The following is a 57,671-nucleotide window of genomic DNA, read 5'->3' on the forward strand; positions in this document are numbered from 1 at the left end:
CGAACGACGATGTCTGGTAGAGCGACTTGATCTCGTGGCTGTTGGCAAAGACGATGTCGACCGTGCCCGAGCGCATCAGGTCGAGGAATTCGTCGCGGTAGCGGTCGACGCAGAACGAATCCGACAGCGTCATCGACACTTCTCGGCCTGCCGCGTGCGCCAGCTTCGCCGTCTGGCGGATTGCCTCCTTGGCGCGCGGCGGGTCCCACAGATAGCCTTCGAAATAGGTGACCTTGGCGCCGGACGCCTTGTCGGCTTCGACATCCTCAGGGCCAAGCTCGACGCAGGCGCCGAGATAGGTGTTCATCGAGCGCTCGCCGTCGGGGGTGACGAAGATCATCGAGCGCGCCGTCGGCGGCTCGCCCTTGAGCGGCGTGGTGTCGAAGGCGACGCCCTGTGCATGAATGTCGTGCGCGTAGATTTCGCCCAGCGCATCGTTGGAGACCTTGCCGAAGAAGGCCGCGCGGCCGCCAAAGCTGGCGACGCCGGCCGCCGTGTTGCCGGCACTGCCGCCGGACGCTTCGATCGCCGGACCCATGCGGCTGTAGAGCAGTTCGGCGCGTTGTGTGTCGATGAGGTTCATCGCGCCCTTGATGATGCCGTTGGTCTCGAGGAATTCCTCGTCGCACTGGGCGATGATGTCGACAATGGCATTGCCGATGCAAAGCACGTCATAATCCGGCATCAAAATCTCCGCCAAAACCCGAGCCGGCTTCTTGCCACGCCGGCCGGGCGTGGTCTCGCGAGTTGGAATGGGTTGCCGCATGCGCTTGATCCAGCCGCCCTCACGCAGCTGCCGGTCCGGCTTCACGCAGCAAATCGTCAGCTTTGTCCGTCTTCTCCCAAGTGAACTCAGGCTCTTCACGCCCGAAGTGTCCGTATGTCGCCGTCTTGCGGTATATCGGCCGTAAGAGATCAAGCATCTTGATGATGCCTTTCGGTCGGAGATTGAAAACCTCGAGAACAAGGCGCTCGATCCTTTTTTCCTCGATCCTTGCGGTTCCGAAGGTATTGACCATGACAGAAACCGGACTGGCCACGCCGATCGCGTAGGCAAGCTGAACCTCGCAGACCTCCGCAAGGCCGCTGGCAACGATGTTCTTCGCGACATACCGGGCGGCATAGGCCGCCGAGCGGTCAACCTTGGATGGGTCCTTGCCCGAAAAGGCACCGCCGCCGTGACGCCCGGTCCCACCGTAGGAATCGACGATGATCTTCCGTCCTGTGAGGCCGCAGTCGCCGGCAGGCCCACCGACCACGAACCGCCCTGTTGGGTTGACCAGAAATCTGATCCCCGAAGTATCCAGGTGGGCCGGCAGGACCGGTTTTATGATCTCCTCAATGACGCCTTCGCGGACCGTGGCTTGTGAGACCGCTTCGTCATGCTGCGTTGACAGGACTATGGTATCCAGCGCCACCGGGCGGAGCCCTTCGTAGCGTACCGACACTTGAGATTTCACGTCCGGACGCAGCCAGCCAAGCTGTCCCGCTTTGCGGACCTCGGCCTGTCTTTTCGTCAAATGGTGAGCGAGTTGGATCGGCAGGGGCATCAATGTATCCGTCTCGTTGCATGCGAATCCAAACATGATGCCCTGATCCCCTGCCCCTTGCCCGAGATCCTGCCCTCGTCCTTCATCAACGCCCTGGCTTATGTCGGGCGACTGCTCGGTGAGGGCCAGAACGACGGCGCAACGTCGACCATCAAAGCCAATCGCATCATCGTCGTAGCCAATATCGAGTATCGTATCGCGGGCGACTTGGCTGTAATCGATGTGGGCATGGCTGGTGATCTCGCCAGCCACAACGACCATCCCCGTCTTCACCAACACTTCACAGGCGACGCGCGCCTTCGGATCGGTGCGCAGGACCGCATCGAGAATGGCATCGGAGATGTTGTCTGCCATCTTATCGGGGTGTCCCGCGCCGACGGATTCGGAAGAGAACACGAACTGCCTGGTCATAAAAATGCCCTCGCTTCAAGTGCTGGAGTTAGTGAGGAGTTTCTGGATTGGGGTGGCTTATCGGTCGGGGATGCCGGGAACATCGAACGCAGTGCAGAAGTCGGCAACGTCTCTTCGTACGCTCGCATGAACTTCCTGGTCATCGGGCTGGCGGCAGACCGAGTCGATGAAAGCGGCGATCTGCACCATCTCCGTTTCGCGCATGCCCATGGACGTCACCGCTGGTGTCCCTAAGCGGATGCCGCTTGTCAGCGCCGGATGCCGCCGGTCGCCCGGGACCATATTGAAATTCGCAATGATGCCTGCACGCGATAAGCGCTCCGCATAGGCTTTGCCTGACAGCGACCGGTCCCGAAGATCAAGGATCAGCATGTGATTGTCAGTGCCCCCGGTGACGAGTTCATAACCTCGCTCCAGAAGTGCCTGGGCCAGAGCCTTGGCGTTGTGGACGATCTGCTGACCGTAGACACGAAAGGACGAGTTCGCTGCTTCCTGCAAAGCGACGGCAAGCGCGGCGATAGTATTCATGTGCGGTCCGCCTTGCAGAAGAGGGAACACGGCGCGGTCTATACGTTTGGCCAGATTGTGTTTGCTCTTCGGATGATGGAGGGGCTGATAACGGTCTTCATTCCTTGATAAAATGAAGCCACCCCGGGGACCGCGGATCGACTTGTGAGAGGTGCTGGTGACCACATCGCAATGGGACACGGGGTTCGGATGCACTCCTGCGACAACCAGGCCGCAGATGTGGGCGATGTCAGCCACCAGATACGAGTTCACCTCCGAAGCAATTTCGGCCATGGCCGCGTAGTCAAAAATACGCGGATAAGCAGTTCCGCCGACCCAAATTAGCTTCGGGCGTTCCCGCTTGGCGGTCTCGCGCAAGTGGTCATAGTCAATTTGCTGTGTCTTTTCGTGCAGCCTGTACGGGACGCGCTGATAATCGCTGCCGGAAAAATTGACGGACCAACCGTGAGTCAGATGGCCGCCTTCGGGTAAAGGCAAGCCCATGACTTTGTCACGGGGGCTCAAAAGCGCGCGATAGACAGCCTGGTTGGCTGGCGAGCCTGAATAAGGCTGGACGTTGGCGTGTTCACTGCCAAATAGCGCTTTCAGGCGCTCGATCGCGAGGGTCTCAAGCTCATCGACGATCTCGTTTCCGGCGTAGTAGCGCGCACCGGGGTATCCCTCGGCATACTTGTTGGTGAAAATCGACCCGGTCGCTTCCAACACCGCCGAGGAGGCAAAGTTCTCGGAGGCGATCAGTTTGAGAGTTGTCCGCTCCTGACGCTCCTGTCTTAGAAGCAGTTCGTGAACGCGGGAGTCGACGGCGGCTAAGTGAGGCCGCCCGTAAGTGTCGGGCTGCGCGATGGCGCCGCCGGCGGAGTTATCCATGGTAGTCGCGCTCCATTTGGACTGATCTATTTCACGATCAAGCAGGCGGTCCCTTCAACCGCGCGTCTTGTATTGCTTCCAGGCGTTGTAGGTCTCTTTTATGATGGCCATCATCGTGGGGCAGGAGATCGACCACCAATTGAGCCAGCCCGCCATCCTTGCCTCCTGCTTGCATATGGTACGAAGACTGCGGACGTTGTTCGTTGCAGCAAAGAAAGTTGGCTCTGACCAGCCGCCGAACGTGGCGTCGAACCTGCTCGCGAGGCAGACTGGTAATATCGGCCAGCTCGCCGACGGTTAGATCCGCATGCGCGCAAAGGCCCAGGATTCGAAGGCGATCAAGATGCGCTGCCGTCCTTAGGCGATTTACCAGTGTCAACATTGGTTGGCATCAACCCGGACGGGATGCAGCAAGCCGCTAGCCCTTCTATCCCCATCAATCCGCATGAGACCTCTCTCGTCATTTGCTGTAAATCCGCTGGTATGGATGCTAATGGAAGATAGATCACAGTCCTTTCTACGACTAAGACGCCAGATATTGGGGCTAATGTACCACCTGACAGGAGACTACACTCACGAACATTATGTGAATTTTTTTTAACGTTGCTGAGAATCAAGGGGGAGGTTTGGCGAATGTCTCGCCGTCGACTGTCGAATCCTGCCCGACGGGATTATAGGGTGCGTAGCCTGCTTGTCCTTTCCACATGACCAGCGACGATGGGGCGAAGGCGGCAGACATAGCTCTGGAGCATGCTGCGGTATCTTTGGCCTGAAGCCGAGGAAGGCGGACCGTGGCTTCCGCGCCGCTGCCGGGAGCCCGCGAACAGGCCAAGTGGATCAGCCGGGTGTTGCCGTCATAGAGCGTGAGACCCAAAGCTGGCCAGCCGCGCCCTGAGGCTGACGCACCGCTCAGCGTCCACCTTGCTCTCGAAGCCCATCGGCATAGCGCCGATAACGACTTGACCGCGTGCGTGTCGACGAGCGATCGGTGAGCGCAAGGATCGAGGGTGCAGTGCAGGATAATGCTGTTTTAAATCAGCGCTGTTTTCAGCCGACTGCCTTGAGCGTGGGCACAAGGATATAGGCCCAAGGCAGGAGATCATCGTCTGCTGTTCGGGAGGCCGCCCTGGGCGCGCGACAGCCGTTCCTTCGGCTGCGCCGCTCCGCCACCATCCGCGCCGTGCCTTCCGGAGACCATTCCCGCTACCGGCCGGCGCCCGTGAAAACCTCGACCCGGCGCACCGGCTCGAGATGGCTGGGCTCAGCGTAACTCTGAAGTCGTCATATACCGAAGCCTTCACAGACTTCGGACATCCCCCTCACAGTCCGATCCAGATGGCGTCAGGAACACCGCTTGCGTTGATGCGGATGAACCCCTGCTTGTGCCACAATGACCCTTATGTCAGCGCGCGAGCCAAAGCTTCCGCGCAAGGCGACGGCTAGGATAAGGCAATGCCGACGAAGGGCACATTGCTTGCCACACTCTGGAATGATGGCATGCTCGGAAGGCCTAGGCTTTGCTCAGGGCCGCCTGCAAGGCGCGCTTTGAGGTTATTCACATAGCCTTCTGCGTAGTCCTGCGCCGTCGAGACCGAAAGATCAATGCCTGCCGCCAAGGCCTCTTCCATCAGGTGCTTTACGAGCCCATTTCGAATGGCCAGCTTGACCTCGGGGCCTGCGATAAGGCCGATCGCCTGCGCGGCCATATTGAGGCCAGCTTCCTCCAGCGCTCGCTTCATATCGCCTCCATTAATGGCCGTACGCAGGAGATTGGCTGCTTGCGACTCAGCCTCGAGAACCATCGAGGCAAGATCGGCTACTTGTCCGAGGCCCGGAATGAAGCTGAGCAGTCCCACCGCCGTTGCCGCCAAGTCGAGCACTTTCGTCTCGATTTTGAGCACGGAGTCGACGACGTGCATGACGGCCCCGCCGTTCTTTTTGGCTGACTTAATGTCAGGCTGGTCCATCAGGCCCATCTTCATGTCCGCGACGGCATTCTGCTCTTCTGCGGTTTGGGCGCCGTGGGTGATTGGCTGCTGAACGTTGCGGTTCGCAGACGACATGTTTGTGCAAAAATGGGCAAAGTCTTTTTTGCTGATATTGCCGGAATCAACCGTATGCCCGCCGCCAAAGTCGAAGAATTTATGATGGGTCTTATAGCCCGTGATCGAATTGTTCAGGAGGCCAAACAAAAGAGGATCTGAAAGGAGCTGAGAGGCTGCTTCCCGCACTTTCGGATCAAGGCTCTTGTCGTCTTTCATTTTCGCCAGTTTGTCGCGAGTCAGAACACCGCTTCCAAAGAACGTGTCCTGATGGTCCTTGATCATCTCGACCGTATTCAGCTCAGTTTGCGTGAGGCTCATCGACGATGAGGCGACTTGCAGGAAATCCTCTTTGTGCATCTTCCCTTTCGAGCCACCGCACAACTGGTTCCAAGCATCGGGGTGATCGAGGAAATATTGCGCCGCCGCAATGACCTGGGGCGGAAATTTGCCGTTTTTCGATTCGCCGCCGACCATTTTCTTGAACTCATCCAGACTCAGGTCCTTGGACAGATTTTCGGAGTACCGGTAAAACTCCCGCAAGGCATCGCTCAAGGTCATGACCGAAGGCTGCAAACCTCCGCTGCCGTCGGATGGTATGTAGTTCTGCTCGTAGCTTCGCGCTTGGGCTTCCTGAAATGCAGCAACTTGTGGGTGGTGGTTTGAAAATCCGGCCAAGTCCTTGGCGTTGATCTTGCCTCCACAGCGGCCGTCGCCCTGCGAGCCAATCGCATAAAAAAGTCCCGAATCCTGCTGCAGTCCCTGGATCGCCGCTTTAAGATCCGGTGGCGTAGAGGGATCATTGGCTTTGTCGGTCAACGACTTCCAAGTAAGCGGGCATTGGTCCTTGTGACGGTTGAGTACCGCAACAATCTGCAACTCAGCCGTGGTCAGCGACCCACCGTTCCACGTGATTCCGGGGCTCGCCCTGGGAGCCGGCTCGATCTTCGGAGTGACGCCGAGCAGATGTTGGGCTTCAGTCGCCTTGGAGCGTTGCGATTGGTCCTCCTTGAGAGCCGCCCTCATATTTGGCGGCAGCTGATCCAGTGGGTGTTGCTCCAAGCCATTCAATGTCAAGACATCCGGTGCCAGATGGCCCAAAGGGTCCTGCCGCAATTTATCCATTGTCGAATCAAGATTCGACGCTGGCAGATCCCCTTGCGCGAAAGAGCCGGGCTTGTCTGCCAGCACACAAGTGGACAGCATCGCTTCGAAGCACGATGCACTTTGCTGATGCTGGGTCGCAAAATGGGAAACTTTCAGGCCCGGCCAACCCCTTGCGGACTGTAGCGAATTTGAGCGGTAGAAAGTTGAAAGATTACTGGCCGACATTATGCATCCTCAGACGTGACGTTGAAATCCCCACAAGAGACCCCGACAGAAGATCCCTTGCGTTTCACAAAATTCGACAATTCCAAGCGTCGGCAGGTCACGAATGCGCCTGCCCTGCCTTCAATTGCTGTGTTCCGGGCCGGCTCCAAGGTTCGGTCCAACACAATGGCCGGAGTCACCGCGAGAGCTGCCGGGACTCATCATGAGCGGATTAGCTTTCGAGAAACTGACGAGTTTGCGAAGAGTTCACAAAAGGGTAGCCGCAGTCATGTTCTTCAGAGCTGCGGGAAATCCTCAATGTTCATTTCTTGCCCAGCTCAGGCTTCCCGCCAACGCTATCCTGTTGTGGGATGTCAGAAGAATAAGAAGCATCCGGTCGTCCGTCGCGAACGACCGTAGTGGAGGAGCCGCGAAACAAGATCAGCACTGATTCCTTTGGCGTTGCCGCTATGTGAGTCTGCGCCTGCGCCTGCGCCACCAAGCCGTTAAAGGTCTGCTCCACGAGTGCGACGAAGCGCGGTGGACCGGAAACGAAGACGAGGCCATTGCCTGGCACGGGTTTGACCACATAGCGCTCGTCGGAGATATCAAGCTTGTCGAGAGCCCCCTTGAACGCATCGAAGCGAATCGACGTCATCAAAAGCATTCGAGTTTGCGACTCTTGTGCAGCAGACACATAGAGCACAAGGCCGTCATAGTACCATTGTAGACCGTAAAGGTTCGTCAAGCGGTCGAGGAACGCGCGCGGTGGCAAATCAGGCATACGTCCGCGAATTCGCCCCTTCACCGCAGGACTGATGTTGACCCTGATATTCAGGTTGTTGCCGAATTCCTGCAACGCTGCAGCGAGCTCCTGATCCAGAACCGTGTATCTATAGGGTGTCGCCGGAAGGGACAGCGGGACTGCATGCGCCGGGTGAATCCCGGTGGACAGAAAAAACCCGGCACAAAGAAGTCTCAAAACATGCAGGGTGACGGGTTGGATAAGCGTTCTCGGCATGTCGCACTGATAAACCAAACGCTGAAATCATCACAAGTGACTAAATTGCCGAAGAGATTTTAGATTGTCGAAATGACGCCGCCGTTAGTCAGCTTGTTGTCAGCTTGCCCCCCTAGGAGTGTTGCGCCGACACCGGGTGATGAATGGGCGGGGCTCGCCCGGTCAGAGAGAGCAACCGAGTCCTTACATGATGATGCCTGTCACGTCGATCTCTGCCACTCTAACGGCTGGCCTCCCCAGGGTCGGATCACCGTCGATTGTCGAGCAGGCCCAGTTTGAGCGCGCCTTAGGGCATGCAGCCGACTCGCTGAAAAACGATGCCGCCGCGGGGCCAGCGAGTGCGGCGCCAGTTGCTGCGGCGATGGATGTTCAGCGCGCGGCTGCGCCGACGAGCGGCATGGGCGATCGCGTGTTGCAGACGATTTCCTCCCTATATCCACACAACACTGTTTCCTTCCCCGCGCTCGACCATGACATAGCCCTTTCGAAGGGCGCTCTACCGGGACCGGCGCAGAAGCTTCCCGTTCCAGGTGAGGCGGGAACCGGAATCTCGGGCATTCCCCAACAAGGGCAAGACTTCGAAACGATGATGGCTGGTCTTCGGGATGTTTACAACGGCGTCACCCAGGTGGCGCTTATCTCCAAAGGCGTCAGCGGCGTCACATCATCCGTGAATAAACTTTTGAAGGAAGGCTGAACCGCGCGCATGATTGGCTTGGCCGAGGGCGAAATCATGCGTGGCCTGTCAGGGTGGCGGTCGGTTAGACTTGTCATGCTGCCAGTTCTCGTCGCCCTCACTGCTTGCAAAGCCGACCTCTACACGCAATTGCAAGAGCGTGAGGCAAATGAAATGCTCGCACTTCTTGAAGACAACGGGGTCGCCGCGATCCGGGTGGTCGCCAAGGATGGAACCAGCACGATCCAGGTTGACGAAAAGCTGCTCGCCTTCTCAATCAACCTTCTGAACGCCAAGGGGCTGCCGCGCCAATCCTTCAAGAACCTCGGTGAGATATTCCAAGGATCAGGCCTGATTGCCTCGCCGACCGAAGAGCGTGCCCGTTACGTGTATGCCCTGAGCGAAGAGTTGTCGCGGACGATCAGCGATATCGATGGCGTTTTTTCTGTACGTGTTCACGTCGTGCTGCCGCATAACGACCTTGTGCGAGCCGGTGCCACGCCATCCTCGGCCTCGGTGTTTATCAGGCACGACGCAAAAACAAATGTCGCGGCTCTGCTGCCAAAGATAAAGATGCTTGTAGCCGACAGCATCGAAGGCCTGTCCTACGATAAGGTGGAAGTGGTTTTGGTGCCGGTAGAACGGTCCGCACACGAGCAACGGCCCGATCCGACTGCTGTCTTGCCACAAGCATCACTACCTCTTCCTGCGCCACTTCTGGCGACCGTAACAGGTTTTGCCGCAGCCGTATTCGGCGTGGCCTGTTATCTCTTGATCGGCGTTGTTACGCGTCGGCGCAAGCAATCAACCGGCGTTTCCAAGGTCGAGGGGCGCCGGGATGCTTCTGCTGTCGAGGCCATTCGCAAAAGAATGCCTGCAATTGGACGTGGGTGACATCTCATTGCCAATGCCTATACAGACCGCCCGACCTGATGGTCCGCACTTTCCGGGCGCGAGCGAGCTTGCGGCTTCGGCCCATCCAACCCGTCTTGCGGCGCGTCTTGATCCAGCGTTATCGGCCGAAACGTTAGTGAAGTTGCAGAAGTGTTCCAGACTGCATCCAAGGCTGGCAGAATTGCTGGGCAACGATGACGTGGATCTGAACCACATCGGCTGCAGGCCGGACCTTCTACGCGGGCATGATCCATATCGAGCGGCCCTTCTTGCTGGTAGTATCTGGCATGCCCGTTCGCTGGTCGCGTTTGTCTCTCAGCCTGAGCTTGCCATCCTTGTTAAACGCATCGGCGTGGAGGCACACGCATTCGGAATCCGACACCTGCTGCATGCTGTTGACAAAAGACTGATCTCGGACCCAGAAAAACTCGCTCAGCAAATCGAATACGATGGACACGCATGTCTTGGGGCTTGGCTCCAGGACAGTTCAGCTACCGAGCGTAACCGCGTGCTTCTTCGATTGCCCGAGGGGACTGCCGCGGAGACTCCAGCACCTGAGCATTGGACCGCCGCCGGCCAATTGCTTTCACTTGTAGTAGCTCATTTTGAGACAGAGACCCCGGTGAAATGACAGTCGAACTTTCCGAGGGGCCAATAGCGCCGCAGATGCGTCCAGTCGGACCACTGATACCCGCGAGCGAGCTCGAAACCTGGCACAGCGCCGCGCAAGCCCTTGCCGCGGCAGAACGGCATCGGCAGCGCGTTCGAAACTGGGCACGCGCGGTTTACCAGCGGGCGTGGGCGCGCGGCCACATGGAGGGCTCGAATGCAGGCACCGAGGAGATGGCAGGGTTGATTGCGGAGACAATCTCCGAAATCGCGCGACGAAAGGCGGCTCTGGAGCAGGAATTGCCGCAGCTCGTGATGGAAATATTGAGCGATCTTATCGGCGCTTTCGATCCGGGCGAGCTATTGGTGAGGGCTGTTCGTCACGCCATAGAGTGTCAATACAGCGGCGCCGACGTTTGCCTTCATGTTTCTCCCATGCAAGTCGACATGCTTGCACGAGAGTTTGCTCGATGCGACGGCCAGGATGGTCGACCAAGGGTGCGGATCGAGCCCGACCCGACATTGTCGCCGCAACGCTGCGTGCTGTGGAGCGAGTACGGCAATGTTGACCTTGGACTTGACGCCCAGATGCGCGCGCTGCGCCTTGGTTTCGGGACGCTCTGTGAGAAAGGCGAGCTATGAGAAAGCCCGTCCCAGAACATAACGCTGACGCCGACACTCGAGCTCTCGTTCCAGCAATCTCGTCTTTGAGGGCTGCGGCCAAGCGAATTGACACGCGTGCGGTGCGCGGTCGGATCACGCGGGCTATCGGCACACTGGTTCATGCCGTCTTGCCAGACACTCGTATTGGGGAACTTTGCCTCCTAGAGGACCCGCGAACCGGGCTGTCGCTCGAGGCCGAGGTGATCGGCCTGTCGGGTGATGGTGTATTGCTGACACCGATCGGGGACTTGGTGGGCCTATCCAGCCGCGCAGAGGTCGTGGCCACTGGCCGAATGCGTGAGGTGCCCGTCGGCGGCGATTTGCTCGGTCGCGTGATCGACAGTCGTTGCCGCCCATTGGACGGCAAAGGCGAAATCAAGACCGTCGAAACTCGGCCCCTGCATGGCAGAGCCCCCAATCCGATGACGAGGCGCATGATTGAGCGGCCATTCCCGCTTGGGGTCCGTGTCCTCGATGGTCTGCTGACGTGCGGCGAGGGCCAGCGGATCGGGATTTATGGCGAGCCAGGTGGTGGCAAGTCGACGCTGTTGTCACAGATCGTAAAGGGTGCCGCCGCTGACGTCGTCATAGTGGCGCTCATAGGCGAACGTGGACGGGAAGTTCGTGAATTCATCGAAAGGAATCTTGGTGAAGAGGGCCTTCTCCGTACAGTCGTCGTGGTTGAAACATCCGACCGCTCGGCGGTAGAGCGTGCGCAATGCGCTCCGATGGCGACTGCGCTCGCGGAATATTTCCGAGATCAAGGCCTACGCGTTGCTCTCATGCTGGATTCGCTGACGCGCTTCTGCCGCGCTATGCGCGAAATAGGCCTTGCTGCGGGTGAGCCGCCGACGCGACGGGGCTTTCCTCCTTCCGTTTTTGGCATGCTGCCAGGCCTGCTCGAGCGCGCCGGCATGGGTGAGCGGGGCTCAATCACGGCCTTCTATACGGTGCTTGTAGAGGGTGATGGCACGGGTGATCCAATCGCCGAGGAATCGCGTGGTATTCTCGATGGCCATGTCATCCTCTCACGCGCTATTGCGGCGCGATCGCATTTCCCCGCTATTGATGTGCTGCAGAGTCGCAGCCGCGTCATGGATGCAGTCGTTTCGGGGACACATCGCAAGGCAGCATCCATTTTCCGCGAGCTCCTGTCGCGCTATGCCGAGACCGAGTTCTTGATCAATGTTGGCGAATACAAGCCAGGTGGAGATCCCCTGACTGACCGGGCTGTCGCGTCAATCGACGAACTGAGGGAGTTTCTGCGCCAGAGCGAAGATGACGCGTCAGATTTCGAGGAGACGGTCGCATGGATGTCGCGTCTGACCGCGTAAACTGGATTCAGTCTTCGAGGTTACGGCTTCTGAAGGAAATGCAAGAGCGTCGTGCCCTTGGCGAGCTGTCCAAGAAGGAAGCCCAGCGCGATGTGGCCGCCTCAGCCGTACAAAATGCCTCTAGGGAGCTTGCAATGATACAGCAACATTGTTCAAGAAAAGAAGCAGCGCTCTATCAGCATCTGATGTCACTCGACAACTTGTCTAGCGCAGCGCTCGACCGTCACCGCCTTCACACTGAACAACTTGCCGCTGAGATCAATTCCAGACGGCAGATGCTTGATGATACCCAAATCGCTCAAGAGGAGGCTGAGATGGCGGCGTCCAGGACGAGGGAGCTATGGGTCATATGTTCGGCGGCAAGGGACAAATGGCAACAAATCGAGGACGACGTGCGGCGCGCCGTCGAGACTCATTCGGAGGCCGCAGCCGAGATCGAGGCCGACGATGAGATACTGCTGAAATATGCGAGGGGGTCGCTTGCCTAAATGCCGCGCAACCGGATCCGACGGTCGCAAGAGGTCGTCCGAATGACACGACCGTGCAGTCTTTGATAGGCGCTGCGGTCACACCCGCCATGTTCGAACCAGTTCTGAAACTGTCCCACACGGTTGTCTCGTGGCTCAATGATACAGCAGCGCCGCGCACGCCGTTTCAAAGCCGGATCAACGAGGTGCCGCTATCGGTGCGAACGGCAGGGCTTGTCTGGCAGCAGGAACCTGCTGCCATTCCGATGCTTGACTGCGTCTGGAGAGTGGGAGCCGAAACGGTCATCTTGTCACTGTCGCGCCCGCTCGTAGAGGAGTTCATCACGACAGTGCAGAACGGCTTGGCCTTCCCTTCCGAGCCAACTGCTTCGCTAATTCTCGAACTCGCTCTGGAGCCGCTTGTCACTCGACTGGAGGAGACGACGCGTCTGAACGTGCAACTCGTGCGGGTATGCGAAGCCACGATGCTGGCTCCTCATCTTGAACTCGACATCATTTTCGGCGCGGTCAAGGGCAAGGGCCGTCTATTCCTGTTCACGCCACTTGACGGCTTAGTACCGCCTGCGTTTCGCGCGCTAGGCGAACTGCTTGCCCAGTTGCCGCGGCAGCTGGGCGGGCTGCCTCCAGAGCTCCCGCTCATTGTTGCAGGAGAGGTCGGCACGCTTCGCCTTCCTGCGGCGCTTCTTCGAAGCGCATGTGTCGGTGATGCATTGTTGCCCGATATTGCGCCGTTCGGCCGCGGCCAGATCACCCTAGCTGTCGGCCAGTTGTGCGCCGAGGCGGATCTTGACGGCGATGAATTAATCTTGCGGGGGCCTTTCCGCCCGCGACCGTGTCCTTTGGAGAGTGCGCATATGACACAACCCGGATCGCAACTGGAGCTTACTAAGGATCTCGACGATGTCGAGATCGTGCTTGTCTTTGAATGCGGCCGCTGGCCTATTTCTCTTGGGGAATTAAGAAGTGCCGGCGAAGGGCATATTTTTGAACTTGGATGGCCGATCGACGGCCCGGTCGACATAGTGGCCAATGGTCAGCGTATCGGGCGTGGCGACATTGTCCGCATCGGAGAAGAGCTGGGCATCAGGCTGCGTGGCGGGTTTGCATGCAATGAGTGAAGCTCAGCCGACAATCCTGGCGCTTCTTGCGGTTACCGCCGGACTCGGTCTGCTGGTTTTAGCAGTTGCCACGACAACGGCCTTTGTAAAGGTATCAATTGTTCTTTTCCTCGTCCGCAATGCGCTCGGGACCCAGACCATACCACCCAATGTGGTGCTGTACGCCGCGGCGATGATCCTCACTATGTTCGTTAGTGCGCCCGTTGCTGAGCAGACCTATGACCGCATGTCGGATCCCAAGCTCCACTATCAGACATTCGACGACTGGGTAAGCGCCGCTAAAGCCGGAAGTGAGCCCTTGCGCGAGCATCTCAAGAAATTCACAAATGAAGAGCAGCGGCGATTTTTCCTATCTTCGACAGAAAAGGTCTGGCCAGAGGAAATGCACGCTGCAGCCACGCCTGATGACTTTGCAATACTTGTACCATCTTTCTTGCTATCGGAATTGAAGCGTGGATTTGAGATAGGGTTTCTACTTTATCTGCCTTTTATTGTTATAGATCTGATAGTGACAACTATCTTGATGGCGATGGGCATGTCGATGGTCTCACCAACTGTTATATCTGTCCCGTTCAAGATCTTCTTGTTTGTTGCCATTGATGGTTGGTCAAAATTGATGCATGGGCTTGTGCTGAGTTATACGTTACCGGGAGGCTGATCATCACTGAATCCAGCATCATTACTCTTATGAGCCAATCACTGGTGGTTTTCATGATCTGGATTCTACCGCCGCTCATTGCATCAGTGGTTGTCGGCCTCGTCATCGGCATCCTCCAGGCGGCGACGCAGATCCAGGATGAAAGCTTGCCGCTCACCGTGAAGCTTCTGGTCGTTGTCGCGGTGATTGGGCTGTTTGCTCCTGTGCTAAGCGCCCCGCTCATAGAGCTAGCCGATCAGATCTTCACCGAGTTTCCCGCAATGACACTTAGCTACTAGTCCGCCCCATGGACGCGCCATCGGCCGATATTCAAATTCTGATCCAGACGGCTCTCGAACTCGTCGTTGCGGCAGGTCTTGGGGCAGCCCGCGCGATGGGCATCATGCTGATCTTTCCCGTATTCACACGCTCGCAGATCAGTGGGCTGATCCGGGGCTGTTTGGCTGTTGGCTTCGCACTACCATGCCTGGCACATGTCAGTGGCGGATTGCCGGCGCTGGATCCTGATACACGCCTGATCCAGCTAACCCTGCTCGGATTCAAGGAAGTTTTTGTCGGTGTACTCCTTGGCACTTTTCTTGGCATTCCGCTTTGGGGCCTTCAGGCTGCCGGGGAGCTTATCGACAACCAACGCGGCATCAGCAGCCCGACCGCTTCGGCCGATCCCGCGACGAACAGTCAGGCTTCCGCGATGGGCGTTTTTCTGGGGATCACTGCGATTGCCATATTCGTCGGATCAGGAGGCCTGGAAACTTTGATCAGTGTCCTGTACCGCAGCTACTTGATCTGGCCGGTGTATCAGTTTCACCCGACACTGAGCGGGCCAGGAGCAATGGAGTTGTTGGGGCTTCTCGACAGCATAATGCGCACGGCATTATTGGTATCGGGGCCTGTCGTGTTCTTCCTGATACTGATTGATATATCGATGATGCTGCTGCGTCGCTTTGCCCCGCAATTTAAGGCGAGCCAACTGTCTCCGGCAATCAAGAACATTGTCTTTCCAGTTCTCATGGTCACCTACGCTGCCTATCTGGTGGAGAGCATGAAACTGGAGGTCACACGTGCCAACGGCGTGCTGGAGTGGTTCGACAAATTGCTGCCATGAGCGACACAAGTGAAGAGAAGACACACGCCGCCAGCCCGAAGAAGTTAAGTGAAGCGCGCAAAAAAGGACAGCTGCCACGTAGCTCCGATTTCGTCCGCGCGGTCGGGACTTGCGCTGGGCTCGGCTACCTTTGGCTAAGAGGCAGCGTGATCGAGGACAAATGCCGGGAAGCGCTCCTATTAGCCACCAAGTTGCAGAGCCTACCTTTCGATACCGCGGTGCCGCAGGCATTGGTTGTGCTCGTCCAACTCACCGTCGCGGCTGTTGGCCCGCTGCTTGGAACCCTCGTCGCCGCGGTGATTTTGGCCAGCCTGCTAGCCAATGGTGGATTTGTCTTCTCTCTGGAGCCGATGAAGCTCAGCTTTAAGAAAATTGACCCCTTTGAAGGGCTGAAGCGCTTGGGGTCTGCTCGTTCCATGGTCGAAGTCTGCAAGACCATGTTCAAGGTATTGGTTCTCAGCGCAACCTTTTCCATTGTCCTTCTCGGGATGTGGAAGACAATGGTCCCTCTGCCGATCTGCGGCATGGGCTGTGTTGGCCTCATCTTTATGGAGACAAAATTGCTGATGGGAATTGGCGCCGGCGCACTGCTGGTCGGCGGACTGATCGATCTCCTGCTCCAGCGCGCGTTGTATCTGCGCGAAATGCGCATGACCAATACCGAAGTGACGCGCGAGTCGAAGGATCAGCAAGGAGCGCCAGAGTTGAAAGGTGAACAGCGTCGCATCCGCGAGGAGGCGGCCGACGAGCCTGCGCTTGGCGTGCAACGCGCCACGCTGGTCTTAACAGGAAGGGCGGTCCTGATCGGTCTGCGTTACGTTCGCGGTGAAACCGGGGTGCCGTTCTTAGTTTGCCGTGCCGAAGGTGAGCGCGTTTCACATGTGTTGAGCGAGGCGCGGGCACTACGCCTGACGATCGTCCATGACCATGTCTTAGCGCGTCAGCTGATAGGCACTACAAAACTCGGCCACGCGGTTCCTATGCAATATTTCCAGCCTGTCGCGAAAGCATTCTTTGCCGCAGGCTTGGCCTAGTCATTGGAAGTCCACGACTGCCAGTTCAAAACTGACCTGGCTCCATGCTAGTGGCAAATGTCGGCTGGCCATCCGTGCCCCAGTGTCTCTGTCAGGCCAACCGCGCAACCGCGGGCCTGGGGCAATCACTCCCCTCGGATCTGCCACCCAGCAACTACGGCAAGTCCTCCGGGCATGACCTTGCAGCCTCTGCTGGCCGGTGCGTGGCGCAGTCCGAGGTTTTGAGGCCGGCAGTACGGATTTGATTGGTGCAGCCGTTGGAATGCCCTCGTCAGCTAGTCGTCAACTAAGCGCCCTATGTTGAACAGCCGTGCTAACTTGAGCTCGGTTGCGAAACATAGGAGTACGAATCGTCATGTATGGTCGAATTGGTGGCTCATCCGATAGTTACCGCGCGCATAATGCCGGCGAGCAAGCGGATGCAGGAAGCGAAGGGTTCGCGGACACATTTGCCCGAATGCACTTATCCGGATCGGAAGGTAGCGGCGCCTCATCATCGGCGGCTCCCCAAGCATACTCCCTCAATTCCCGACCTCCTGTGGTGGAGATCAACAGGACTTCCTTCAGGAGACAGGTGAGGCAATTTCATGGTGATGAAATCACGCACATCGCCGACAATCCTCAAGAGTATTCAGAGTTCGTATCGTCACGAGCCAGGCGCACCGCGGACGTTGCTCAGCAATATGGCATCCGTCGAGATACGGAGCACGCGCGATATTTCAGTTACCAATTGGGAGACCGGAGTGCCGGACTGCTGAGAATGGAAGGCGGATTCAGCATGAACGAGTTCGAATCGGAAAGTTGGCGGGAACAATTTCCTGGTCGAACTGAGGTCACTTCCATAGTGGATCTTCAAGTCGCCCATCCGCTCGTCGAAAATGCGGGCGATATTCTGCTGGAGCATCAACTTCGGATAGACGGCGACCGACCGTTGCTGAATTGGCGTGCGGCTAATCCGGAAGCACAAGCGCGCGCGCAGACGATGGGGTTTGTTGAAGTGGATCATGGCGACCTGGTGCTTGACCCTACGCAGCATCCCGACAAATGGACGAAGAACAGTGCCGGTGAGTGGCAGCGTGCAGGCAAACCTCCACTCTATCTCCACAAAACCGAGGACAGCGACAGCAGCGATAGCGGGTCCGACGACGATTTCATGTGATTTGTCGACCCGCCGCCGAGCCTTGCAACTGGTGACGGTTGCAAGGCTGTTGGCAGTGAATGCTAATTGTCCGGCGACAGCCCCGCCTTAGCGCCAGCGCCGCCGAGCAATCCAGCCCATCTCCCAGACAATAAACTGCGGATGCGCATCGTGGGTGCTTGCGAGCGGATTGTATTCGGGCCGGAACTCCGCCTCTTGGATACGAGCTCTCCCGAATCCAATTTTCTCCACCACACCGTTGGGTCGTTGCGATGCGCCGATCCCGATCGGATCGGCTATGCCTGCTCCGCGCTCGCAGGAAGACCTTCCGCCTCGATCTTGGCGGCGCGATCTCGGCGATAAGTTGGATGGGAGGCAAGATACGCCGCCACGTCAACAGCAGGTAACGCGACATCGCAAATCGGCCCTGACGGTAGCCGATCGACTCCAATCGCCGGACCGCAACTCGCGCAGCGGCATTCGCGGTTTGGCCAGGAGAAATGCTCGCTGACTCACAGCGTGGCCGGCCGCATTCTGCCCTAGACCCCAAAGTACGTGCCCTGTCATGCAGCCTGCGCCGACGGGAGCTCGGCACGCGAATTGCGTGGTTGGCGGCCAAGCCCCGAGGTCAACAAAGACTTACAGAAAGCGGGGGTGAGTTTGCCGCGATGAATTATGACCTTCTCGCGACCGGACCTAGCATCGGCTTCCTCTCGCTCTCGATTGTAGCCGCGCTGTTCGTTGGATTTAACGTGGCAAGCGGTGAATTCGGAATCAGCCAGCCCTTCTAAGTTTCTGGCCAAGACGGGGCGACTCGTGTGGATGTGCACCCACATCGGGCTCGGCATCGCACCATTGACCAGCATCTTGGGCTGCAGCTTCATCTCAAACAGCTTTCCTGGCTCGCCACGCAGCGCGACCGGTGCCTCCGGCGGCATCAATTCGTCGGCATTGCACAAATGTTCCAGGTATTTTTGCGCCGGAAATGCGTAGGTCTTCATGCAATCAGTCGTAATGCCGGCTTTTCCTTCATTCAATGCGTTGGCCTGTCCCAGCACCATGTTCAGCAACCCTTTGAGCTGGTCTGTGCGTTCGTGCACTTTGGGTAGCTGGGTGGAGGTGAGTAGCAGGCGTACATTACGCCCGTGCAACCCGGCGAGACAGGTTTGCATCTCAATGGCCTGGGCTCGCAGGTACTGGGCCACATCGTCCACGACCTTACCGGCCTCCTCAGGCTTCATCTGGCGCACTTGGGAGACGACGCTTTGCTGACCGGCCAGATCGAACTGCAAAAGTTCGTCCAATCGTTTGAGCCGCTCCGTCAATACCTCCATTGACAACGCGGCGCCCCCGATTGTCGAGCCTGCCCCCGACGAACTCGCAGCCACCTCTTGCGCTCTCACCTGTGTACTCGCAACTTGATCCGAGCGCGCGAGAACCTTGGCTGCTGGCACTGTGCCGGCGTTCGAAGCGACTGGTGTTGATGGCTGCCCGGCGGCAGAAGTCCCGGCGCGAGCTGCCGACTTATGCTTTGACTTCCCTTTCCTTCGCGCTGTAGTGCCTTCTGACACTGCAGCCGTACCAGCAGTGTCAGCCGGTATCGCAGCGCCTGCCCTGGCCGGCATCGCAGCGCCCGCCTGGGCCTGTGGCGCCATGATGGCTGACGGCGGAGACTGCAGGTTCAACAAGTGCATGGCATCGTGCGCAGTGATCCATGCATCGTCCACGATCCGTTCGAACAGTTTCAATGGGAGGCCGGCATCTGGGTAGGTATGGCTTAGCTTGGTATGCACCTCGTGCAACGCCAATCCAAAATCCGAAAGCCGCTCCATGATTTTTTCTACAACCGCGCAATCATGAGCGTTGAGTGTTTTGCCATCCATTATGCCCTTCGCCAAAGAGAGGGCGCGAAGAGCTTCTTGAGCGGCGCTTGCCATCAGCTGCACCACTCCATTTCGACCGACGAGGAGTTCCTTCAAATCTGGCTCGAACCTGCTCGCCCGCAGTTCAATCTTGGCCCGCGCAAGACCGATCCGCTCACGGACCAGCCAGATCCTGACACTCAGTACCGAGCCGGCACGCAGCCGCAGTGCGCACCGCTCGGCTTCCCGCATCACGGGCGTTCCACTGGATAGGCTAGCGGTGGCAGCGCAGGCGGATCGCTGTCGTTCGGAGCGCCATGCCTTTTTTTCCCACCACTTAATTGCCGCCGTATGGTGGTTCTCCACATTTAAAATCAACAGCTCCTGCCGGTCCGCCTGGGAGTAGGAGTAGAGTCTATCGACCATACCTGCCGCTATCTTGGTCTTTTCGTCCAATTTCGTGATCGTCGACAGGCCAAGTTGGTCTACTTCATTCGCGGCGTCGCACACGATCTGGCAACATCTACGCACCTTGTCGTCTGGCATAATTGTCTGCGCCTCAGCCGCAGGCAGGCTAGCGCGGTACTCCAGAATTGCTGAGGCTGCACCGACGACCCGACTGATCAGCTCCACCGCCTCCTCGGGAACGTCGGTTTTCCTGGCCGCAGCCTCGCAATCAGTCAGTTGTTGAACAAGACTGTTCATTCTGAGCTGTGTCGGACTGATATCTTCATTTGACGATGAGCTGGTGCCTTCCACCTGCGCGGTTGATAGTTGGCTACCGACCGGCGCCATGGCTTCGCCCTCAGACATGGAGGGAGAACCGCGCCGCCTTGCGGCTGCGCCACGTGGCGCTACGGTTCCGCGTGGTGGCGCAGCGGCTCCACGTGGCGGTGTGTTCAGGATTTGATCTTCGCCAATCGAGGCGCCTGGCAGACTTTCGCGGGCATCGCCTGGACCGCGCGCAACTGGAAGGGAGGAGGGCCTCCTATCGGCGTCCCCAGAGCGCATCTGCTCCACAACGGAATCGAATGACTGTCCACCTTCTCCCGCAGCAAGACTTGATTGCGAAAGGGAACTGCTCGCCCGCCCCGCGCGGCTGGCTCCAGTTTCAGCCTGCGATTTCCGTGGTCGGCCAATGCCCTTCATATTGCGTCTCCGTAGTAGGCGAGAATGTGCTGCTATTGTGCTGGCGGCTGACGAGACCAGCGGCATCTTTCGGTTAACGTCACGGTCAGCCAGACCCGCGACGGCGTAATGTTCCCGCCAAAGTGCTTCTCAGTAGCAGGCCAAGATTGGCCCGAGCTCACAGGACTTTCGCAACGTTGCCATCGATGTCCTGAGATTATCAGCGCTTCAGTCCGCCGATTTCCAGGAACAGCGAATGAAATCAGACCAACTCGGCCAGCTCCCCTTCCTAGACACGTGCCTGACGATTTTATTGATGCGTCACTCCTCTCGTTCGCCACCGACAAAGTCACACATTTGCTTCAGAGAAGCGTGTGCGTTGCGTATCGCGCGGGAAACCATTTCGATCTATAGTTACAAAAAGTGTCGAGACGGGACCTTTGGATCCGAAGGTCAGGCACGGCCGGCCTAGATAGACCGCTTGGCTGACGATTAGCTGACGATGGGAGTTCTCACGAACAGGGCAAGAAAATCCGACCGCTTCAAGCTTTCGATATGGTGAGAAGAGGATCCGCACCGGCCTCCCAAAGCCGGCAGACCATCCCATGTTCGTACGGTCGCCGACCTTCTCGAGGCCAATGAGCTCACCGCGCCGGGCCGTGATGTGCAGGCGAGAGAATGGTGATGCAAAGACCGAGTTCCTGCTCGTTGCGTGCGCCCGTGGAGCCAGCAAGAATACGGTCATTGCGGTCATGCAGCACGTGGACCGTGCCTCCTGTTCGACACCACAGCATCGAGATGCAAACCAGCTGCTGCGGCTGCCATTCGGTCGCGGCATGCGTGGACGGCGGGATTGGCCGAACAGCCGAGATCGTGGTCGACTGTTCGATGCGAGAGCAACATCCTGCAGAGCATACGGTTTTTGCGCTGGCCGGTTTTTGTCAAAAGCCGTCAGGTTCTCGAAAGCTCCCGCCCTTAGCTTGATCGAGGTTAACCTTTAACACGTCGCCGCCAATGGCAAATGCCGGAGTACCTGATGATAGCAGCAATTGGGAGTGGAGTTGGCAACCTCGGGACTTCCTTGATCCGAAAGGGCCATGGGGATTCGAAATCCGAGCATTCTGGTGATGGCAAGCCGGCTGATGGCAATGATGGCAAGCCAGCTGGTGGGAATGATGGCAAGGCAGCTGGCGGGAACGATCGGGCGGATAACCGGACCGTTTCAAATGATCAACTTCAAGACAACTCACAGTCTGCAGCACAAAGTGAAGCCTTCCAAAGTATCCTGCGATCGTTCGCGTTCCAATTCGCGAACGATGCGATGGCTGAGGCCGATGAAGCTTTGGATGACACAGAAGATGCCTGACGCGGGAAAATCCGGCGTGAGGTCATACAGGCCGTTATTGACGGCACAACTCCAACAGAAAAAGGAATGATCATGGCTGCAGTTGATAATAATAAAAAATCAGGCAATACCAATACCAGTAGCGCCGGCAATACCGATAAAACTAACAGTGGCACTCCCGGCAATACAAGCGGAGCTGATGCTACTGCTTTTCAGGCGCAAGTGCAGGAACTAACCAATGTTAGCTTGGAGGCGACGAAAAGGAGTGTCCAGTTGCGCACTCTAACGACCAATCTCCAGACCATCAAGAAGGCCGCCGACGAACGCGTTTCGTAATGTCGGAGGCGGGTTTTAGACTGCCCCTTAGCGCGTCTCCTTATTGACGCGACGTAGTCCCGAAATGAGCCGCATGGCAATTGCCATGCGGCTTCTATCCTGTTTGAGAGATGCTCTGTGGATGACGCCGTTTCCCTCCGTTTCGAAGTGCGTTCGGGGCACTATTGCGGTCTGACCGGCAAGACGGATCTTCAAAAGTGTTTAATCGGCAGCGGCTTCGATGCCGATTTGGTCTTTGTCGAGCAGGGACTGGCACCGCATCACCTTCGTGTAACTCTTCTTGGCAAGTCGATCGAACTGGAGGCGCTTGCACCCGGAATCAGTATCGAGGGCAACCGGAATATCGCCGCAGGCCAGTCCGTTGTTGTGCCCCTTCCTGTCGTCCTGCTCGTAGGCGAGATGTCCATTGCTTTGTCCGTGCAGGATGCAGAGCCGCCTGGTTCGACCGGCATACCGCGCCTACCGATCGGTGTGCTCGCCATGGTCATAATCAGCTCACTCGGGATCGGCGCGCTTTCAGGCACGATCTCCTATCTTGGCAATGCAAGTGGATCGAGCCCCAATTCACTTCGGGCTGAAGTCGCGTCCAGAACGATCAGTCACCGCGCTGACAATGAACTTACGGAGGCAGCGGCCCAAGAGCTGCAGGAGGAAGTCGATCGAGCGGGTCTTCTCGACGTCAAGATTGGGTCGGCAAAGGGTGTTGTGACCGCCGAAGGCACCGTCACGTCTGAATCGGTCATCAGCTGGCAGAAGCTTCAGCAATCGTTCGATCGTCGCACCAAGGGTACTCTAACACTGGTGAACGGAGTGCTCATCAAAGAGGAGAAGGCGCCATCCGCAATCGCGGTCGAAGCTGTGTGGCATGGGGTCCAACCATATATTGTCATCGACAGCGAGAAGTATTTTGTCGGCGCCATTTTGGCTGATGGATGGGTGGTCGAACGTATTGAGGACAGCCGTGTGCTGCTGAGCAGGAATGGCCGCATTGCTGCTCTCCAATATTGAAAGCTCGCAGGCCCCATCAAGCAGCACTCTATGGCCAGCCAAACATCCTGCCGCGCTCGGTGCTGACAAGCTGGCTGCGTTGGAAACATTTGCTGCCCAGCCATTTCGCGCCTGCTTGTGGCTCTCATGCAGGGTCACGCGCTGGCCAAGGCTGAGGCGCCTTCGGAGTTCGAAAGCCACGTTTCATGGCGTAACAGCAGAGTAAGTCTCAACCGATTGCAAAGGTGTCTCGATGGCCAACGTCCTGCGTGACTTCATCAAGCGTGCGCCGGCCAGCCCGGATTTAATGGTTGCGTTGATGCTGCTTCTGGCTGTCGCGATGATGGTCATGCCTATCCCGGTCGTGGTGGTCGACGCCCTGATAGGATTCAATATGGGGTTGGCCATACTGCTGATGATGGTTGCCCTGTATGTCAGTACTCCACTTGATTTTTCCTCTTTGCCCGGCGTTATTTTGATTTCCACTGTATTCCGTCTCGCGCTCACGGTCGCAACGACGCGACTGATTCTGGCCGAGGGGGAGGCCGGCAGCATTATTCATACTTTTGGCGATTTCGTCATTTCAGGCAATATCGTGGTGGGTTTCGTCATATTTCTGGTCGTCACCATGGTGCAATTCATGGTCCTCGCGAAGGGTGCCGAACGGGTGGCAGAAGTGGCGGCGCGTTTCACGCTGGATGCTCTGCCGGGCAAGCAAATGGCGGTCGACGCAGAGCTACGCAACGGCCACATCGATGCCAACGAATCCCGCCGGCGGCGCGCCGAATTGGAGAAGGAAAGCCAACTCTATGGCGCGATGGACGGCGCGATGAAATTTGTGAAGGGCGATTCCATCGCCGGGCTGGTGGTTATCTGCATCAACATGCTGGGTGGAATTTCGATCGGCCTGCTCTCCAAGGGCATGTCCTTCGGCGAGGTACTGCATCACTACACTCTGCTGACGATAGGCGATGCATTGATATCGCAGATTCCGGCCCTTCTGCTCTCCATTACTGCGGCGACCATCGTCACCCGTGTGACTGGGACGGCGAGGATCAACCTCGGTACAGAAATGGTCAGTCAGCTCACGGCCAGCACTCGAGCCTTGCGACTGGCGGCCGGCGTCCTGGTTGTAATGGGGTTCGTTCCTGGGTTTCCCCTCCCCGTCTTTCTGATGCTGGCCGCAGTGTTCGCTGCGGTAAGCATTGTCAAGGCTGATGTGCTGGGCGCCGGCACTGCCGATGCGAAAGGTGGAACTGCAGCGGAGCCTAAGCAAGCCGCGCCTGCGAAGGAATTCCCGATCGCATTTTTTCTAGCGCCAGATCTTATGCAGGCGGTCGATCAAGCCGAATTGCAAAAACATATTGGGCGCGTTTCGCTCCTGGTCACAGCCGATCTGGGCATTATCGTTCCTCGCATCCCTGTCTTGGTTGACGAGCAGCTGCCTGCATCGCAATTCCGAATTGATGTCGAGGGCGTGCCAGTCGAACAGGACGCCTTAGATCCAAACCAGATGGCGCTCCGAGCCGATGTAGCGCACGTCGACTCGAGCGGTGTCCCCCTTAGACGTGAGCCGAAAACGGACAGACTCCCGGTTGAACATACCCCTGCAAAGGCCCTTACGGGCGCCGGCACGGAGCATAGGGCTCCCGGCGAACTCCTCGCCTTGCGCGTCCATGCAGCGTTGACCCGCTACGCACCGCGATTGGTGGGCATCCAAGAGACCCGACATTTCCTGGGCCGAATGGAGCAGGAATATTCTGAGCTTGTGAAAGAGGTGCTACGCACGACGCCGATTCCTCGGATTGCCGATGTTCTGCGCCGCCTCCTGGAGGAAGGTATCCCAATCCGCCACACCCGTCTCGTGTTGGAGGCATTGGCCGAATGGAGCGAGCGTGAGCAAAACGTTGCCCTGCTGACGGAATATGTCCGTTCTGGTTTGAAGCGACAGATCTGCCACCGCCATGCCAACACGGAGGGCATAGTGTCCGCCCTGGTCGTCGAGCGCGAGAGCGAGGATGTGATGCGTGGCGCGGTTCGAGATTCGGATGCAGGCCCCTATCTCGCACTGGAGGATCGGCAAAGCGAAGCGATGCTATCACAGATACGTCAGGTCCTTTCGAACGCAGAACCGGGTCAAACCCGCCCTATTCTGTTGACGTCGATGGATGTCCGACGTTTCGTCCGCGGCTTTCTGACGCGAAACGGGGTTGATCTCGCCGTGCTGTCTTATCAAGACCTCGCCTCCGACTTTACAATTCGCCCCGCAGGATCCGTCACACTCCCGCACGGATCGAACAGCGGATTGTTAGAGTAGTCCCACCTTTCCTAACTGAACGCCACGCGCCTCCCCGATAACTGAGAGATAACATGAATAGTAATACAGTTTCTCCATCGCCTATGTTTCTGCGCCGGAACTCACTTCTTTTTGCCGTACTCGCCATTCTGCCTTTGGGCGGTTGCGCCAGCTGGCAAAAGCCGGCTCTTTCCGTGCAGGAGACATCTTCCCCCGAGTTGCTCAGCGCCGATCAAATCGATCCGGCTATGCGCGAACGCATTTTGCGCGAAGTTGGTCAGGATGTTCAAGAGCGGGCTTTGCGGGATGAGGTGAAGCAGCACCCGGACAATGTTGATGCGGCGATACGACTTACAAATGCCTTGGTGGGCCAGAAGCGCCCGCACGAAGCGGTTGAGGTGCTCGACAGCGTCTTGGTTGCAGCCCCAGGAAACGTACGTGCATTGAATGCGAAGGGCGTGATTTTGGACATTGAGGGGCGGCATGACGCGGCACAGGCCCTGTATCGGCGAGCTCTCGAAAACGAGCCAGGCAATCAGATGGTGCAGCATAACTTCAATCTGTCGCTTGCCTTTAACGGCAAGTCCGAACAACCAAGGTTAGCACGATCGCAATAGGTGGGCACAGTGCATGCGCAGCCTGTTCCCCGGCTCGAACACGCGCTCGGCTCCCATCATAGATGGCCCCCTGAAGAGAGCCATATCTATGCAAAACAGTTGCTCCAGATCTGGCCGGCAGAGATCGGCAGGAGAGCCGGATGACATCACGCGGCCACCCGCAAGGCCACCCGCCTCGCTTCGTTGCCAGAGCGCCCTCTCCCTCGCCGGTCACCGTCTCGCAATGCGGCGACCTGGCTTAAGGCGGTCGACCGAGCGCCCGATGCAGTAGCCATGAATACGTAACGCAGCGATGGACCCGCCGGATCGTGTCGCGCTTGTGCTGGCCGTCCCTGCCATTACAGCACGGTGATTGTAGCTGGATCATATTCTAGAGGCATCGATGGTGTGGATGCCTTCGATCCAAACAATCGATTTGTTGAATTCGTCCGCCTGAGGAAATTAGCTGCGGCGATCCGACTTCCGACGCCTGCAGGCGCAAAACCAACAGCGTGAGCGCTGCGGGTCCGGATGCAGGCTGCAAAGTGCAATCACCAGCGCTGATAAGCGGCAAGTGAAGAATGTATCGCTCGGGCGACTCCTGTGTTGTGCACGGTTGCCCCGCGAGGTGAACTGTAGCAGCTTGGCAGCTCAGCGTTCACGAAAGGAGAAAAGATTTGGGGCCAAGCAAAGACCGGCTTTTTTGATTGTCTTGCTGTATCGCTATGGTGGGGCGGGCGCGACCGCTCCCATAATTCAATACGCTGCCTTTAGCGATGGACGATGACGGGATGCGTCGCCGAGACTTCAATGGTGGAGGAGCAGCGCACCCGTCGATCCATTTGCTTTCAGCGGCAACCGCCACTATGTAGCGACACTTCGCCCAACTGTGTTTCAAGCTGCCCGGAGAAGTTTATGACAGAAGAACCCCACAAGACCGACATCCTCATCGAGCTCACTGCCGATGTTGTATCAGCCTACGTCTCCAACAACCCCGTCCCGGCGGGGGAGCTTCCTGCCCTGATCGCCCAAGTGCACGGGGCTCTAAACGGCACGGCTGGACTCATACCGGCAGAAGAGCCTGTGCCTGTAAAAAAACCTGCTGTCCCGATCAAAAAGTCGATCGAACCGGACTACATCATTAGCCTTGAAGACGGCAAGAAATTCAAATCGCTAAAGCGCCATCTGGCGACGCACTATGGTCTGACCCCAGACGAATATCGCGCCAAATGGGGTCTGCCGTCGGATTATCCCATGGTGGCGCCGAATTACGCCGCTGCGCGCTCCGCCTTGGCCAAGACCATGGGACTCGGCCGCAAACCGAAAGAGCCGGAAGCCCCAGCCACGGCGCCGGCGAAACGGACCCGCAAGAAGGTCGCAGCCTAAATCCGTATCAACAGTCGTTCGGACGCGCAGCAGCCGTAGGCCCAATCTGCGCGGAATCAAAGGGCGGGGATGAGCCCCGCCTTTCCCGTCCAAGAGCCTCATTTCCAGAGTAATTCATGATGGCTCCAGCAATCCCTGCCGCGGCATTAACTTGCATGCTCCGGCCCGGGTTTCGAGCCGTCAATGCGTTCCGGCGATGACGAACCTTGTCAAGGCTTTCCCGGACCGTTAGCCAGCCTTGCTGAGGCTGCCTGCAGAGGACTTTCCCGTGCGGCGATCCTGTTCCACCTCGTAGTTGATCTTCTGGCCCTCATTAAGGGTCGACAGGCCCGCTCGTTCAACAGCGGAAATGTGGACAAAGACATCCTGACCGCCGTTGTCAGGCTGAATAAAACCAAAACCCTTCGTGCTGTTGAACCACTTCACCGTTCCAGTCGCCATATCCATTCCTTTGTAATAAGTCGCAACTTAGGCAGGCCATTCACGCCAGCCTGATTTGTACACGAGACTTTAGGCGCATCAAAATCGGAAAATTGCAAGGCCCACTCGATCGCCTGATCTCCAGCAGCAACTGCAACATATGCGAGGCGCGTGCCAGACGAGGCGTATGCCAGACGTTTCGTCGTGCGCTGTCGCTCGAACGTTGACAGAAACAATGACACACCTTGCAAACTCGGCACATCTTGTGGACGTGCTCGGGTCGCTTCTCGACTGCGATACCCGCTCCTGACCGGGTATCGTCGGCCAAAATGAGGGTTTTTGTCATGTGCCGCCAGACCGAAAGATCAGGCGCGCAGCGACCTGCACATTCAAACCGGAACCCGCGAACCTCGATTAGCTTCTGCCTGCTCCGAAGGGCGGTAGCCTGCTCTGAGGCGGGCCACTGTCGGGTTGAAAACCAACTGTCGGGTTCGGAACCCCAGATTGTCGGCAAGGTACGCGCCGCCCACTGGTTGGCCAAAGGGGCACTGGCTCCTGATCCTGCCGCCATGCTCGCCCGATCTCAACCCGATCAAGACAGGTCTGCTCAAAACTCAAGGCGCGGCTGCGGAAGAAGGCGGCCAAAACTTTCGACGCTCTCTGCGGAACTCTCGGCGATATCTGCCAGCTGTTGGAGCCAAATCAAAAACCATTAATTGCGACAGGTGATTTTATGACATTCATTGCGAAGAGGCCAGAATGAACAGCGGAAGAGAGTAGCAGCTCTCTGGTCGCGGCGAGGTGGATCGTCGACACGATCGGCACCTGGCCCGTGCGGGGATCGCACCGCAGCCAGCACCAGAGCCAGATCTTGACCGCTTGCCTTGCTCAGGCGCCACAACAACGAGTGGCTGGAAGCAGATCCACGTGAACTCAGCGATATCGATCAGACGATGCTTACCCTCATGAAAGCCGATCCCGACGCTGTCCAGCGCCGCGAAATCCTGACCAGCATATGGCGCATCGGATGCCACCGCCTGCACACTCACCATCGACATGCCGGAACTCGGAACCAAAGGCCGCAAGCCTCGCCGGCCTCGGCAAAATGGAGCGGCCGCGCCTTCATCCGGGGCGGCCGGGCCAATGTTCGCCAGGCCCTCTACATGCCCGGCCCTTCGCCCTGCGCTTCAACCCCGACCTCAAGGCAAAATACCAGGCGCTAAAGGCGGCAGGCAAACCCGCAAAGGTCATCATCTTGTTGCGAAAGCTCCTCATCCTAGCAAACGCTCTCCTCAAGGCGCAGCGAAAATGGCCCCTAAAACCCTTGACCGAAACGGATACCTTAGCCTTTCAGGTGAGGCGGGCCGAGATAGACCAACCGCGGGTTTAACTTCGCGAGTTTAAGCTGATTATGCCGATGCAACTCTAGCGCCTGCGCGACCGTTTTAGCTTCCATCAACAAGGCGGCAGGGTGGGAGGAAGTACCCTCCCCTGCCGCGAACAAGCTTTGGACAAAGCCCCACCTTGTCCGTAATGTGATCGGGAGGCCGGGGCGCGGCGGTGCTCAGCGGATGTGACGCGCGAGATCTGCGACCCTACCCATCAGCACTTCCATCGGTCCTCGCTGGAAGACGCGCAGCCAAAGCACCGCAAAAGTGCTGATAACCACAACGAAGCCAAAGAGCGTGGACAGGCTCTCGTCTTTGAAAATGTTTATCTTCATAAGATAGGCTATTCCCGCAATGTGCAGCACATAGGCCGTCAAAGACATCGAGCCGACTGCGATTATTGGCCAGACCAGCTTTCGCAGACGCGGGAGCGCATCCACAGCGAGCATGCAAGCCGCCAAGATGATCATTGCGCAACCGGTGCTGCCCACGATCGAAAGCGTCGTTTCGCTATGAGGTGCGGCTATCCATGACGACTTGACTATAAATGACGACTTGGAAGGCTCAAAAGCGCCGTCAACGTCAGACCACCACAAGGAGGTTTCAGTCAAAGCGCGGGAACTCAGCGCGAGCAAGGATCCCCCATGGCCCAACACGGCCAGCGCGACCCCCGCCAGACCAAGGCGCCAATGCGCTGCTAGCGTATTAAGATTAAGGCGCGCGATGGCCATGCCAGCGATGAGGAAAGGAACCCAGGTCACCGCGGGATAGTAGCCGTTGACCATGAGGTTGAAGACCGGGTCGAGGAGGTTGGGGGCAACCGACAGAAGGGAGGAACGGACTTGCGGGAGAACTAATGCCGTAGCGGCAGCGATCAAGCCCAGCTGATATGCGCTGAGCCGATGGAGCGGCAATACCAACAAGAAGCAAATTCCGTAGTATTCTAGGATGACTTCGACCTGGGTACCGAGGCAGCCCAGGATTGAGCCAAGCGCGAGCAAAACAAGGGCACGAATTGCGACTCTGGCGATGGCCTGTCTACCGGCTATCCCCGACTTCGGCGCCTTGCGACCTGTAATCAGGAGGATTGAAAAACCGGCCAATACGGCAAACAGGGCCGACGGCCGCCCATGGGTTAGTTCCATCAGAAACCCGACTAGTCCTCCTTCGCCGGGGTCGGGACCGAGATGGGCGGCATACATCCCGAAGACAGCCAGGCCCCGAGCGAGGTCGATGCCGACCAGCCGATCTACTACCGACCCATTCCTAGCGTCGGCAACCGGTGCCTTCATTACCATGGTAGATTCCCTTGTTGGGTGTGTGGATCGCGGGAGCCGCGATAGGAGAGCCGGTCGGCTGCTGCCGTCGCCTCGTGAAAGGGTTCAAAACATCGCGCCATCTGGCGCATCGAGCCGGCGACAGAGCTGTTCAGCCATTAGCCTGGGGTAAGAACAACAGATCGGCTCACAAAGCCTGTGTCACGGACCTGAAAAGTGGTGTCGCGGAACCGTCGTTTTTTGCATGATGGCTAAGCCGAGAGATCCACTGCACCGACGAGAGACTCAGCGACGTTAGATATCCGATCAGTACGCCGCGGCTCCGCCGGTGACGATCACCCCGGGTGTCAAGGCCAGGGCGTAAACCTGCCATAATCTGTGGTAGTGCGCCCGCGACCAATCCGTTCGACAAAGCTCGGCGCATGGTCGAGCCAATCATATTCTTCCATGTGGCTGTTGCCTGAAAAACCGAAGACGCCGTTCGCTGGTCCAGCTGTTCCAGACCTCGGCCTGCGTCGGTCATTAGAACCGGCGCGCCTGTTTCCCAAATCAATTTGCTGATGCAGCCGCCGGGGGTCACATTGAGCAAAAGTGCCGAGGTCAGGACGGGTTTCATAGGGGCTCTTCGTTTGGCTTTGTTAACGACCCCTTTCTTGCAAGTTGTAGCTGACAGCAGCCTGAAAGCTCCCCAAATAATTCGCTGCCGCCGGTTCAGCCTATTGTCAGCTTCGACCAATAAGATGGGAGCCTTGCCCTCATACCGGAGCTCGGCAGCATGATGCGAATACTGCTCACTGAAGACGATAAGGACCTTGGAAGTGCTATGCACGATCATTTGGTGGCTGGTGGCCACGCGGTCGACTGGGCCAAGAACCTGTCCGAAGCGCGCGATTATGCAGCTGTGGTCGGCTACGACCTTATTTTGCTCGACGTTCACCTGCCGGACGGCAATGGGATCGACTATCTGCGGGAGCTGATCAAGGAACTTGAATCGGCACCGGTCATCATTCTGACAGCCTGCGATCGGATTTCGCATCGCATCGAGGGCTTCAACGCTGGAGCCGACGACTATTTGGTCAAGCCGTTCGATCTGGGGGAACTCTCAGCGCGTATCCATGCAGTGGCACGTCGCCATGGGCATTCTCCGGAGCCGCAATTTTCGGTTGGGACGCTTTCCATACAGGCAGCCGAGCGACGCCTCTTCCGCGACGGGCAGGAGGTCTACCTGACTTGACGCGGATGGGCGGTGCTCGACTACCGTCTGCCCCAGCCCTGCACGGTCGTTTCAAAAGGGAAGATCGTGGACGCGCTTTTCGGCAGACGGCGCTGATTCATACTCTAAAAGAAAATTCGGCTTCCAGTTGCCTTGGCCATGACTGCCCTTCCCGAGAGATGGGTGACAGTTCATTCCGGATAGATGGGTTACACTTTCGGCCCTTTGCAAGGAGAGCAAGGTGCCTTGGAAGGAGTGCAACGTCATGGAAGAGCGGCTGAAGTTCGTCGCCCGGCTGCTGGACGCGAGAAGATGGCGGTGCTTTGCCGGGAGTTCGATATCTCGCGCAAGACCGGCTACAAGATCCTCACGCGCTACAACGACAGCGGCCTGGAGGGGCTGACGGACCGATCGCGGCGGCCCTATCGCCACGCCAATCAGCTTCCGTTTCAAATCGAGAAGCTGATTGTGCGCCTCAAGCAAGACAAGCCGACATGGGGTGCGCCGAAGATACGCGAGCGGCTGGCCCGGCTGTATCCGGATGTGCACCGGCCCGCGATCTCGACCGTGCATGCCGTGCTCGACCGCCACGGCATGGTCGAGCGCCGCAAGCGCAGGCGCAACAGGGCGACGGGGACACCACTTTCAAACGGCTGTCGCCCTAACGATCTTTGGTGTGCCGACTACAAGGGCGAGTTCGGCAGAGAACACGGCCGGGACAGGGGATCACAAACACTTGACCGTTCCAGACCCTGGCAGTGGCGCATCGATTGACCGTTGGCTCTGTTCGTGGGCACCGAAAATAGGGCCTTCTTGGTCCTCGGCAGAGAATATGGCCCGGACGGGGGATAACAAACACTTGACCGTTCCAGACTCTGGCAGTGGCGCATCGATTGACCGTCGACTCTGTTCGCGAGCGCCGAAAATACGGACGACCCCTATGGTCAAAGTGCACTTCTGACCTGCTAGGCACTGTTCGATAACTGGAGGCACCCGCTACGGTGCCCTCGTATTTAAGACACCTGTCAGTTTCAAGCCTGGACATTGACGCGTGGCGCGGCTGCCATTCGTTGACCGCCACGTCGAATTGCCCGCCAACCAGTGTACAGCCGCCGGTGGTCACATTGAGCAAAAGTGCCGAGATCAGGAGGGGTTTCATAAGGCCTCTTCGTTTGGCTTTGTTAACGACCCCTTTCTTGCAATTGTAGCTGACAGCAGCCTGAAAGCCCCCAGATATTCGCTGGCGCCGGTTCAGCCTACTGTCAGCTTCGATCAATAAGGCAGGAGCCTTGCCCTCATACCGGAGCTCGGCAGCCTGATGCGAATACTGCTCATTGAAGACGACGACGACCTTAGAAGTGCTGTGCACGATCATTTGGTGGCTGGTGGCCACGCGGTCGACTGGGCCAAGAACCTGTCCGAAGCGCGCGGTCATGCAGCTGTGGCCGGCTACGACCTTATTTTGCTCGACGTTCACCTGCCGGACGGCAATGGCATCGACTATCTGCGGGAGCTGATCAAGGGGCTTAATACAACGCCGGTCATCATTCTGACAGCCCGCGATCGGATTTCGCATCGCATCGAGGGGCTCAACGCTGGCGCCGACGACTATTTGGTCAAGCCGTTCGATCTGGGGGAACTCTCGGCACGCATCCGTGCAGTGGCACGTCGCCAAGGGCATTTTCCGGAGCCGCAATTTTCGGTTGGGACGCTTTCCATACAGGCAGCCGAGCGACGCCTCTTCCGCGACGGGCAGGAGGTCCACCTGTCTGGACGCGAATGGGCGGTGCTCGACTGCCTTCTACGCCGGCCCGGTTCGGTCGTTTCAAAGGGGAGGATCGAGCACGCGCTTTATTCATTCAATTCGGAGTTCGAGAGCAACACAGTGGAGGTTTATGTCAGCCGGCTCCGTAAGAAGATCGGCGGGGATAGAATAGCAACCGTGCGTGGCTCCGGATACAGGCTCGTGGTCACATGACGAACTCGAACAGCATGACGAGAAAGCTGATATCGTGGTTAGGCGGGGCAACGCTCCTGGTTTGGATCGCCGCCCCAACCATTGCTGCGTTCATTTTTTGCAATAATGTAAACGAAAGTTCGGATGACTTGCTCCAGGCGAGCGCAGAGTACAGAAAACCAGAGCTGATCAAGGTCTTGAATGGAAAACACGTTGATCAATACAATAACCACTTGCCAACTTATGAAAAGTACTGGACCTATCGTGAGCAGGTTATTAATAAGTACGGGGTAGTGCTTATTTCTGAACCGGAAGAGGGTCAGCAGCCCTTCCCTGATGCTCCCCTGAGTAACGGCTTTTGGCGAAACGCTGATTACCGCGTCTACACAGAGGAGATCCAAGACGGCGTGTATCATCGGTTGGCCGAACCGCTTGATGGCCGCCGTACCACAATCGCGAAGGGCGCACTTTTTGTCTTCCTTCCGACACTCGTGCTCCTGCCCTTTAGCTTAGCTGTTTGGTGGATCGTGATCCGGCGCTCGCTGCGGCCAATCGAGGTACTGCGACAGCAGATCGGATCGCGCGACGGCGGCAATCTGTCACCAATGGACTTGGGCGATTTCCCGGCAGAGTTGGCTCCAATCGCGGCATCCGTCAATCGGCTTCTCGATCGTCTGCGGGCGGCTCTCGAGGCCGAACGCGAGTTCGCCGCAAACAGTGCGCATGAACTGCGCACGCCGATCGCAGGTTCAATCGCTCAGATGCAGAGATTAGTGGCCGAGCTTCCCAATGGGTCGGCCAAAATGCGTGCGCGCGGCATCGAGCAAGCGCTGTCGAGCCTTGGCCGCCTTGTCGAAAAAGTGCTTCAGCTCGCTCAAGCCGAATCGGGGGTTGGCATGGCGGATCACGCGATCGATCTTGTCCGATCGGTTCGGCTGGAAATCGACGACCTGAGGAAAAAGCCGCAATATGCCGGACGCCTGCATCTTAACGTCGACGGCTGCACCACTTTGATGCGCAAAGTGGATGTCGATGCGTTTGGGATCCTCCTTCGTAACCTGATCGAGAATGCGCTGATACATGGACTGCCCACTGTTCCGACAACAGTTTCCGTCCAAACTGATGGAACCATCGCTATTGCAAACGCCGGACCGGTGGTGCCCCTCCCCGACCTCGAAGGGCTTACAAAGCGATTTAGTCGTGGTGCTACTCCTGCTGCGGGCTCAGGCCTTGGTCTACATATCGCTAACATGGTTATCCAGCGGATCGGTGGCAGTCTAGAGCTTGCGTCGCCCGCCCGCGGTCGCAATGATGGTTTCGAGGCGATCATACGAATTCCTCAATGACACCGGTGAATTCGACGACAGTTGGACACAGGGCGGATTGCTGGCAAGGCTGCTGACAGGGCGAACTGTACGGCAGTATGTATACGGCGTAGAAATCGTACTTCACACAACGCATTTCGGCCGCGGCAATCAATGCCGCTATCATCGTCTGAGCAGTTCGATCGAAGCGACACGACATGATCGGCAAAATCGAAGGCTCCGCCTCACCGCTCGCTCGATTTCGCCCGGGGAGAAAAAAGGCCATCCGAGAAAGTGCAAGCCGCCGCGCAAAGGCGACGTGTCCAATTGTCTGGGTGCCCCTGTGCGCCGGCCCGATCGGGTTGGCGCAGGTCCAGTAAGGACCCGGACCAACCATTCCATTTAGACGACCGGCAGGTTTTAATCGGCGTCCGGATCGCCGTCCCAAAATGCCCCAAGTATACGGCTAGAAAGGCTGCCAACGATCGAGCTTTGGTCGGAGGCGTGCTTGTCAGCGTCTTGGGTGCTTGACCGGCCTTTGCAATGGCCATCGCCATCGCAAGTATCGTGCGTGGCCAGTGAGACCGCAATTTCATCAGCCTGGAGCCGACCGTATCGGTGCTTTTTTATGATTTAGGGATTTTTCGTTTTCCTCTTGGATCATCACGGGTTTGGAGAGGATCTGGTGTTAAGTGCCATTCGGAGCGCCGGCGAACCGCCCGAAATTAATGTGGTCGAGTGATGAAGCCTCCCGAATGCGTTAAACGAGACCCTTTATGGCGGCCCTGGCTGACAACAGTCTGAAAGCTGCAAGCGGCATGCGAAAATGGGGCGATCCTGAATGACGACAGATGCTATCAACATGAAAGAGGCTCGCCCTGAAAGCTGAGCACGCTTTATGCTCAGGCTGCTGACAAGGCCAAAGCAGCGTAAGTGCGTAGTGAAATCCAAGGTCCACATGGGTCGTCGCGCGTCCCATGCGCCTGGGAAGGCGCCGGCCCGGCCAAGCTTTCCCAGCTCGTCCGCATGATGCTTCGCTGAGCGTCAATGGACGTTGGCGCGAGACCAAGGCGTCGTGCGTTGCAATCCGGACGGTCCAGGGTATCAGGAGTTTCACGGCCTCGGCCCGCTTGGCTGGCCACAGTTGAAGCTCCAACGTACCGGCTGGCACCGGGAAATTGGGCTCTGCGCTGCCTCAACGCTGATGGCACGGTCAATGCTTGCCTACCGATGGGGCCGCCCATGCCGTGATGCTGTCGGTCGACGTTCGCAAACCAGACCCTCGCGAGACCCAGCGAAGGGGCTCGCCGGTTCGACGAGGGACCTTACCTCTTTATGCGCGGCATCATTATCGAGGATGACATGTTGCCTTACACGTCGTCCCTCGCGCTCGGGTCTTTGTGGGGCGGATGAAGTCCTGATCGCGGTGGCACTGCTGCATGTTTGCGTAAGACCCATCCAGTCACGATCGCGCTGTCCTTCGATGTCGCGGTGCTGATAGGCGGGCAGATCGGTGTGCGCGGCGCCCGCCAAAGGATCGTCGTCACGCCGGAGGAGGCGAGCGTCATAGCCGGCGCGCCGGCGAAAGGCGCTTTCTGTCGGATGCCCGACAATGTCGGATATCGCAAGTATCAAGGTTGGATCAAACCTTGCGAATCGGGGCTTTCTTACTTGGCACGGGGCATGCTCAGGTATCCGCAAACACCCAATGGATAACGAGCAGACTTCCCATGGCCTCACCATGCCGAAAGTTTCCCGGACGCATCCAAAGATGAGGCTCGCGTCAGGCCCAGCAACACGCTGACGGCTCATGTGGCTCGGCGTCGCGTGCCGATCCACTTTCTCCCAATAGGCGTTCGGGAGACATAGATCCTTCAAAATGAGGAACAGATCACTTTGCCAGGAACGCAGCCCATAACCCCACTCTCCCTACCAGAACTACCAAGCAAGCCCCGCACTCATGGGCTTCGCAGGACGTCCGTTGCGTCCGAGTTGGTCGGCGCGGGGCCGGCTCCGATCCCCGTCGCATGGGAGGACGGCAAGGCGAGGGATTTCGTGCTCGACAACGGCATGGAGGTGGTCGTCATTCCCAACCACCGGGCGCCGATCGTCACCCACATGGTGTGGTACAAGATCGGCAGCGCCGACGAGCCGCCGGGCAAATCCGGCATCGCCCATTTCTTCGAGCATCTGATGTTCAAGGCGACGACCAACCATGCGGGCGGCGAATTCGACCGCGCAGTGTTCGAGATCGGCGGCTCCAACAACGCCTTCACCTCCTCCGACTACACCGCCTTCTATCAGACAGTGGCGCCGTCGGCGCTCGAGCTGATGATGAGCTTCGAGGCCGACCGAATGCGAAACCTCATCCTGACCGACGATGTCGTCAAGACCGAGCGCGATGTGGTCATCGAGGAGCGCCGCTCAAGCACCGACACCAACCCGCAGGACGTTCTCCATGAGGAGATCGACGCGACGCTGTGGCAGAACCACCCCTATCGCATCCCGATCATCGGCTGGATGCAGGAGATCGAGCAGCTGAACCGCGTCGACGCCACCGTCTTCTATGAAAAGTACTACTGGCCCAACAACTCCGTGCTAATCGTGGCCGGCGATGTCGAACCGGACACGGTGCGGGCGCTGGCCGAAAAGACCTATGGCAAGGTGGCGCGCGGACCTGACCTGCCGCCGCGCATCCGGCCGGTTGAGCCCGAGCAGAACACCAGGCGCACCGTCACGCTCTCAGACGCCCGCGTCAGCGTGCCCAGTTTTTCGACGCAGTGGGTGGTGCCGTCCTACCACACCGCCAAGCCGGGCGAGGCCGAAGCGCTCGACCTGCTGGCCGAAATTCTCGGCGGCGGTAACCGCGGCCGGCTCTACCAGGCGCTCGCTGTCCAGCAAGGTTTCGCTTCCAGCGCCCGCGTCTATTTCCAGGGCACTATGCTCGACGACACCAAGTTCGCCATCTATGGCGCACCGCGCGGCGATGCCAAGCTGGCTGATCTCGAAGCGGCGGCCGCTGCCGAAGTTGCCCGCATTGCCGAGGATGGTGTCAGCAACGAGGAACTAGGCAAGGCCAAGGACCACTATTTGCTCAATATGATCTTTGCGGAAGACAACCTGGACTGGCTCGCCAGCATCTACGGCTCGACGCTGGCCACCGGCGGTACCGTGAAGGATGTCGAGGAACGGCCGAATCGCATCCGCAAGGTTACCCCCGAGCAAATCAAAGCAGTTGCCGCCCGCTATCTCGCGTTCGACCGTTCGACCACGGGCTATCTCTTGCCCAAGACGGAGAATCAAGAGATGACGCTCGGCGCTCGGCCCCATGCTGCGATGAACATCCAGGAGGTGAAGTCCGAAAAGGGCATCATCGCCTGGCTGGTGGAGGACCACACAGTGGAAATCGTCAACATCGGCTTTGCCTTCAAGGGCGGCACCAAGCAGGACCCGGTCGGGAAGGAGGGGATGGCCAAACTGATGGCCGGCCTGTTCATCGAAGGCGCTGGCCATTACGACAGCGGTGCCTTCCAGGTGAAGCTCGACCATGCCGGCGCCGAAATGAGTTTGGACGCGCAAAGCGACGACATCTACGGATCGATGTGCATGCTTTCCAAAAAGCAGGACGCGGCGTTCGGCCTGCTTCGGCTCGCGCTGAACGCGCCGCGCTTCGAGCAGGGGCCGATCGATCGCGTCCGCGCCGAGATTGTCTCCCGCATCGTCGGCAGCGAGCGAGACCCTAACGCCATCGCTCAGCGCAAATGGCTGCGCGCGATCTATGGCGCGCATCCTTGTTCAAGGCCGGGAGAAGGCACAAAAGAGAGCCTCCCCGGCATCACGCCGTCCGACCTCCGCGCCTTCCACCAGGCCATTTTCGCTCGCGACGGGCTCCATATTGCCGTGGTGGGTGACATTGACGCGAACACGTTGAGGGAAAGGCTTGACCAGCTGTTTGGTGATTTGCCTGAGCAACAAACCCTCGTCCCCGTCTACGATGTCGCGCCGAAACTCGGTCAACTGGTGGAGGAGAACTACGACCTGCCGCAGACTTCGCTGACGTTGGCCTGGCCTGGCGTGAAGCCTAGCGCGCCGGATTTCTACGCGGCCGTGCTGCTGAACGACATCCTTGGCGGCTCATACTTGACTTCCCGCCTTTACGAGGAGGTACGTCAAAAACGCGGCCTTGCCTATCACGTCAGCTCTGAACTAACCCTTGACTCGCTTCTGGTTACGACAGAGACACGCTCGGACTGCGCTGCCCAAACACTGAGCATCGTGCGAGATGTGGTAAAGCAGATGGCGCAGCAAGGACCGACCGGGGCCGAGCTCAAGGCGGCGAAGAAGCACCTGATCGGCGCCTATGCCATCGACCAACTGGGCTCGACCCGCTCGATTGCAGACCGGCTCCTGGATTTGCAGATTCACAAGGCCGACGTCGACTACAACCAGCGTCGCGCCCGCAGCATCGGTCGGGTGACGCTCAAACAGGTCAAGGCGGCGGCCAAAAAGCTGCTTTCGGCCGAGCCCGCCATTTTGGTGGTCGGCCCGCCGCTGGGCGGCAAGGATGAGTAAAGAAACTCATCACACCTTCCTTCTTCATCGGGGCTTCTCGTGGGAAGAGCGTTGGAGGCCCGTGGGCCAAGCAGATCATGCAGACGCGCGGAGTCGTTTTCGCCGACCTTGCGCGGCATTGGCGGTCCGGCGGCCTCTCGCCGAAATGGCGCTCCTCAGCATGTATGCCGCCTTTTTGCAGAATTCAGTCGCATGCCACCAGCAGGCATGGTGGATGAAGCAAACATCCGACTGCTTAATCCATCAATTGATGAACCGCGGGCACTCAAACTAACGAAACTGCTGTCTTTTCATCGGGCTAGCGTGGTCTACCAGCTGCTTTGCCGAGGCCCTACGACGAACCCACTGGTGCAGAATACACACTGACGGCCTGTCGACCTGGATGTTCGCTGCGTTGAGGAGGAATCCGGTATTGCCCCTGTGCCTGCCGATGATCCGCCGTCTGAAATCCCCGCACCTGTTTGGAGCCATCGACCGCCTGCCGGCACTCGGCAGACCAGTTGGCAATAAGACGTTCGAGGTCGTCAATCCGTCGACCGGCGAAGTTTTGGCAGAGCTTCCCGATATGGGCGTGGAGGAGACACGTGCTGCGGTAGACAAGGCCTATGTTGCGCAGTCGGGATGGGCCGCGTTGACGGCCCGAGAACGTAGCGACGTTCTTTGGCGATGGCATCAGCTGATCATCGACCATGCAGGCGATCTCGCCGCGATTCTGACTGCGGAAATGGGCAAGCCGCTTGCCGAAGCCATTTCAGAGGTATCGCATGCGGCGGCGTATCTGCAATGGTATGCCGAGGAGGCCAATCGCGTCTATGGGGAGACGATCTCGGCACCCTCGACAGACCGCCGAATGCTAGTGATCAAGCAGCCCATCGGCGTTGTTGGCACGATCACGCCATGGAATTTCCCGGCCTCCATGGTGGCGCGCAAAATCTCGCCGGCCTTGGCTGCGGGCTGCACAATCGTGCTCAAGCCCGCTGAACAGACGCCGCTCGTGGCTGGCGCAATGTTCGCCCTCGCCCATCAGGGCGGCTTTCCCGATGGCGTGGTCAACCTGATCTATGCGTCCGAAGGTGATCGCGTGGGCCGTGAACTCTGCACCAATTCCAAGATTCGAAAGATCAGCTTCACCGGTTCGACCGAGGTCGGACGGCTGCTGATGCGTCAGTGCTCTGACCAGATCAAGAAGGTCAGCCTTGAACTCGGCGGCAATGCACCTTTCATCATCTTCGATGATGCCGACATTGACGGTGCTGTTGACGGTGCGGTCCAGGCGAAGTTCCGCAATGCCGGCCAGACCTGCGTTTCCGCGAACCGCATTTACGTCCAATCGAGCGTTCACGATGAGTTCGTCAAGAAATTCGTGGAAAGAATCCGGCACTTGTCGGTTGGCGACGGATTCGATGCCGGAGTGGACATCGGACCGCTCATCGACAAGCATGCTCTGGCCAAGATCGAGTCTCACGTCGCAGATGCCATTGCGAAAGGCGGCACAATACGATGCGGGGGCCAGCGTATCGGCAAGAATGGCACGTTTTTCGAACCCACGGTCCTCACCGAGATTTCCAGCGTCATGGCAGTCGCGCAAGAGGAGACATTCGGGCCGCTCGCGCCGATCATTCGCTTCAACGATGCGGATCAGGTCGTGCGCGAGGCCAATGACACGATCTACGGCCTCGCCGCATACTTCTATGCCTCAAACCTGAAGCGGGTCTGGCGTGTGGCAGAGGCTCTGGAATATGGCATGGTTGGCATCAACACGGGACGCATGTCCTCGGAGGCGGCACCGTTTGGCGGGATCAAACAATCCGGCATCGGGCGGGAGGGTTCCCGTCATGGCCTCGAGGACTATCTGGAAATGAAATATCTTTGCATGGGCGGGATTTGAAACCTGCTGCACTGTCTCTCCGCCCCACCGGGGGGCGGCCTGCGGTCAATGCCGCCACCTAATTGGAAGTTCCAAACGCCGTTGACCTGAAACACGGATGCCCGGCAGGAGACTGAGCTCGCTGTCGGGCCGGACATGCCTTGGGAGGGCATAAGTCAGCGCTCCTAGGGCCGATGGGCCACTCAGTTCGTGCGCCTTTTGCCGATTGCGTTGCATGTGCCGTGCCAAGCCAAAAAGCATTGATAAACCGCCGATGGATCAGCTTTTGCCCTGTTGCGCATTCTACATTGTGGGATATGCGACAATGCCCAAGCGGTTGAATCGTCGTGTTGCAGAACCCCAGACGGGTCATGACTGCTATTCTTAGGACAGTGCGCAGCAAGCCGCTACTCGCTGCACTCCAGGCACACCATTTCCATAATAAAGCGGTGGGTGCTATGTTGACCGAGCTGTCGACCAGGGAACGGTGTGAGGCCTCAGATCCCTCCATATTGTTGCACCCGCCGGTCCAACAGGACTGCAGGTCCGGCCTCAAAGGATCTTGGCTGCTATGGCGACATTGCGGTGCACGCCGCTTTCCGACCAATGATGTGCGTCCAGGTCGAGGCCGGCCCTAATGAACCACCGCCTTGGCACCCTCGCCCATCTCATTTCGGCATCGACAAGCTAGACCAGAGCGCACTTGCAAGGCGCCATGCAGTCCTGTCGGCGGGCGAACTGTTGGTGACGGGTACAGCTGCGAGCGAACGTTCATCCACCGACGCACAGCGCGGACTGTCGCTTTTCAAATTAGGAAATCTCTGTAGCCACCATTCATGAGCGCGCGGCCACGCGAGACGGCCCGACGGATGCGGTCGCGCAGATGATCGCGAGGATCCGCCCAGTCGGCATGGACGCGCCGTTGACCGATGAGAACTTCGGCGAGCTCGCGATGAGGTGCTCCGGCGAGCGAACCGTCGAGCGCACGAAGAACGAAGGACAAACGAACGCCGCGCTTTTCCGGCGCAAACAAGCGGGGGGGCAACTGTTGCCCTAGACTGAGAGCATTGAGGCACTCCAGTCCCCTCAGTCGATGCTTTAAAAGCACCGCGGGCCAGATGGCTTGCGTATGCAGGCAAACAGGGTGGAGGATATTCGCGCCCGAGACGGCGAGCTGCAGCGCGTGGTCCGCATTGCGAAGAAGAACATGCTGGCTCTTGTCGGGCGCCAGCAGGACGATTGCACGACAGGGCAATGCCGAGAGTTCGAACGGCGGTGTCGGCGACGAGGCAGGCAACCGTTCCGCAATGACCGGCAGCACATGGACGCACCAGAGCGGACACCAGAATACGACCGAAGCGCGGCCACAAGACTCCGCGAAACAGAACACCCCAGCGTGACAGGTCGCCGGCCGACGCGACCATATCGAGAAAGGATTGGAGAGACCAAGTCTTGCAATGCTGGCGCGCAGCGGTCAGATCGCGCTGGAACGCTGGATTGCGGCGTAAGAACTCCCAAGCCCACTCCCGCAGCGTCAGGCCAGCGGTGTAGTCGTATGATCTTTCATCCCGCCAATCGGCCTGATCCGCGCCAGTCAGGAGATTCATGACTGACATCCCCTGCCCGCGCCTGCGTGAGTCGAAACATTATGCCACTTCGCAAAGCATCGGCGAAGGCAGCAGACGTCGAAGACCCCGTTTCGTTGAAGCGTCAGCCATCGCCACTGTCGGCGACAGAAGATGTGCCCAAATTGCCACCAGACCGTCGAACTGGCACAGCGACGGCCAGCGCGACCTGGAATTGATCCCGTAACGGTCATCGGCTCCTGCGTCGCGATCCAGACGTCCCTTGAAGGCGCAGTAGCGCGGCAGTGGATCGCACGCTGCTTGTCGGCAAGTTGTCGTAGCGGCGGCGCCATAGGCACGGTCATCGGAGGGTCTCCTGCGGCAAGTTTTCGCCATTGGAGGCCAATCTCCCCGCTAGGGCAGCCTGTGCAGTTGCACAGGTGAAGCGGATCAATCAGGGGGAGCCATGGCGGAAACTGGATGATGGCGGCTTGAGGAGAGCGGCGTATCGAGGCGGGTGATGAAGCCTGCCAGTACCTCTCAAGGAGAGTGATACGCCATGAACGAGACTATCAACACATTGTTCGCCTTCGTCAGCCCGACGAAATCGATGATACCCTGACGGATGTACTTCGCAGCGGCGCGCGCAAATTGCTTGCACATGCGATCGAGATGGAGGCCGAGGCGTATGCCAAGGCGGTCGACTGCCTGACGAAAGATCATATTGCGTCGCTGGCGCTCTACGATTTCCCCGCCCAACACTGGGATCATCTGCGAACGTCCAATCCCATCGAAAGCGTCTTTGCAACCGTTCGCTATCGCACGGTGCGTACCAAGGGCTCGCTATCCTCGAAAACCGCCCAGCTGATGGTCTTCAAGCTGTTGGCCGCGGCCAGGAAGTGGCGACGATTGAAAGGACAAAATCAGTTGCCGAAACTCATCGCAGGTGCCGGTTCCTGGACGGAATCCAGGTCATCGAAACGAAGCCGCAGAGCGCCGCTTGATCAGCCTCGTCACCCAAATTCCAGCATAGCTCCATCGGAACTGCCAGCCTTCCTTGCCGATCAGGCGCATATCAGCGCTGACGATACCGAGGACGGCGATGGCGGTCACCTCCAGGCCGCCGAGTAACGACCCTCAAAACACCGCACTGGTCGAGGCCAGCCTGAACCGGTATCTTGTGCCTGCCCTCGGGAGTCGCTCTATCCACCATGTGATCGACACCGACATTGCTAACATCACAAAGAAGATCGTCGCCGGGGGTCACCCGCAAGCGGCTAACACGGCCTTCTGGTGTATGCGGGCATTTTTCAACTGGTGTCGCAAACCGCCGCAACGGCTCATCCGCGGTTTCCCCGCGAGGGATTGGAAAATCCGGATCCGGCCCCGATCGTCAAGCGCAAGCGAGTGGTGAACGATGCCGAACTGGCGGCTATATGAACGGGCTGTGAGCCCGAACCGGGCGATATCGGCTATTCGTTCGGCTCCATCGTCAAGCTGCTCATTCTGACCGGACAGAGGCGTACGGAAGTTGCCGCGATGCGTTGGTCCTCAACCTTGAAGCCGGAACATGGAACTATCGGGTGACCGCACGAAGAACGAAGAGCCTACGCTTATTCCGCTGTCCACACTGGCGGTGTCGGTCCCCCAGACGGTACCGAAGACCAATGACACGTTTTTTTCCCTGCGAGGGGCAACGAAAGAAGCCACTTCTCAGGCTACGCGAAGGGCAAGAAGGCTCTAGACGGCAAGGTCAATACTGACGGGGTGGCTTTGGAGAACTGGACCCTTCACGATCTGCGCAGGACGCTCGCGACAAATCTCGGCAGGCGGCAGGTATTGCCACACGTCATCGAGCACATACTGAATCACAAGGCGGCGTCCTTGACAGACATTGGCGAAATCTACAATCTCTATAGCAACGTCAAGGAGAAGCGCGAGGTGTTGCAGATGTGGTCAAATCACATCGAATGGCTGATCAAGCAGGCTGCGGATGACGCTCTGGCGGCGTAGCTGCTGGCATGGCGGAAGATGCGGCGCAACAATCGTCAGAGCCTCATCGAATTGGAGATCATGCTTGACCAGCAAATGCGCGGCCAATGCTTCGATGGCCGACCAGTGATCGAGTACTAGCCGGGCCGTGCAATCTTCGATCCGCCCCCAATCGGGGCGGCGCGGCATCAGGAACCGCAACTCACCATAGATTCGCTTGGCATCCGCGTAGTCGCTGCTCCCCTCATTCCCATCGGACGCATTCATCGCCATATCGCGCGGGTCCAGATAGCCTTCGAATGCGGATTCTGCAAAAGGACCTGCCAGACACGCAACTATCTCCCGGATCGCATCATCGCGTTCCAAACATCGATCCATATCGTCCTCGAAAATCGGCTTTCGCTTCGAGGTGAATCCTTGCGCTGAATAAAAACCCGCGCCTTCGACAACACCACCGCACTCTCCGTCACCGACGTCGGGGTAAATACTAACACTTGAGAAAGCAGGGAGTTCACGGTCGTCGTCGAACGTCTGACGGTGCAAAACGATGGCGGCCACCGCGTGCCCGGCTTCGTGATGCGCCACAAGCGGCAGATATTGGGAGGCTACATTCATGCGGTGCGGCTCTCAGGTCTAGTTTGCTTTTGCGCATAGGACCGCAATTGTCGTGCCAACTGGGAAAATCGTTTCGGGCAATGCGATCGCTCCGATAGCGTTGCGTCTCCTGTCTGACATTGTTGGGAAGTCGACACGCGCCCGTCGCAATGCGGTCGACCTTCCGCGCGAGTTGGGTGACCCGTGAAGGCGGCCGACCAGGACGATGTTGCGCTGATCGGCGACGAAGGCGCGGCCGGGCGAGATCGCGCATCAGGGGGTGACCGGCGTGTCGGCGAAGTCGAAGTCGTCGATGTCCTTGGCCAGCGGCAACTTGGCGACAGCGAACTGGTATTTGATGGAGCGGGCCTGCTTCTCCGATATCTCGGCCTGCAAGAGATCACCGACAATCCTGGGCGGCTCGTGCCGTCGCTTGATGGCGACGCGCCCATGATCTCGTCATAGGCTCTGCGCATTCCGTAGAGCTTCAGCGCTCCCATCAGTTCCAGTACCTCGGTGCGTTCCATGGCTGTTTGTCCTCCTGAGACTGTCATAGCGGGTGCAGTCGGCGACCGCTCGTGAGCTAGCTTCAGCGCTTGGGGAATGGAAAGGATCGTGCCCGGCGCCGGATCGCGGCTGCGGGCCAGGATGTTGAGGATCACCGGCGCCGACGATGCACCGTGCTCGATGGCTTCCTGACAGGCGGCCTCGACCGCGCTCAATCCGTCGGTCAGCACCCAGGTGAGGATCAACACCATCTGCCGGTCGACGTCATCAACCGCCTTGAGCTGCGCCGCACCTTCTCCATTGCCGACCGCACGACCCAGCCAAGGAACGGCGCGCGCCGTGTGCCAGGGATCGTAGACGACCTCGTTGCGGCCAAAGGAGCGAACGTGTTCTCCCACGACCACGCCATCCTCTGGCGGATGCGATCCGATCGACATAAGCATGGATCTCGATGGGCCGACCGACGGCACTCGACAGCACCGAGTATTTGTTGTTGTCGAAGCGCACCGTGCAGGTCTTCGACACCGACGGGGGAATGCAATGGAAGCCGTCGAAGCGACCGGCAGCCGCTCCCGCTGCGGCTTGGCCGCATTCGCCGACAGCAGCCGGTCCCGCGTCTCACGCCGAGCTCTCATGCGGGGATAGGGCTGGTGCTTGCGCTCGTAGCGGAACTGCGTCTCCTCAGAACGCAGGACCTTGCGCACCACCTTGCGCGACATCTTCAGCTCACGGCAGATCGCCTTGATCGACTTCCCCTGGACCAGCGACAGCCGACGTATCTTTGCAATCGTCTCTAAAACCAACATCCAAAACACAAATGCCTCCGATCAAGCCGGAGGCATCTTGATGACCCCATCGTTAAGGGGTCCCGTTTGGACGAAAATCACCCTTTAAACAGGGTCCCCATTCCACGAAAAATCAATGCACTACCTTCCAAAGCTGCGAGAGATCGCCACCGACCGCTTTGAAGGGGCTTTCGGCGGTCTCGTCAGCGAGGTTGTGGCATGAAGAAACATCAATCCACAGCATTGGGCCGAAGCATGCCACGGGCTCATGCCGCGGGAGAGCGGGAAGATATTCTTGAAAGAAGCGGTCTCCGACATCAATACCGACAGGATGGGCAGCTTTCTCACATCACTTGAGGTCGAGCGTGGCAGTTGCGACCCGCAATGCAAGGCTGGCGGCGATGCATGCCTTTGCGCGGTTCCTGATTTCGGAGCACCCCGAATATTAGGATACGCTGCAACTGGTGGTGACACTTCCCTTCAAGAGGGCGCGTGGGTGGCACCTGTCGAATATCTCGATGAGCCCGGAAATCAAGAGCGTCCTGGCGCGTATCGACCGCCGCACGCCTTCTGGACAGCGGGATTACGCTCTGTTTTCGCTGATGTTCAATACGGATGCACGAGTTCAGGGATCCTGAATCTTCGATTGTGACCTTCGTCTGGTATCGCCCTGTCCCGCCGAGCAAAGCAACGACCGCCCCACACTGCTCACCCGGTTCGGTGTTCGATACTTGCTGCGCACACATGGCTGCGGGCGAAGGAACCACCATGGCGGAAAAGAGCATCCATCATCGCCCTTTGCGGGACACGACGGCCATCCACCTCGTCAAGGCGGGTGTTGACATCGCCACCATCAGTCGATGGCCAGGCCACTCGGGCTGAACTAACGATGCGCTACGCCCAGGCCGGTATCGATATGAAGCGGCAAGCGCTCGAACAAGTCTTCCCCCACGTGATGTCATCGGCAAAAGATCAGACGATCATCGCTTTGATGGCTGGATGTTTGGCTGGCTGCACCGCTTGTAGACGCTCAGTTATGTGGAGTTGTATCGCGGGAAGTCGCGCGTCTTGGTCTTTTGCGGTGTCAGCTCAACATCTCTCCGCAGTGCACGTTGTCACTGTTGAAGAGCCGTTTGTTCAATCTTCGTCCTGGCACGGCAAGGGTTGTCCATATTGTGGCGTCTTGCGCTTGCCGAGCTTGTCCGAAATCCAGCGCCGGATCAGGCGTGAACACTGTTGCGTAGTTCGTCAGCCAGAGCGCGGAGAACGTCGGCGCTTCCTTCCAGCGCCGTAAAAGCGTAGGGATTGAGGAACTGTCGGCCCCAGAACAGATTGCGATCTATGCCGGATAGCGTAGCTTCCTCGCTGACACGCGGCCAATTCTCCGCAATGCATCGGAGCTGGCCTTCAACAATCGCAAGAGCTTCCGGCGCGCTGAGCAGGAAGTGATGCGCCGCTTCAAGGCAGGACGCTATCCGGCTCATGCGGTTATTGCCGCTGATGAGCATGGCCTGGCTGGCCTCCTGGCCACTGCGGGCCTGCGGACAAATATCGTACGCAGGCGTGAGGGTGAGCTTAGCCCCGTCCCAGAATGCCGCATGGTTGCGGGCATGATCGTCGGTGTTGCCGCAAAGTATGTTGAAGACAATGCGGCTGAACAACTCGCGCAGAGTTTCCGACGGCGCGGTGAATCGGTGGCGAATGATCTCCGCCAAATCCTGGTAGCTGGCGTAACGCGCCATCATCTCATCGAGCGCGAGCATCGTCAGCGCTGAGACCATGGATTTGCGTTGCCAGCCGCCCGTGACCTTGATCCGGTCGAATCGCTCGACGAGCAACACGTCGTTGCCTGCGGCGCGAACGAGCGAGACGGATGCCGCTCTGATGCCGCACAAGGCGGCAAGCCGCATGGCTATGAATTCTCCTTTGACGACGCTGTAAAGGTCGGCAGACGAGGAAAATTTCGCGACATGCTTGACGGCGTCATCCTCGATCAGCGCCTTTGGCCTTGCGCCGCCGATCGAGCTGCCGTGATGCAGCGCCTGATCTAATTCGGGGGTGAGCGGAATACCTTTCTCTACCCGCTCCGCCGATTGGACAAGCTCTTCGAGAGTGGCATTGGCCAGTGCGCGCGGCTCGTAATGCGTGGGCGAAAACTGAAAATCGAGCGCGCCGATGCGGTCCGAGCCTGATTCCAGCAAGAACGTCAGTTCTGAAATATCGAGCCGCGCGATTTCATCGCCCTTCACACCGAATTTGCGGTTTAGGATAACCCGTCGTCCCCAGGCATCAGGGGCAGCATCGCGGATGCATCCCGGCATGGTTAGGCCAGGAAGCAAAGGCAATTCGCCTGCCTTCAGGGGCAGTTCCGGGAGATAAAGCGGGATCGCGCTGCCCAGTTCACGAAAGCTCCTGCCATAGTTGAAGCTGACGAGTCCGTCATGGGCATATAGCCGCCCGGCGACAACCGGCGCGGTCTCGCCCGGCAGCCAGACCCAGACATAGGCTTCGTCGTACTTGGGGACCTTAGAACTCATCGACGATCTGCTTGCTGGCCTTGTAGACGTGCTTCGGCAGCAGCGCGATGCGATCGTCCATGCGGCCTGTGAGGGCTGTGATGCCCTTGCCGTCGGCATCGAACAGCTTCACACCGACAATGGCAGCAGCTTCGAACATCAGTCCGATTTCGACTTTGGGATCGCCCTTCTCGATGCGCTGCAGGGTGCTGCGTGAAACACCGATTCTCTCGGCTAACTCCTGTGCGGTTAACCGGTGCTGCATCCGGCCAAGCCGGATGGTCTTACCGAAAAGGCCAAGCGCTTCCATCGCGTAGCGCGAATAGGTGCGTTTATACGTTGCCTTCATTCGGGTCTCTGTGACCTATGCATGATCCATATCGCCTTCTTTAGAACTTTATATAGGTAATGTCACAGAGCGACTGCCAAAGTCAAGACTCCGTATCGCAAGCGTTACCCATCCGAACGAGGAAGGCGGATATTGCCTACGGCTCCTGCACAACCGGCCAGCTCTGCGCCCCTCGGGCGAGGCGGAGATCTGGCGCTGGATCGCGGACAGCCTTGAGACGCCTCGCATGAGTCATTCATGGGCGGTCCCTGGTGCGAGGCCGCGGCGCTCGACTGCTGGCCGACATTCTCGGTGGCGGGACCCGCAGCCGGCTACACCAGCACTTTTCGACCGCATACGCGCCCAGCTTCTCTCCGAAATCATTGCCAATGAGCGCGGAACCTCATGCGATCGCCGAGCTGGCCTGGCGGCGCGGAATCTACGGCACGCATCCGTATTCGAGACCGCCCAAGGGAGCCTGACTAGCGTAACGCCCTCCGATCTAAGCGCCTTCCACAAAGCCGCTTTCGCACGCGACGGGCTGCATGTGGCGGTCGTAGGCGACATAGATGCCAAGCCCTGAGAGTAAGGCTCTACCAGCTGTTCGGCGATTTGCCTCAGAAACTGGCGCTTGCCGGCGCGAACCAGTGGTATCGCGAGGGCGAGCACGCCGAGCGCTTTTCCTCCGCCCTCCACTGACCACAGACCCGCACGCAACGAAGCCGCGCTCGATCTTATCGTGGCGTGGCTAGGTGCAATGTTTGCTCTCGCCATCAGGCCGGCTTTCCCGATGGCGTGGTCAACCTGGATCTATGCGTCCGAAGGTGATCGCGTGGGCCGTGAACTCTGCACCAATTCCAAGATTCAAAAGATCAGCTTTACCGGTTCGAACGAGGCCGGACGGCTGCTGATGCGTCAGTGCTCTGACCAGATCAAGAAGGTCAGCCTTGAAACCGGCGGCAATGCACCTTTCATCATCTTCGATGATGCCGACATTGACGGTGCTGTTGACGGTGCGGTCCAGGCGAAGTTCCGCAATGCCGGCCAGACCTGCGTTTCCGCGAACCGCATTTACGTCCAATCGAGCGTTCACGATGAGTCCGCCGAGAAATTGTGGAGAAGGTCCGGCACTTATCAGTGGTCCGACGTCTACTCCCGGAGCTAAGCCGTCGCCAACCCAAGATCGAGTCCCACATCGCAGATGATAATTCGATGCGGGGCCGAACGATAAATATGCATGCTTTGGCCACCCCGAGGCAGGGCTCATTGAGATGATCCGACCGCCTTGGAACAAAGATGGGGTAGAGCAGATGAAGCGTTGGCAGCGTGTCTCCATTCGACGCGAGCGCTGAGGATGGGATCACGATCATTCGCATCACGCGCAGCCGCAAGGGCGATGCCATGGCTACTTTGGAATCGTTGAAGTGGTTTGAGCCGGACAGTCACAAATACACCCGTTACGCCGCGGCTCAGGAAACGGGGCGGCGTCCGGCGGTGGAGGTGCTCGCTGACTTAAAAAGGGTGCGGGCAGTCGTTGCGCTTGAGAGCGACGACATTTGGGATCCGGCACGGGGTGACCTGCTGCCAATCGGCAGTTAACAGGGTCCGACAAAAGTGTGCACAACATGCTGCTGAAGTGGCCTCCGGAAGCGCTACCGGAAGTTACGCGTCTTGAACTTGATAGGGTCGATATGGTCATACTGCATCGACGATGTCGCGCCCCTTCGGCATGCCGCGCGGATCGATGCCCGATCCGCCGTGATGAGCCTCGGCCCTCGGCCGTGCGGCAACGGAAACGGCGTCTTGCGGTTTCCCACGCTGGCCAGCCCGGCCGACAGATCGGTCAGCTCGTGGGCGACGAGGTGCACCACCTCCTCTTCCGTCGGATGCGTCCGCGGACGCCGAGCATGGCCGAAGCAAGAAGCACGCGCCGGAATTTCTCGCGAGATCTTGACCCAGACGACGACGTTTGCCGCACCCGTCTCATCCTCCAGAGGAACATGAAGCCTTTGGCCGAGCCCGGCCGCTGCCGGACCAGCACCAGGCCGGCGGCCTCGAGCCAGCTTCTGCCTCGCGCCTGCATAGCATCCTGACAGGTCACGGTGCGGCGCCGGTTAGGCGGCACGCCGATTTTGGCAACGCTAGCCTGTGAACTGAAGAATGAAGGTCGGACTTGCGGCACATCGATTAGGTTCAAATGATAAGTTGCTGCCCGGCGAGGTCGTTTCAGCGCATCTCGACTGGTGGGTCGGCAAGACAATGCGGAACGGAAATGATCGCAGGCGTAAAGGACGGCTTTCGGGGCCGGAAGCTTCAGGCCTGGAACCGGACCCCAGTTTGGCGCAAGCATCGTGGCCTCCGCCCGGTCAGGCATTCACCGGCTCGCGAAATGCCAATTGATTCTGCTTAACCGGGCATACCTAAACGGCCACTTGCGTTCCGATCTCGACCACACGTCCGGTCGGGATCTGGAAATACTCCGTCGCGTCGGCGGCCGTGCGCGCCAAGCCGATGAACAGCTTGTCCTGCCACACCGGCATGCCGGAGTTGGGTGACGCCTTGAGCGAGCGACGCGACAGGAAGAAGGACGTCGTCATGATGTCGAACTTCCAACCCTGCTTGCGGCAGATCGCCAGCGCACGCGGGATGTTAGGCTGTTCCATGTAGCCGAAGGTCAGTGTCACCCGCATGAACAGCTCATTGATTGTTTCCATCTTGATCCGCTCGCTGTCGGGCACCACGGGCTGCTGCGCCGTCACCACAGAGAGGATGACGTTCTGTTCGTGCAGCGCCTTGTAGTGCTTCAGGCTGTGCATCAACGCGGTCGGCGCACTGGCGGGATCGCTGGTCAGGAACACGGCCGTACCGGACACCAGCTGCGGTTTCTTCTTCAACAGATTGCCCGCAAGGAAATCGAGCGGAATCTGGTTCCTGCGCGTCTTGTCAAATAGATACCTGCTGCCTCTTATCCAAGTCCACATGGTCATCACGATCACTGCGGCAATGGCAAGCGAGGCCCAGCCGCCTTCGAATACCTTGACGATGTTAGCTGCAAAGAAGCCGGTATCGATGAAGACGAACACCGCCATTAAGGCTATCGCGACGCCGAGCGGCCATTTCCAGATGCGCGTCATCACAACAAAAAGCAGTATGTTCGTCACCAGCATATTGCCGGTCACCGAAATACCGTAGGCCGAGGCCAGCCGGCTGGATTCGCCGAAGCCGACCACCAGCAGCATCACCACCAGCGCCAGCATCAGGTTGATGCGCGGCAGATAGATCTGGCCCGACTGTTTTTCCGACGTGTGCTGGATGACGAAACGCGGCAGCATGTTGAGCTGTACCGCTTGCCTGGTCAGCGAAAAGGCGCCGGAGATCACCGCCTGGCAGGCGATCACGGTCGCCGCCGTGGCAAGCACGACCATCGGAATAAGCGTCCAGCCCTGGTTCATCTCGAAGAACGGATGACCGACAACGCCGCCATTTGCCAGCACGAAGGCGCCTTGCCCGACATAATTGAGCAACAGACAAGGGAACACGATCGCCAGCCAGGCGAGCACGATCGGCTTGCGGCCGAAATGGCCGAGGTCGGCGTAGAGCGCCTCGGCTCCGGTGACGGCGAGGAAGACTGCACCAACCGTAACGAAGGCGACGTCAGGCGAGTTGACCAGGAACGACACGATGTAATGCGGGCTGATTGCCAGCAGGATTTCCGGGTCGTCCATGATGTGGTTGAGCCCGGAAAGGCCGATGGCCAGGAACCACAGCGCGGTAACGGGTCCGAACACCAATCCTACGCCGCCGGTGCCAAACCGCTGTACCGCAAACACGATCGCCAGGATGGCCAGTGTCAGCGGCACCACATAGGGCTGGAACGTCGGCGTGACGACATTCATACCTTCGACCGCCGACAGTACCGAGATTGCCGGCGTAATGACGGCGTCGCCAAAAAAAAGCGCCGCGCCGACGATGCCGATGCCGATGCCGATGCCGAGGATCACCGCAGAGCGGGTCGGGAAACTGTTGCGCGCCAGCGCCATAAGCGACAGCACTCCGCCCTCGCCTCGATTGTCGGCGCGGAGCACGAACATGATGTATTTGATCGTCACGGTGATCGTCAGGGACCAGATGATCAGCGAGAGTACGCCGAGGATGTCGCCACGGCTGGCGACGTTGCCACCCGCTGATGCATGCAACGCCTCGCGAAATGCATAGATCGGGCGGGTGCCTATATCGCCATAAACGACACCTAGTGCGCCCAACATCAGCGCCTTGGTGCTGTGCTGCTCGACCTCAGAATGGCTCGATTGTTCGACAGGTTCTGCCTCGTTACCAGCATTGGTAAGGGCCATGGACGACACTCCGATAAGCGCGGGGTGCTCTACGCTTGCTGCACTGCAATATCAAGTTCCGTCACGTAATGTCTGCCGTCTCGCCTGTCGTTGCTCGCCTTGGTAGACTCGCCAGCCCGCAGCCCTACCGAGCAGCAATAGCGCCCCGGCAGAACCCTCAATCGCCCAGATCAATGAATGGTTATCGCCCACATTGCCCCCCCGCGATGCGGCCGATGGCGACCAGGGTGTCGTGGGCGCACAAGGATGGCGCTTTCCTGATGACGCCGTGCTCCAGGTGTGATCGCACCGTTGCTGCGCAAGCCATTTACTTGCTCGTCCCAGCGAGGACCGTGGCCAACTGGAACGCAGGGCCACGCCGCTCACCGGCCGCACTTTGCGGCGCAGATAACGATTCGATCTCCCCGGCGAGATTCTGGTTGAAGAAGCCACCAAGCTTCTCGAAGGACACACGGTCGTAATATCGACATGCCAGTATCCGCAACCCAGAAAAAGCTCCTTCGGCTCCGCTGCGCGCGCCACGAACAACCCGATCTTCTCTGCGAAAGAGGACGCCGTAATCCCAGGTTGAAGCCAAACCGGGGGGCGGCCGTGACGTATGCTACACAGGCGAAGGGCTAGGAGGCGGGTTCGGTGAGGAACGGCATTGATGTCCACGCCGTCTCCTGGAAAGACAGAGGAATGCGGTGTCACCGCCTGGCGCCGGAGGTTGATCCGGTGATTAGGAGGAGCACTCGTTGTCGGATTCTCGACGATGTCGGACATCTGACACAACGCTGCCAGAGCGATCGCATTGTTCCGAAACGATTTTCCCAGTTGGCACGTGAATTGCGGTCCTATGCGCAAAAGCACTGCGATGCCGCACCGACTGGAAGAACTCATCAATGATCACGCTTTTCGAACATGTCGGCGCCGCTACCAACACTAAGCGTTCCCGATCAAACGGAAGCCTCTATCCCTTCTTTCTGAAGGCTGTCCGGACATGAACGCATTTGATGTCCGTCCAACGCTGGATGCTCCCGACGACGATCTCTATCTTTGGCTTGAAGATGTGGAAGGCGAGCGGGCACTTGCCTGGGCCGCCGGCCAGTCGGCAAAGACCCTGAAGCACTTCAGTGGAACGCAGTTCGAGCGCGACCGCGCGACTCTGAAGGCAGGCCTGTTCCCTAAGCGGCGTCGCATCTCCCCCGGCCGAGTCGCATGGCTTGAATCCGATATCAGGGCTTGGATGGAAACTAGATCTGAGAGCCGCACCGCATGAATGTAGCCTCCCAATATCTTCTCCCGTCTGTGGCGCATCACGAAGCCGGGCACGCGGTGGCCGCCATCGTTTTGCACCGTCAGATGTTCGACGACGACCGTGAACTCCCTGCTTTCTCAAGTGTTAGTATTTACCCCGACGCCGGTGACGGAGAGTGCGGTGGTTTTGTCGAAGGCACGGTTTTCTATTCAGCGCAAGGATTCACCTCGGAGCGAAAGCCGATTTTCGAGAACGATATGGATCGACATTTCCAACGCGATGAAGCGATCCAAGTGATAGTTGCGTGTCTGGCAGGTCCTTTTGCAGAATCCGCATTCGAAGGCTATCTGGACCCGCGCGATATGGCGATGAATGCGTCCGATGGGAATGAGGGGAGCAGCGACTACGCGGATGCCAAGCGAATCTATGGTGAGTTGCGGTTCCTGATGCCGCGCCGCCCCCGTTGGAGGCGGATCGAAGATCGCACGGCCCGGCTAGTACTCGATCACTGGTCGGCCATCGAAGCATTGGCCGCGCATTTGCTGGTCAAGCATGATCTCCAATTCGATGAGGCTCTGACGATTGTTGCGCCGCATCTTCCGCCCATGCCAGCAGCTACGCCGCCAGAGCGTCATCCGCAGCCTGCTTGATCAGCCATTCGATGTGATTTGACCACATCTGCAACACCTCGCGCTTCTCCTTGACGTTGCTATAGAGATCGTAGATTTCGCCAATGTCTCCGGTTCGGGCTCACAGCCCGTCCATATAGCCGCCAGTCTGCTGCCTTCGAGTGGCCCATGTTGGCCGCGGCCAGGAAGTGGCGACGATTGAAAGGACAAAATCAGTTGCCGAAACTCATCGCAGGTGACGGTCTGGTGGCAATTTGGGCACATCTTGTGTCTCGTCGCCAGTAAACACGGATGCCCGGCAGGAGACTGAGCTCGCTGCCGGCGGAAATCGTAGAGCGCCAGCGACGCATTCTGATCTTTCGTCAGGCAGTCGACCGCCTTGGCATACGCCTCGGCCTCCATCTCGATCGACCTGAACCGGTATCTTGTGCGCCATCCGGACGATCTGGGAAAGCTTGGCCGGGCCGGCGCCTTCCCAGGCGCACGGGAAGAGCGACGACCCATGTGGACCTTGGATTTCACTCCGCACTTACGCTGCTTTGGCCTTGTCAGCAGCCTGAGCATAAAGCGTGCTCAGCTTTCAGGCCGAGCACTCTTCCAGTGTTGACAGCATCTGTCGTCATTCAGGATCGCCCCATTTTCGCATGCCGCTTGCAGCTTTCAGGCTGTTGTCAGCCAGGGCCGCCATAAAGGGTCTCGTTAAACAATTCAGGAGGCCGTTCCAATGATCAATCAGTTTGCGAGACTTTTTCGAGGACCAGGTATGCAGGCTTGTTTCGGGACAAAGAACTTTCTGGCGGCAACCACCGCGATGACGACGGTATTCCTGCCGGCTGTGTCTCTCGGGGTGGGTCTGGTAGCATTTCCAACTGGAGAAGCGTTGGCCGACGACCCGATTTCGATCCCGCTGGAGTATGTCGGGGAAGGCCATGACCGCCTGGGCATCTGGGCCAAGATCAACAATGGCAACGCGCAGCGATACGTATTCGACACGGGCTCGGACCAGCTCAACACGCAGATCGGGTCAGAGGTGACCGGGGTCCGCCCGATTGCCGACACGCCTTACGTATATACGTACGGGGACGGAACGTATGGTAATAAGCTTCAGAACGGGGAAATTGATAAATTTACATATGTCGATCCAGATCAAAAGATAACAATCGACGGGCCGTCTGTAAGCGATAAGAAATACCGGGCTGCTCGCATTCTCGATTTTGTCTATACCCATGCGTATTGCAAGGACAACAATCTTAAGTGCACGCCGGGATCCGTGACGGATGGACTTAAAGATATGTATGGTCAGGATCTCCAAGAACCTTATCACGCCGATAAGGAGCAGCGGGCGAAAATGACCGCTGGCAAGATGGCAGACGAAGGCGGCGATTTCGCAGGTACATTCGGGGCCGGCGATTTTCTTGGCAAGACAAGTGTCTGGGGCATGATGGGCAGTGTCACCAGGTCTGGCTACGTGGTCTCCGCCAATGTGAATCCGGATTCCGAGAGCGACCAAACGCCTGGCTGTTCCCCCTGCACGATTGTCAACCTCAATCCAAGCCTCCGGGCCCAATATACTAATGCCATGCCATGGGGAGAACCCGAGGAAAAAGATCAGGATTCTTATCAGAATTTTCCTGGCTCTGGCGCCAATGCCTCGACCGAATACGAAGGCAGCTACAATCTGCAGTACACGGTTAAGGATGGAGCCCCACCAATCACCGACCCCAACAAGACCGCGGTATTGCTCGACACCGGCACACCGGGCGGTGGCAGTCTGGAGATCAG

The 57,671-nt window shown here is 58.4% G+C and carries 42 protein-coding genes and 8 pseudogenes (1 of these 50 running past the window's edge); 32 read left to right on the forward strand and 18 right to left on the reverse strand.

Annotated features, from left to right (window positions below):
* The 6 genes from NP503_RS31390 to NP503_RS31415 form a co-directional block, all read right to left on the reverse strand.
* On the reverse strand, positions 1-685 hold a 685-nt coding region (locus NP503_RS31390; protein WP_164749431.1), incomplete at its 3' end, for an adenosine kinase.
* A gap of 100 nt (positions 686-785) precedes the next feature.
* On the reverse strand, positions 786-1,961 hold the full coding sequence (metK, locus tag NP503_RS31395) for a methionine adenosyltransferase (RefSeq protein ID WP_063169265.1): 1,176 nt from the start codon (positions 1,959-1,961) through the stop codon (positions 786-788).
* Between the two features lie 57 nt (positions 1,962-2,018).
* Positions 2,019-3,356: a serine hydroxymethyltransferase gene (gene glyA, locus NP503_RS31400; RefSeq protein WP_063169266.1), complete on the reverse strand. Its 1,338-nt coding sequence runs from the start codon at positions 3,354-3,356 to the stop codon at positions 2,019-2,021.
* Positions 3,357-3,393: 37 nt separating this feature from the next.
* Complete coding sequence (locus tag NP503_RS33480; protein ID WP_084831489.1) at positions 3,394-3,738, reverse strand: helix-turn-helix domain-containing protein; 345 nt, start codon at positions 3,736-3,738, stop codon at positions 3,394-3,396.
* A gap of 1,057 nt (positions 3,739-4,795) precedes the next feature.
* Complete coding sequence (locus NP503_RS31410) at positions 4,796-6,730, reverse strand: HrpF/NolX family T3SS translocon protein (protein ID WP_127267847.1); 1,935 nt, start codon at positions 6,728-6,730, stop codon at positions 4,796-4,798.
* Between the two features lie 301 nt (positions 6,731-7,031).
* Positions 7,032-7,730 (reverse strand): secretin N-terminal domain-containing protein, encoded by a 699-nt coding sequence (locus tag NP503_RS31415; protein ID WP_024505367.1) that lies wholly within the window; start codon positions 7,728-7,730, stop codon positions 7,032-7,034.
* A gap of 187 nt (positions 7,731-7,917) precedes the next feature.
* Between NP503_RS31415 and NP503_RS31420 the strand changes: the two genes are divergently transcribed.
* The 12 genes from NP503_RS31420 to NP503_RS31475 all read left to right on the forward strand — a co-directional run bounded on the left by NP503_RS31420 (position 7,918) and on the right by NP503_RS31475 (position 17,468).
* Positions 7,918-8,427 (forward strand): nodulation protein NolB, encoded by a 510-nt coding sequence (locus NP503_RS31420; RefSeq protein ID WP_024505368.1) that lies wholly within the window; start codon positions 7,918-7,920, stop codon positions 8,425-8,427.
* Positions 8,428-8,436: 9 nt separating this feature from the next.
* Positions 8,437-9,300: a type III secretion system inner membrane ring lipoprotein SctJ gene (gene sctJ / locus NP503_RS31425; RefSeq protein WP_127248569.1), complete on the forward strand. Its 864-nt coding sequence runs from the start codon at positions 8,437-8,439 to the stop codon at positions 9,298-9,300.
* Positions 9,293-9,931, forward strand: a complete 639-nt coding sequence (locus NP503_RS31430) for a nodulation protein NolU (protein WP_335930789.1) — start codon at positions 9,293-9,295, stop codon at positions 9,929-9,931. Before sctJ ends, NP503_RS31430 begins: the two co-directional genes overlap by 8 nt.
* Positions 9,928-10,551 carry a type III secretion system stator protein SctL gene (sctL, locus tag NP503_RS31435; RefSeq protein WP_024505371.1) on the forward strand — a complete coding sequence of 208 codons (624 nt, stop codon included), beginning with the start codon at positions 9,928-9,930 and terminating at the stop codon, positions 10,549-10,551. Before NP503_RS31430 ends, sctL begins: the two co-directional genes overlap by 4 nt.
* Positions 10,548-11,906 (forward strand): type III secretion system ATPase SctN, encoded by a 1,359-nt coding sequence (gene sctN / locus NP503_RS31440; protein WP_024505372.1) that lies wholly within the window; start codon positions 10,548-10,550, stop codon positions 11,904-11,906. Before sctL ends, sctN begins: the two co-directional genes overlap by 4 nt.
* Positions 11,882-12,394, forward strand: a complete 513-nt coding sequence (locus NP503_RS31445; protein ID WP_032899688.1) for a hypothetical protein — start codon at positions 11,882-11,884, stop codon at positions 12,392-12,394. The genes sctN and NP503_RS31445 overlap by 25 nt, the downstream gene beginning before the upstream one ends.
* An 89-nt stretch (positions 12,395-12,483) precedes the next feature.
* A complete protein-coding gene (gene sctQ, locus NP503_RS31450; RefSeq protein ID WP_095769044.1) occupies positions 12,484-13,512 on the forward strand; it encodes a type III secretion system cytoplasmic ring protein SctQ in 1,029 nt (342 codons plus the stop codon).
* Complete coding sequence (gene sctR, locus NP503_RS31455; protein WP_029354851.1) at positions 13,505-14,170, forward strand: type III secretion system export apparatus subunit SctR; 666 nt, start codon at positions 13,505-13,507, stop codon at positions 14,168-14,170. The genes sctQ and sctR overlap by 8 nt, the downstream gene beginning before the upstream one ends.
* Before the next feature lie 29 nt (positions 14,171-14,199).
* Complete coding sequence (locus tag NP503_RS31460; protein WP_081714428.1) at positions 14,200-14,448, forward strand: EscS/YscS/HrcS family type III secretion system export apparatus protein; 249 nt, start codon at positions 14,200-14,202, stop codon at positions 14,446-14,448.
* An 8-nt stretch (positions 14,449-14,456) separates the two neighbouring features.
* Positions 14,457-15,275 (forward strand): type III secretion system export apparatus subunit SctT, encoded by an 819-nt coding sequence (gene sctT / locus NP503_RS31465; RefSeq protein WP_024505376.1) that lies wholly within the window; start codon positions 14,457-14,459, stop codon positions 15,273-15,275.
* Positions 15,272-16,309, forward strand: a complete 1,038-nt coding sequence (locus NP503_RS31470; protein ID WP_127268423.1) for an EscU/YscU/HrcU family type III secretion system export apparatus switch protein — start codon at positions 15,272-15,274, stop codon at positions 16,307-16,309. The genes sctT and NP503_RS31470 overlap by 4 nt, the downstream gene beginning before the upstream one ends.
* A 355-nt stretch (positions 16,310-16,664) precedes the next feature.
* Positions 16,665-17,468 (forward strand): Effector protein NopP, encoded by an 804-nt coding sequence (locus tag NP503_RS31475; RefSeq protein ID WP_127268422.1) that lies wholly within the window; start codon positions 16,665-16,667, stop codon positions 17,466-17,468.
* A 542-nt stretch (positions 17,469-18,010) separates the two neighbouring features.
* Here NP503_RS31475 and NP503_RS31480 read toward each other — a convergent pair.
* A complete protein-coding gene (locus tag NP503_RS31480; protein WP_236383459.1) occupies positions 18,011-20,122 on the reverse strand; it encodes a hypothetical protein in 2,112 nt (703 codons plus the stop codon).
* A gap of 1,351 nt (positions 20,123-21,473) precedes the next feature.
* Here NP503_RS31480 and NP503_RS31485 point away from each other — a divergent pair.
* The 6 genes from NP503_RS31485 (at position 21,474) to NP503_RS31510 (ending at position 27,383) form a co-directional block, all read left to right on the forward strand.
* Entirely contained in the window at positions 21,474-21,803 is a 330-nt protein-coding gene (locus NP503_RS31485; protein WP_081714433.1) for a hypothetical protein, read from the forward strand.
* A 72-nt stretch (positions 21,804-21,875) separates the two neighbouring features.
* A complete protein-coding gene (locus NP503_RS31490; protein WP_224570034.1) occupies positions 21,876-22,118 on the forward strand; it encodes a nodulation protein NopA in 243 nt (80 codons plus the stop codon).
* 117 nt (positions 22,119-22,235) lie between these two features.
* Positions 22,236-23,126, forward strand: a complete 891-nt coding sequence (locus NP503_RS31495; protein ID WP_127248571.1) for a hypothetical protein — start codon at positions 22,236-22,238, stop codon at positions 23,124-23,126.
* A 232-nt stretch (positions 23,127-23,358) separates the two neighbouring features.
* The gene (sctV, locus tag NP503_RS31500) at positions 23,359-25,422 is read left to right on the forward strand and encodes a type III secretion system export apparatus subunit SctV (protein WP_127270994.1); all 2,064 of its coding nucleotides are present in this window, start codon (positions 23,359-23,361) and stop codon (positions 25,420-25,422) included.
* A 53-nt stretch (positions 25,423-25,475) separates the two neighbouring features.
* On the forward strand, positions 25,476-26,018 hold the full coding sequence (locus NP503_RS31505) for a tetratricopeptide repeat protein (protein ID WP_082826568.1): 543 nt from the start codon (positions 25,476-25,478) through the stop codon (positions 26,016-26,018).
* Between the two features lie 894 nt (positions 26,019-26,912).
* Positions 26,913-27,383: a MucR family transcriptional regulator gene (locus NP503_RS31510; RefSeq protein ID WP_024505385.1), complete on the forward strand. Its 471-nt coding sequence runs from the start codon at positions 26,913-26,915 to the stop codon at positions 27,381-27,383.
* Positions 27,384-27,611: 228 nt separating this feature from the next.
* Here the strand turns inward: NP503_RS31510 and NP503_RS31515 are convergent, their stop codons facing one another.
* Both NP503_RS31515 and NP503_RS31520 read right to left on the reverse strand, forming a co-directional pair.
* Complete coding sequence (locus NP503_RS31515; RefSeq protein WP_008874821.1) at positions 27,612-27,824, reverse strand: cold-shock protein; 213 nt, start codon at positions 27,822-27,824, stop codon at positions 27,612-27,614.
* A 1,543-nt stretch (positions 27,825-29,367) separates the two neighbouring features.
* On the reverse strand, positions 29,368-30,489 hold the full coding sequence (locus NP503_RS31520) for a DUF418 domain-containing protein (RefSeq protein ID WP_024505387.1): 1,122 nt from the start codon (positions 30,487-30,489) through the stop codon (positions 29,368-29,370).
* A gap of 754 nt (positions 30,490-31,243) precedes the next feature.
* On the opposite strand from NP503_RS31520, the gene NP503_RS31525 reads away from it, so the two are divergent.
* The 7 genes and pseudogenes from NP503_RS31525 to NP503_RS31555 all read left to right on the forward strand — a co-directional run bounded on the left by NP503_RS31525 (position 31,244) and on the right by NP503_RS31555 (position 41,402).
* A complete protein-coding gene (locus tag NP503_RS31525) occupies positions 31,244-31,702 on the forward strand; it encodes a response regulator transcription factor (RefSeq protein ID WP_236383461.1) in 459 nt (152 codons plus the stop codon).
* Positions 31,703-31,922: 220 nt separating this feature from the next.
* Positions 31,923-32,398: pseudogene (locus tag NP503_RS31530) on the forward strand (helix-turn-helix domain-containing protein); the annotation flags it as partial.
* A 601-nt stretch (positions 32,399-32,999) separates the two neighbouring features.
* Positions 33,000-33,659, forward strand: a complete 660-nt coding sequence (locus tag NP503_RS31535; protein WP_127267036.1) for a response regulator transcription factor — start codon at positions 33,000-33,002, stop codon at positions 33,657-33,659.
* Positions 33,656-34,984: a HAMP domain-containing sensor histidine kinase gene (locus NP503_RS31540; protein ID WP_127267035.1), complete on the forward strand. Its 1,329-nt coding sequence runs from the start codon at positions 33,656-33,658 to the stop codon at positions 34,982-34,984. Before NP503_RS31535 ends, NP503_RS31540 begins: the two co-directional genes overlap by 4 nt.
* 1,950 nt (positions 34,985-36,934) lie before the next feature.
* A pseudogene (locus NP503_RS31545) lies at positions 36,935-38,239 on the forward strand (M16 family metallopeptidase); the annotation flags it as partial.
* Between the two features lie 549 nt (positions 38,240-38,788).
* A pseudogene (locus NP503_RS31550) lies at positions 38,789-39,514 on the forward strand (M16 family metallopeptidase); the annotation flags it as partial.
* Between the two features lie 412 nt (positions 39,515-39,926).
* The gene (locus tag NP503_RS31555) at positions 39,927-41,402 is read left to right on the forward strand and encodes an NAD-dependent succinate-semialdehyde dehydrogenase (protein ID WP_127266911.1); all 1,476 of its coding nucleotides are present in this window, start codon (positions 39,927-39,929) and stop codon (positions 41,400-41,402) included.
* Between the two features lie 784 nt (positions 41,403-42,186).
* Here the strand turns inward: NP503_RS31555 and NP503_RS31560 are convergent.
* Both NP503_RS31560 and NP503_RS33485 read right to left on the reverse strand, forming a co-directional pair.
* A complete protein-coding gene (locus NP503_RS31560) occupies positions 42,187-42,702 on the reverse strand; it encodes a DUF2285 domain-containing protein (RefSeq protein ID WP_224570032.1) in 516 nt (171 codons plus the stop codon).
* 115 nt (positions 42,703-42,817) lie between these two features.
* Positions 42,818-42,997 (reverse strand): annotated as a pseudogene (locus NP503_RS33485) (transcriptional regulator domain-containing protein); the annotation flags it as partial.
* Between the two features lie 633 nt (positions 42,998-43,630).
* Here NP503_RS33485 and NP503_RS31565 point away from each other — a divergent pair.
* Positions 43,631-43,950, forward strand: a pseudogene (locus tag NP503_RS31565) (IS256 family transposase); the annotation flags it as partial.
* A gap of 760 nt (positions 43,951-44,710) precedes the next feature.
* Positions 44,711-44,959, forward strand: a pseudogene (locus NP503_RS33490) (integrase); the annotation flags it as partial.
* Here the strand turns inward: NP503_RS33490 and NP503_RS31570 are convergent.
* The 5 genes and pseudogenes from NP503_RS31570 to NP503_RS31590 form a co-directional block, all read right to left on the reverse strand.
* Positions 44,903-45,553 carry a hypothetical protein gene (locus tag NP503_RS31570; RefSeq protein ID WP_127266912.1) on the reverse strand — a complete coding sequence of 217 codons (651 nt, stop codon included), beginning with the start codon at positions 45,551-45,553 and terminating at the stop codon, positions 44,903-44,905. The pseudogene NP503_RS33490 and the gene NP503_RS31570 overlap by 57 nt on opposite strands.
* 192 nt (positions 45,554-45,745) lie before the next feature.
* Positions 45,746-46,059 (reverse strand): annotated as a pseudogene (locus NP503_RS31575) (ATP-binding protein); the annotation flags it as partial.
* Positions 46,060-46,066: 7 nt separating this feature from the next.
* Positions 46,067-46,603 (reverse strand): annotated as a pseudogene (locus tag NP503_RS31580) (IS21 family transposase); the annotation flags it as partial.
* A 1,441-nt stretch (positions 46,604-48,044) separates the two neighbouring features.
* Positions 48,045-49,361, reverse strand: a complete 1,317-nt coding sequence (locus NP503_RS31585; protein WP_127206482.1) for a type II toxin-antitoxin system HipA family toxin — start codon at positions 49,359-49,361, stop codon at positions 48,045-48,047.
* On the reverse strand, positions 49,351-49,689 hold the full coding sequence (locus tag NP503_RS31590; RefSeq protein WP_236383572.1) for a helix-turn-helix transcriptional regulator: 339 nt from the start codon (positions 49,687-49,689) through the stop codon (positions 49,351-49,353). Before NP503_RS31590 ends, NP503_RS31585 begins: the two co-directional genes overlap by 11 nt.
* Before the next feature lie 736 nt (positions 49,690-50,425).
* Between NP503_RS31590 and NP503_RS31595 the strand changes: the two genes are divergently transcribed.
* Positions 50,426-50,833 (forward strand): aldehyde dehydrogenase family protein, encoded by a 408-nt coding sequence (locus tag NP503_RS31595; RefSeq protein WP_372958896.1) that lies wholly within the window; start codon positions 50,426-50,428, stop codon positions 50,831-50,833.
* A gap of 161 nt (positions 50,834-50,994) precedes the next feature.
* On the forward strand, positions 50,995-51,267 hold the full coding sequence (locus NP503_RS31600) for a hypothetical protein (protein WP_127266913.1): 273 nt from the start codon (positions 50,995-50,997) through the stop codon (positions 51,265-51,267).
* A gap of 53 nt (positions 51,268-51,320) precedes the next feature.
* Here the strand turns inward: NP503_RS31600 and NP503_RS33495 are convergent, their stop codons facing one another.
* Positions 51,321-51,539 (reverse strand): hypothetical protein, encoded by a 219-nt coding sequence (locus NP503_RS33495; RefSeq protein ID WP_372958897.1) that lies wholly within the window; start codon positions 51,537-51,539, stop codon positions 51,321-51,323.
* A 549-nt stretch (positions 51,540-52,088) separates the two neighbouring features.
* Complete coding sequence (locus NP503_RS31610) at positions 52,089-54,020, reverse strand: potassium transporter Kup (protein ID WP_127266914.1); 1,932 nt, start codon at positions 54,018-54,020, stop codon at positions 52,089-52,091.
* A 982-nt stretch (positions 54,021-55,002) separates the two neighbouring features.
* On the opposite strand from NP503_RS31610, the gene NP503_RS31615 reads away from it, so the two are divergent.
* The 3 genes from NP503_RS31615 to NP503_RS31625 form a co-directional block, all read left to right on the forward strand.
* Complete coding sequence (locus tag NP503_RS31615; RefSeq protein ID WP_063169289.1) at positions 55,003-55,281, forward strand: AlpA family transcriptional regulator; 279 nt, start codon at positions 55,003-55,005, stop codon at positions 55,279-55,281.
* Entirely contained in the window at positions 55,278-55,910 is a 633-nt protein-coding gene (locus tag NP503_RS31620; RefSeq protein WP_127270360.1) for a hypothetical protein, read from the forward strand. The genes NP503_RS31615 and NP503_RS31620 overlap by 4 nt, the downstream gene beginning before the upstream one ends.
* Before the next feature lie 703 nt (positions 55,911-56,613).
* On the forward strand, positions 56,614-57,671 hold the 5' portion of the coding sequence (locus NP503_RS31625) for an autotransporter domain-containing protein (protein ID WP_127268434.1). The gene runs 2,476 nt beyond the window's last position; the window shows 1,058 of its 3,534 coding nt (coding positions 1-1,058); it begins with the start codon at positions 56,614-56,616; the stop codon falls past the right edge of the window.

Source organism: Mesorhizobium sp. SEMIA396, assembly GCF_024518615.1.
In the GTDB taxonomy this organism is placed as follows: Bacteria; Pseudomonadota; Alphaproteobacteria; order Rhizobiales; family Rhizobiaceae; genus Mesorhizobium.

Bases quoted from the DNA above. Each gene is read 5' to 3' on its own strand.
- NP503_RS31540 (WP_127267035.1), top strand. From the start codon at position 33,656: ATGACGAACTCGAACAGCATGACGAGAAAGCTGATATCGTGGTTAGGC.
- sctV (WP_127270994.1), top strand. From the start codon at position 23,359: ATGGCCAACGTCCTGCGTGACTTCATCAAGCGTGCGCCGGCCAGCCCG.
- sctJ (WP_127248569.1), top strand. From the start codon at position 8,437: ATGATTGGCTTGGCCGAGGGCGAAATCATGCGTGGCCTGTCAGGGTGG.
- NP503_RS31610 (WP_127266914.1), bottom strand. From the start codon at position 54,020: ATGGCCCTTACCAATGCTGGTAACGAGGCAGAACCTGTCGAACAATCG.
- NP503_RS31570 (WP_127266912.1), bottom strand. From the start codon at position 45,553: ATGAATGTAGCCTCCCAATATCTGCCGCTTGTGGCGCATCACGAAGCC.
- sctL (WP_024505371.1), top strand. From the start codon at position 9,928: ATGACAGTCGAACTTTCCGAGGGGCCAATAGCGCCGCAGATGCGTCCA.
- glyA (WP_063169266.1), bottom strand. From the start codon at position 3,356: ATGGATAACTCCGCCGGCGGCGCCATCGCGCAGCCCGACACTTACGGG.
- NP503_RS31585 (WP_127206482.1), bottom strand. From the start codon at position 49,361: ATGAGTTCTAAGGTCCCCAAGTACGACGAAGCCTATGTCTGGGTCTGG.
- NP503_RS31475 (WP_127268422.1), top strand. From the start codon at position 16,665: ATGTATGGTCGAATTGGTGGCTCATCCGATAGTTACCGCGCGCATAAT.
- NP503_RS33480 (WP_084831489.1), bottom strand. From the start codon at position 3,738: ATGTTGACACTGGTAAATCGCCTAAGGACGGCAGCGCATCTTGATCGC.
- NP503_RS31460 (WP_081714428.1), top strand. From the start codon at position 14,200: ATGAGCCAATCACTGGTGGTTTTCATGATCTGGATTCTACCGCCGCTC.
- sctN (WP_024505372.1), top strand. From the start codon at position 10,548: ATGAGAAAGCCCGTCCCAGAACATAACGCTGACGCCGACACTCGAGCT.
- NP503_RS31420 (WP_024505368.1), top strand. From the start codon at position 7,918: ATGATGATGCCTGTCACGTCGATCTCTGCCACTCTAACGGCTGGCCTC.
- NP503_RS31470 (WP_127268423.1), top strand. From the start codon at position 15,272: ATGAGCGACACAAGTGAAGAGAAGACACACGCCGCCAGCCCGAAGAAG.
- NP503_RS31520 (WP_024505387.1), bottom strand. From the start codon at position 30,489: ATGGTAATGAAGGCACCGGTTGCCGACGCTAGGAATGGGTCGGTAGTA.
- NP503_RS31415 (WP_024505367.1), bottom strand. From the start codon at position 7,730: ATGCCGAGAACGCTTATCCAACCCGTCACCCTGCATGTTTTGAGACTT.
- NP503_RS31620 (WP_127270360.1), top strand. From the start codon at position 55,278: ATGAATGTAGCCTCCCAATATCTTCTCCCGTCTGTGGCGCATCACGAA.
- NP503_RS31595 (WP_372958896.1), top strand. From the start codon at position 50,426: ATGTTTGCTCTCGCCATCAGGCCGGCTTTCCCGATGGCGTGGTCAACC.
- NP503_RS31505 (WP_082826568.1), top strand. From the start codon at position 25,476: ATGAATAGTAATACAGTTTCTCCATCGCCTATGTTTCTGCGCCGGAAC.
- NP503_RS31445 (WP_032899688.1), top strand. From the start codon at position 11,882: ATGGATGTCGCGTCTGACCGCGTAAACTGGATTCAGTCTTCGAGGTTA.
- NP503_RS31480 (WP_236383459.1), bottom strand. From the start codon at position 20,122: ATGTCTGAGGGCGAAGCCATGGCGCCGGTCGGTAGCCAACTATCAACC.
- metK (WP_063169265.1), bottom strand. From the start codon at position 1,961: ATGACCAGGCAGTTCGTGTTCTCTTCCGAATCCGTCGGCGCGGGACAC.
- NP503_RS31525 (WP_236383461.1), top strand. From the start codon at position 31,244: ATGATGCGAATACTGCTCACTGAAGACGATAAGGACCTTGGAAGTGCT.
- NP503_RS31615 (WP_063169289.1), top strand. From the start codon at position 55,003: ATGAACGCATTTGATGTCCGTCCAACGCTGGATGCTCCCGACGACGAT.
- sctQ (WP_095769044.1), top strand. From the start codon at position 12,484: ATGTTCGAACCAGTTCTGAAACTGTCCCACACGGTTGTCTCGTGGCTC.
- NP503_RS31590 (WP_236383572.1), bottom strand. From the start codon at position 49,689: ATGAAGGCAACGTATAAACGCACCTATTCGCGCTACGCGATGGAAGCG.
- sctR (WP_029354851.1), top strand. From the start codon at position 13,505: ATGAGTGAAGCTCAGCCGACAATCCTGGCGCTTCTTGCGGTTACCGCC.
- NP503_RS31410 (WP_127267847.1), bottom strand. From the start codon at position 6,730: ATGTCGGCCAGTAATCTTTCAACTTTCTACCGCTCAAATTCGCTACAG.
- NP503_RS31485 (WP_081714433.1), top strand. From the start codon at position 21,474: ATGATAGCAGCAATTGGGAGTGGAGTTGGCAACCTCGGGACTTCCTTG.
- NP503_RS31535 (WP_127267036.1), top strand. From the start codon at position 33,000: ATGCGAATACTGCTCATTGAAGACGACGACGACCTTAGAAGTGCTGTG.
- NP503_RS31510 (WP_024505385.1), top strand. From the start codon at position 26,913: ATGACAGAAGAACCCCACAAGACCGACATCCTCATCGAGCTCACTGCC.
- sctT (WP_024505376.1), top strand. From the start codon at position 14,457: ATGGACGCGCCATCGGCCGATATTCAAATTCTGATCCAGACGGCTCTC.
- NP503_RS31490 (WP_224570034.1), top strand. From the start codon at position 21,876: ATGGCTGCAGTTGATAATAATAAAAAATCAGGCAATACCAATACCAGT.
- NP503_RS31515 (WP_008874821.1), bottom strand. From the start codon at position 27,824: ATGGCGACTGGAACGGTGAAGTGGTTCAACAGCACGAAGGGTTTTGGT.